At 46.8% G+C, this 45,895-nt stretch carries 31 protein-coding genes and 1 pseudogene (1 of these 32 only partly in view); 18 read left to right on the top strand and 14 right to left on the bottom strand.

Features of this window, described 5'->3' with window-relative positions; translation table 11 throughout:
* The first annotated feature begins 432 nt into the window (after window positions 1–432).
* Genes ACO0LB_RS11660 through ACO0LB_RS11650 form a run of 3 tightly spaced genes read left to right on the top strand, consistent with a single transcriptional unit; the run spans window position 433 to window position 7,331 of the window.
* Window positions 433–3,783, top strand: coding sequence for a DUF2126 domain-containing protein (locus tag ACO0LB_RS11660; RefSeq protein ID WP_423049264.1), 3,351 nt, complete (start codon window positions 433–435; stop codon window positions 3,781–3,783).
* A 27-nt stretch (window positions 3,784–3,810) separates the two neighbouring features.
* The gene (locus ACO0LB_RS11655; RefSeq protein WP_423049263.1) at window positions 3,811–6,402 is read left to right on the top strand and encodes a circularly permuted type 2 ATP-grasp protein; all 2,592 of its coding nucleotides are present in this window, start codon (window positions 3,811–3,813) and stop codon (window positions 6,400–6,402) included.
* The gene (locus tag ACO0LB_RS11650) at window positions 6,399–7,331 is read left to right on the top strand and encodes a transglutaminase family protein (protein ID WP_423049262.1); all 933 of its coding nucleotides are present in this window, start codon (window positions 6,399–6,401) and stop codon (window positions 7,329–7,331) included. Before ACO0LB_RS11655 ends, ACO0LB_RS11650 begins: the two co-directional genes overlap by 4 nt.
* A gap of 172 nt (window positions 7,332–7,503) precedes the next feature.
* Here ACO0LB_RS11650 and pobA read toward each other — a convergent pair whose 3' ends face one another.
* A complete protein-coding gene (gene pobA, locus ACO0LB_RS11645) occupies window positions 7,504–8,685 on the bottom strand; it encodes a 4-hydroxybenzoate 3-monooxygenase (RefSeq protein ID WP_423049261.1) in 1,182 nt (393 codons plus the stop codon).
* 196 nt (window positions 8,686–8,881) lie between these two features.
* Here pobA and ACO0LB_RS11640 point away from each other — a divergent pair, with 196 nt between their 5' ends.
* The 3 genes from ACO0LB_RS11640 to ACO0LB_RS11630 all read left to right on the top strand — a co-directional run bounded on the left by ACO0LB_RS11640 (window position 8,882) and on the right by ACO0LB_RS11630 (window position 11,830).
* Window positions 8,882–9,775 (top strand): helix-turn-helix domain-containing protein, encoded by an 894-nt coding sequence (locus tag ACO0LB_RS11640; RefSeq protein WP_423049260.1) that lies wholly within the window; start codon window positions 8,882–8,884, stop codon window positions 9,773–9,775.
* 239 nt (window positions 9,776–10,014) lie between these two features.
* On the top strand, window positions 10,015–10,821 hold the full coding sequence (locus ACO0LB_RS11635; protein ID WP_423049259.1) for a hypothetical protein: 807 nt from the start codon (window positions 10,015–10,017) through the stop codon (window positions 10,819–10,821).
* 13 nt (window positions 10,822–10,834) lie between these two features.
* Window positions 10,835–11,830: a DUF6976 family protein gene (locus tag ACO0LB_RS11630; RefSeq protein WP_423049258.1), complete on the top strand. Its 996-nt coding sequence runs from the start codon at window positions 10,835–10,837 to the stop codon at window positions 11,828–11,830.
* A 283-nt stretch (window positions 11,831–12,113) separates the two neighbouring features.
* On the opposite strand, the gene ACO0LB_RS11625 is transcribed toward ACO0LB_RS11630, so the two are convergent.
* The 6 genes from ACO0LB_RS11625 to pedF form a co-directional block, all read right to left on the bottom strand.
* Window positions 12,114–14,687: a TonB-dependent receptor gene (locus ACO0LB_RS11625; protein WP_423049257.1), complete on the bottom strand. Its 2,574-nt coding sequence runs from the start codon at window positions 14,685–14,687 to the stop codon at window positions 12,114–12,116.
* A 198-nt stretch (window positions 14,688–14,885) separates the two neighbouring features.
* The gene (locus ACO0LB_RS11620; RefSeq protein WP_423049256.1) at window positions 14,886–16,031 is read right to left on the bottom strand and encodes a porin; all 1,146 of its coding nucleotides are present in this window, start codon (window positions 16,029–16,031) and stop codon (window positions 14,886–14,888) included.
* Window positions 16,032–16,610: 579 nt separating this feature from the next.
* Window positions 16,611–17,648, bottom strand: a complete 1,038-nt coding sequence (locus ACO0LB_RS11615) for an FAD:protein FMN transferase (RefSeq protein WP_423049255.1) — start codon at window positions 17,646–17,648, stop codon at window positions 16,611–16,613.
* A 16-nt stretch (window positions 17,649–17,664) separates the two neighbouring features.
* A complete protein-coding gene (locus ACO0LB_RS11610; RefSeq protein WP_423049254.1) occupies window positions 17,665–19,830 on the bottom strand; it encodes a 4Fe-4S binding protein in 2,166 nt (721 codons plus the stop codon).
* 1 nt (window position 19,831) lies between these two features.
* Entirely contained in the window at window positions 19,832–20,689 is an 858-nt protein-coding gene (locus ACO0LB_RS11605; RefSeq protein WP_423049253.1) for a substrate-binding periplasmic protein, read from the bottom strand.
* A gap of 18 nt (window positions 20,690–20,707) precedes the next feature.
* On the bottom strand, window positions 20,708–21,265 hold the full coding sequence (gene pedF / locus ACO0LB_RS11600; protein WP_423049252.1) for a cytochrome c-550 PedF: 558 nt from the start codon (window positions 21,263–21,265) through the stop codon (window positions 20,708–20,710).
* A 335-nt stretch (window positions 21,266–21,600) separates the two neighbouring features.
* Between pedF and ACO0LB_RS11595 the strand changes: the two genes are divergently transcribed.
* The gene (locus ACO0LB_RS11595; protein WP_423049269.1) at window positions 21,601–23,487 is read left to right on the top strand and encodes a sigma-54-dependent Fis family transcriptional regulator; all 1,887 of its coding nucleotides are present in this window, start codon (window positions 21,601–21,603) and stop codon (window positions 23,485–23,487) included.
* A 96-nt stretch (window positions 23,488–23,583) separates the two neighbouring features.
* Here ACO0LB_RS11595 and ACO0LB_RS11590 read toward each other — a convergent pair whose 3' ends face one another.
* Entirely contained in the window at window positions 23,584–24,510 is a 927-nt protein-coding gene (locus tag ACO0LB_RS11590; RefSeq protein ID WP_423049251.1) for a LysR substrate-binding domain-containing protein, read from the bottom strand.
* A 64-nt stretch (window positions 24,511–24,574) separates the two neighbouring features.
* On the opposite strand from ACO0LB_RS11590, the gene ACO0LB_RS11585 reads away from it, so the two are divergent.
* Together ACO0LB_RS11585 and ACO0LB_RS11580 are read left to right on the top strand one after the other, a co-directional pair.
* Complete coding sequence (locus tag ACO0LB_RS11585; protein WP_423049250.1) at window positions 24,575–25,759, top strand: Gfo/Idh/MocA family protein; 1,185 nt, start codon at window positions 24,575–24,577, stop codon at window positions 25,757–25,759.
* Between the two features lie 176 nt (window positions 25,760–25,935).
* Window positions 25,936–27,006, top strand: a complete 1,071-nt coding sequence (locus ACO0LB_RS11580; RefSeq protein ID WP_423049249.1) for a Gfo/Idh/MocA family protein — start codon at window positions 25,936–25,938, stop codon at window positions 27,004–27,006.
* A 257-nt stretch (window positions 27,007–27,263) separates the two neighbouring features.
* Here the strand turns inward: ACO0LB_RS11580 and ACO0LB_RS11575 are convergent, their stop codons facing one another.
* From ACO0LB_RS11575 to adh, 3 genes are all read right to left on the bottom strand, one after another.
* On the bottom strand, window positions 27,264–29,009 hold the full coding sequence (locus ACO0LB_RS11575) for a PQQ-dependent methanol/ethanol family dehydrogenase (RefSeq protein WP_423049248.1): 1,746 nt from the start codon (window positions 29,007–29,009) through the stop codon (window positions 27,264–27,266).
* A 362-nt stretch (window positions 29,010–29,371) separates the two neighbouring features.
* On the bottom strand, window positions 29,372–29,785 hold the full coding sequence (locus tag ACO0LB_RS11570) for a DUF779 domain-containing protein (protein ID WP_423049247.1): 414 nt from the start codon (window positions 29,783–29,785) through the stop codon (window positions 29,372–29,374).
* Window positions 29,786–29,878: 93 nt separating this feature from the next.
* The gene (gene adh, locus ACO0LB_RS11565) at window positions 29,879–31,399 is read right to left on the bottom strand and encodes an aldehyde dehydrogenase (RefSeq protein WP_423049268.1); all 1,521 of its coding nucleotides are present in this window, start codon (window positions 31,397–31,399) and stop codon (window positions 29,879–29,881) included.
* A gap of 545 nt (window positions 31,400–31,944) precedes the next feature.
* On the opposite strand from adh, the gene acs reads away from it, so the two are divergent.
* The 4 genes from acs to ACO0LB_RS11545 all read left to right on the top strand — a co-directional run bounded on the left by acs (window position 31,945) and on the right by ACO0LB_RS11545 (window position 39,207).
* Entirely contained in the window at window positions 31,945–33,924 is a 1,980-nt protein-coding gene (gene acs / locus ACO0LB_RS11560; protein ID WP_423049246.1) for an acetate--CoA ligase, read from the top strand.
* Window positions 33,925–34,013: 89 nt separating this feature from the next.
* Window positions 34,014–34,985 carry a beta-propeller fold lactonase family protein gene (locus tag ACO0LB_RS11555; RefSeq protein WP_423049245.1) on the top strand — a complete coding sequence of 324 codons (972 nt, stop codon included), beginning with the start codon at window positions 34,014–34,016 and terminating at the stop codon, window positions 34,983–34,985.
* Between the two features lie 164 nt (window positions 34,986–35,149).
* Window positions 35,150–37,291, top strand: a complete 2,142-nt coding sequence (locus ACO0LB_RS11550; protein WP_423049244.1) for a TonB-dependent receptor family protein — start codon at window positions 35,150–35,152, stop codon at window positions 37,289–37,291.
* A 734-nt stretch (window positions 37,292–38,025) separates the two neighbouring features.
* On the top strand, window positions 38,026–39,207 hold the full coding sequence (locus ACO0LB_RS11545) for an acetyl-CoA C-acyltransferase family protein (protein ID WP_423049243.1): 1,182 nt from the start codon (window positions 38,026–38,028) through the stop codon (window positions 39,205–39,207).
* Between the two features lie 401 nt (window positions 39,208–39,608).
* Here the strand turns inward: ACO0LB_RS11545 and ACO0LB_RS11540 are convergent, their stop codons facing one another.
* Together ACO0LB_RS11540 and ACO0LB_RS11535 are read right to left on the bottom strand one after the other, a co-directional pair.
* Window positions 39,609–40,124 (bottom strand): hypothetical protein, encoded by a 516-nt coding sequence (locus ACO0LB_RS11540; RefSeq protein WP_423049242.1) that lies wholly within the window; start codon window positions 40,122–40,124, stop codon window positions 39,609–39,611.
* A gap of 25 nt (window positions 40,125–40,149) precedes the next feature.
* The gene (locus tag ACO0LB_RS11535; protein ID WP_423049241.1) at window positions 40,150–40,350 is read right to left on the bottom strand and encodes a hypothetical protein; all 201 of its coding nucleotides are present in this window, start codon (window positions 40,348–40,350) and stop codon (window positions 40,150–40,152) included.
* A gap of 544 nt (window positions 40,351–40,894) precedes the next feature.
* Here ACO0LB_RS11535 and ACO0LB_RS11530 point away from each other — a divergent pair.
* Together ACO0LB_RS11530 and ACO0LB_RS11525 are read left to right on the top strand one after the other, a co-directional pair.
* Window positions 40,895–41,617 (top strand): annotated as a pseudogene (locus tag ACO0LB_RS11530) (GNAT family N-acetyltransferase); the annotation flags it as partial.
* 711 nt (window positions 41,618–42,328) lie between these two features.
* A complete protein-coding gene (locus tag ACO0LB_RS11525; RefSeq protein WP_423049240.1) occupies window positions 42,329–42,985 on the top strand; it encodes a hypothetical protein in 657 nt (218 codons plus the stop codon).
* Between the two features lie 161 nt (window positions 42,986–43,146).
* Here the strand turns inward: ACO0LB_RS11525 and ACO0LB_RS11520 are convergent, their stop codons facing one another.
* Window positions 43,147–43,350 (bottom strand): hypothetical protein, encoded by a 204-nt coding sequence (locus ACO0LB_RS11520; protein WP_423049239.1) that lies wholly within the window; start codon window positions 43,348–43,350, stop codon window positions 43,147–43,149.
* Window positions 43,351–43,743: 393 nt separating this feature from the next.
* Between ACO0LB_RS11520 and ACO0LB_RS11515 the strand changes: the two genes are divergently transcribed.
* The 3 genes from ACO0LB_RS11515 to ACO0LB_RS11505 form a co-directional block, all read left to right on the top strand.
* Entirely contained in the window at window positions 43,744–44,481 is a 738-nt protein-coding gene (locus tag ACO0LB_RS11515; protein WP_423049238.1) for an alpha/beta hydrolase, read from the top strand.
* Window positions 44,482–44,638: 157 nt separating this feature from the next.
* Window positions 44,639–45,079, top strand: coding sequence for a ProQ/FINO family protein (locus ACO0LB_RS11510; RefSeq protein WP_423049237.1), 441 nt, complete (start codon window positions 44,639–44,641; stop codon window positions 45,077–45,079).
* Window positions 45,080–45,561: 482 nt separating this feature from the next.
* Window positions 45,562–45,895: the 5' portion of a response regulator transcription factor gene (locus ACO0LB_RS11505; RefSeq protein ID WP_423049236.1), read on the top strand. 341 nt of this gene lie beyond the right edge of the window; only the first 334 of its 675 coding nucleotides appear in the window; the start codon lies at window positions 45,562–45,564; its stop codon lies beyond the right edge, outside the window.

Raw genomic sequence — 45,895 nt, 5'->3', positions numbered from 1 at the left:
CGTTGTTGAATACTGATCGGCGCTTGATTTTTTAGGAGCTGTATTGCTGATGATGACTACCTATCCTGTCATGGAAATCACGACGCAGGCGGAGGTGTTGGATATGCCTATGATTCATGCTTTTTTGCATTGATCAGTTTTGCTGTTTATAAGTCATGAGATGTATCCAAAACTGAGGTAATGAGGGAGAAATGTTAAGGTGTTGAAATACTTCGTTTAAACGTCATTCATATCCTGAGGCGTATGTTGTGCACTGAGAGAAATAATAATCAAACAGTGTGCGAAATCGAAGTAGATCCTATTGGGATAGGCAGTATACGGATTGTCTGATATTTCAGGCATGAATCCTGCGTAACTAAGATGATATTTGTTTGCAGGCGTCGTTTGTCCGTTTCTGCATTGTCCCTCACCTACATGTAAAGGCATCCCCCCATGGCTATCCGTGTCGCGCTGCACCACAAAACCAGCTACCGCTATGATCGCTTGGTTAACTTGTCTCCGCACGAAGTGCGTTTGCGTCCGGCACCACACGCACGTACGCCGATTTTGTCTTATTCGCTCAGCGTAAATCCAGAAGAACATTTCATCAATTGGCAACAAGATCCTTATGGTAATTACATAGGGCGATTTGTCTTTCCTGAAAAATCAGATGTGCTTGAATTTACGGTCGATCTGGTTGCCGATATGACGGTGATTAATCCGTTTGATTTTTTTGTCGAAAAATATGCCGAACATTTTCCGTTCAGTTATCCGGCGCAGTTAACCGCGGAACTTGGTGCGTATTTAAAAAAAGAGGAATCAGGTCCGTTGTTGGTGCAATGGGTAAATGAGGCAAAAAAAGCGATATTGAAAAAAAACTTGCTGACGAATGATTTTCTGGTGGCTATCAATCAACGTTTGCAAGCTGATATTGCTTATTTACTGAGAATGGAACCGGGTGTTCAGACGCCTGAAGATACATTGAAAAAACGTTCAGGATCGTGTCGTGACAGCGGTTGGTTGCTGGTTCAGATTTTGCGGGAAATGGGATTAGCGGCACGTTTTGTATCGGGTTATCTGATTCAGTTGCAGCCAGATCAAAAATCACTGGATGGCCCGAGCGGGACGGCTGTTGACTTCACCGACTTACATGCGTGGACGGAGGTTTATATTCCGGGGGCAGGCTGGATTGGGCTTGACCCCACTTCCGGTATGTTGGCCAGTGAGGGGCATATTCCGCTTGCCTGTACTGCTTTGCCATCTTCCGCCGCGCCAGTAACGGGTTTTACCGATAAGGCAGAAGTGACTTTCCTGCATGAAATGACGATCACGCGTATTCATGAAGATCCTCGTGTGACCAAGCCATATAGCGAAGAAGACTGGCATAAAATTAATCAACTTGGACAGCAAGTTGATGCTGATCTGAAGTTTCAAGATGTTCGCCTGACGCAAGGGGGGGAACCAACTTTTGTTTCTATCGATGATATGGATGGTGATGAATGGAATACTCAGGCGCACGGCGATAAGAAGCGCGAACTGGCAGGACAACTGACGAATCGTCTTAAAAATCACTTTGCTCCTGGGGGGATGCTGCACTACGGGCAGGGTAAATGGTATCCGGGAGAACCATTGCCCCGCTGGGCATTGAACATTTACTGGCGTATCGATGGGCAGCCGATGTGGCTGGATGAGGCACTGTTTTCGGATGACAAGCAGAGCGAAAATTATTCTCCTGATGAAGCCGGGCGATTTGCGGTTGAACTCGTCAAGTCACTGGGATTGCCACCCGACAGTCACATCCCAGCCTATGAAGATGTGTTAGTGCAGGCAAGAATTGAGCAAGGTTTGCCTGTTAATCTTGATCCCTTAAAAGCGGATCTGGGTGCATCTGAGCAAAGAAAACGGTTGGCCCGTTTGCTCGAAAGTGGCTTAGGCACCGTTGTTGGTTATGTTTTACCTTTAAAACCAAAAGAGATTGATCCCAGTATTGCACTAGGTACTGCCTGGCGTACTTCCGCATGGCCACTCAAGCGTGAGCATCTGTATTTGATTGAGGGTGACTCACCCATGGGCTTACGCTTGCCCTTGAATGCATTGCCGTGGGTTCAGCCTGAAAAAGAGGAGCCTGAATTTGACATTGATCCATTCTCTTCCCGAGCTGAGCTTGCGACTTTTGGTAAAGACAATAAAGACGCCAGAACGATACCTGCTGCTCAGTCAGTCAAAAGCGCAAAGCCCACTGTTGCACCGACAGTAACATCTTCCGATACAGCAAGAGATGTGATTCACACCGCTCTATGCGTTCAGATACGTGAAGGACGCTTGTATGTATTTATGCCTCCGGTCAAAAGGATCGAAGACTATCTTGCTCTGGTACATTCGGTAGAAAACACAGCCGCCAAGTTAAAACTCAAACTAAGAATAGAAGGGTATCCACCACCGCGCGATCCTCGGATCAAATTGCTCAGTGTGACTCCTGATCCGGGCGTGATTGAAGTCAATATCCATCCTGCGGCGAGCTGGAATGAGTTGGTATATAACATTTCCACGCTCTATGAAGAGGCCAGACTGACGCGCCTTGGTACCGAAAAATTTATGGTGGATGGACGACATACCGGCACTGGTGGCGGTAATCATGCAACGTTGGGAGGGGCGACGGCTGAGGATAGCCCAATGTTACGCCGCCCAGACCTGTTAAAGAGCTTGATTACTTATTGGCAAAATCATCCTGCTTTGTCCTATTTATTTTCAGGAACATTTATTGGACCAACCAGCCAGGCTCCTCGCGTGGATGAGGCGAGGGACGATAATTTGTACGAACTTTCAATTGCTTTTCAGCAAATGGACAGAGTATTACCTTCCATGCAGCCGGGCGATAAGCCCTGGATGGTGGACAGACTGTTGCGCAATTTATTGGTTGATTTAACAGGGAATACGCATCGCTCAGAATTTTCTATCGATAAACTGTATTCACCTGATGGTCCAACCGGCCGTTTGGGGCTGGTCGAATTCCGTGCATTTGAAATGCCGCCACATGAACGCATGAGTTTATTGCAAATGTTGCTGCTACGAGCGCTGGTTGCACGCTTCTGGCGCCAGCCGTATCAGTCCAAATTGGTGCATTGGGGAACGGCTTTGCACGATCGTTGGATGTTGCCCCATTTTGTGGCGCAGGACATTCGTGATGTAGTCAAAGATTTGCGCTCAGCAGGGTATGCATTTGAAGAGCACTGGTTTGATCCTTTCATCGAATTCCGCTTTCCCCGTTTTGGCACTGTCGTGTACGAAGGGGTGGAGATGGAATTGCGTCAGGCAATAGAACCATGGCATGTGCTCGGTGAAGAGATGAGCGCTGGTGGTACTGCCCGTTATGTAGACTCCTCAGTGGAGCGCATGCAGCTATTGGTAAGGGGATTAACGAATGGTCGTCATGTTGTCTCGTGTAATGGACGCTTGTTGCCCTTGCATCCGACAGGTGTGCCGGGAGAATTTGTGGCCGGTATTCGTTTTCGCGCATGGAGCCCATGGTCAGCACTTCATCCAAGTATTAAAGTACAGGCTCCGTTGACATTTGATCTGGTAGATACCTGGAGTGGACGTGCTATCGGAGGATGCACCTATCACGTGTCTCATCCCGGTGGACGCAGTGAGTCAAGCGCTCCCGTAAATGCCAATGCCGCTGAAGCGCGTCGTTTTGCACGTTTTTGGTCTTATGGGCATACGCCAGGGCCGATGAACGTGTATAAAGAGGAACTGAATCCTAGCTTTCCGATGACACTCGATTTACGCTGGCAGGCTTATTAATATTGAATACGTGGCAATGAGGAATACATGCATATTGTGGGAAACGGTATTGGAGACGACAACGCTGATCTGAAATTACAGCGGCTTCTGAGCAGCTATACCGTTTCAGCGGACAGCTATGATGAAATGCTGGATAGCCGTGGCCAGCCGCGTCTACACTGGCGCACCTTGTTGGCGAGTCTGGCAGCCGAGACGCCTGACCTGATGTTGCAGCGATTAGAGGCTGTTCGTCGTCAGGTGCGTGAAAATGGTGTGACCTACAACGTGTACACCGATGATCAGGGAATGCAAAGACCCTGGGATTTAAATGTATTGCCATTGATACTGCCGCACGAAGAATGGGCCGGAATAGAAGCCGCAGTGATTCAGCGTGCAACCTTGATGAACCGTATTCTGGGAGATGTGTACGGCGAACAGAAAATGGTGGCGGAAGGAATATTACCGCCGGCATTAATTCATGGACATGCTGGTTTCCTGCGCCCTTGTCATGGTGTGCGGCATAAAAATTCAGTCGCATTACATTTTTATGCTGTTGATCTCGCGCGAGCTGCCAATGGTCGTTGGTGGGTAGTGGCAGACCGCACGCAAGCGCCCTCTGGCGCAGGTTATGCGCTGGAAAACCGCTCGGTGATTGCGCGGACTTTTCCAGATTTGTTGCGTGATCTTAAGATTCAGCATCTGACTGGTTTTTTCAGTACGATGCGCGACAGCCTTGCTCATTGGGGACGGCAATGCGCCGCCAACGGCGGTGTTCCATTACGCGATAGCGAGCCTCCACTGATTGTATTGCTGACACCGGGTCCTTACAACGAAACCTATTATGAACAAGCCTATATGGCGCGTTATCTGGGGTTGCCTTTAGTCGAGGGCAGCGACCTGACCGTCAGGAATGGCATCGTATGGCATAAAACTTTATCCGGAATGCAGCGCGTACACGTCATCATGCGGCGTGTGGATGACGATTATTGCGATCCTCTGGAGTTCCGTACCGATTCTGCGTTGGGCGTGGCAGGACTCACAGAGTCTGCTCGGCGCGGCAATGTATTGATTGCGAATAGTCTGGGCTCAAGCCTGCTGGAGTCGGGTGCTCTGCTGGGATTTTTACCTGTGCTGAGCGAACGATTACTCGGGCAGGCGCTGAAAATGCCTTCAGTGGCAACCTGGTGGTGTGGAGAACCAGCGGCCTTGAATACTGCGATTGAAAAAATCGATCAGTTGATTGTGAAACCGAGTTTTCCACAGTTGCGGCAATTCCCTGTATTTGGTCAGGACCTGAAAGGGGATGAACGACTGCGTCTGATCGAAAAAATGCGAGCACACCCGCAGAATTTTGTGGCGCAGGAAATGGTACGCCTGTCTCAGGCACCGCTCTGGAAACGCAATGCGGAGGGAGGTTTTATTCCGCGCGCCATTGGCTTGCGGGTCTATGCCTGTGCCACGCCGAATGGCTATGTGGTGATGCCCGGTGGACTGACGCGTGTTGCGAGTGGACCGGATGCCCGCATCATTACCATGCAGCGCGGCGGCGGTAGCAAAGATACTTGGGTGCAGGCAAAGACGCAGGTTGATTCGCACAGTTTGTTGAAGCGCACGATTACCCAACGTGATCTGATTCGTGACGACACCCATCTATCCAGTCGTGTTGCAGAAAATCTGTTCTGGTTTGGTCGCAACACGGAGCGATGTGACAATACTGCCCGTTTGCTGCGGGTAACCTTAAACTTTCTCTTTAATACCGGTCTGGCAAACAGGGGCGACGAATGGGGCGCCGTGATTGCGTTGTGTCTTTGGTTTCAGTTACTTGAGTCAAAGAAGCAAGTACAGTTGGGAGAAGCAGAAGAGGCCAGGGCAGATATCACGACCAGAAGCGATGCAGAGATCGAAAAAGAATTGTTGCGTGCCGTGATCTCGGCCGATGTACCTGGATTGGCAAGGCAACAGCAGGAGCTATATCGGGTGGCCAGTCAGTTGCGTGAGCGATTCTCAGTCGATCATTGGCGGGCATTGAACCGGATGGTGCAAGAAGTGACTGTCGCAGATACTTCGTTGTCGCAATCAGAAGCGATGACGGTGCTGGATGATGCCACTGTCAGCCTGATGACCATGACGGGTTTTGTTCTGGATGGTATGACGCGTGATCTGGGGTGGCGTTTCCTTTCTTTAGGTAGAAGGCTTGAGCGCTTACAGTTTCAATGCCTTGCGCTGAAACAGGCGCTGGCAATGGATGCTAACGGCAGCCTGGACTGGTTACTGGAATTGTCCGATAGCATTATTACCTACCGCGCCAGATATCGTGCTCAGGCAGAATGGTTGCCGGTGCTGGATTTGCTGTTGTCCGATGAAAGCAACCCGCGTTCAATTTTGTTTCAGGTCGATGGCATTATCAAAAGTTTGCAAAAGATTGCTGTTACCTATGGCGGGTGTGGTGAAAAAGAACTGACGCCCTTCAGGGAAGAGTTGCTTGCGTTGGTGCCGGAGACGGATTTGTACTGTGGTAATGCCTATTTGATCGACCTGTTGTCCCGTCTTCAACTCGCCAGTGAACAGGCATCTGAGCAAATCAGTGTCCGTTTTTTTAGTTACACCGGCGACCAACAAAAAAAGGATGAGACGACATGAACAACTCTCCGGCGGGCATGGTTCCCTGTTCACGCTATCGCGTTGTGCATGAGACTCGTTACGCTTATCAAAGCCCGGTTACCTTATCTCAGCAGTATTTGCATATGACGCCGCGCTCATTTCTATATCAAAAAGCGGAGACACATCAGATCTGGGTTGCCCCCAGAGAGCAGGAAATAGCGCATGGTATCGATTATTTTGGTAATGCGACGCAGTATATTTCCATTACTGAACCACATAAAATTTTACTCGTACACGCTGAGTCAACAGTCACGCTCATGCACCGTCAACAGCTGCGGAATATGCAAAACAGCATGGCGTGGGAGACAGTACGCGATATGGTTCAGCAACTCAGGACATCAGAAATGCTGGAGGCTTGTCGTTATTTATTTGATTCTCCTCATGTGAAATGTAGTCGTGCATTGGCGGCATATGCCCGTGAAAGCTATATCGCAGACCGGCCTCATCTGGAGGCCGCAATGGAACTGACCCAGCGTATTTTTGATGATTTTGAATTTGATGGCAGTGCAACAGACATATCCACTCCACTTGAAGACGTCCTGAAAGGACGGCGCGGTGTCTGTCAGGATTTTGCACAATTGATGATCGGTTGTTTGCGTAGCCAGGGCTTACCTGCACGCTATGTCAGTGGCTATATTCTGACCCATCCACCGGAGGGGCAACCACGTATGATTGGTGCAGATGCCTCACATGCATGGGTTTCCGTATTCAGTCCTGAGTTCGGGTGGGTTGATTTCGATCCTACCAACCGCTGCCTGGTTCAGTGTGAACATATCACTCTGGGTTGGGGGCGGGATTTCAGTGATGTCACACCAATGCGCGGAGTTGTGTTGGGCGGAGGACAACAAGAACTGGAGGTCAAGGTAACAGTAACACCGCTCTGGCATGACAGCGATCAGCAAGATTGATCAGAGAACGGTGTTCTTTAGCCGATGATACGACGCATAGTTTGTCGCATCAGTTTCATACCCTCTATATTGTGATGATGAGTGTTTTCGACCTGTCATGAGTGTGTACAGTGAGCAAGCACATGTGTTGATTGCTCACTGATACACTGATAGAAAAATATCCTGAACTTGTTTACTCCACCGCCTCATACGGCAGGCCAACATAATTTTCTGCAATCGTCGTCAGTCCTGCTTCTGAACTCGTGTAATAGGCCAATTCTGCCTGTTGAATCCGATGATTGAATTCGTCGTCATCGAAGTTGTGCAAAATCGATGTCATCCACCAGGAAAAACGTTCAGCCTTCCAGATACGACGTAAACAAATATCGGAATATTTTTCCAGTAAATCGCTACGACCTTCCTGATAATGTTTGCGCATGGCGTGATATAGCGTGTACACATCACTGGATGCCAGATTCAGTCCTTTGGCACCTGTCGGTGGCACAATATGGGCAGCATCGCCGACCAGAAACATACGGCCAAACTTCATCGGTTCTGTGACAAAGCTTCGTAGCGGTGCGATACTTTTTTCGATTGAAGGGCCTGTCACCAGTTGTTTTGCCACATTCTCCGGTAATCTGGATTTCAGTTCATCCCAGAAGCGTTCATCGCTCCAGTCATCAATGTTATCGGTCAACGCACATTGCACATAGTAGCGGCTCAGGGTACTTGAACGCATACTGCATAAAGCAAAACCGCGTGGATGATTGGCGTAAATCAGTTCATCTGCCACAGGTGGTGTACGTGATAACACACCCAGCCAGCCGAATGGATAAACACGTTCAAAAGTCTTGATCTGATCTTTAGGTGCAGATTGACGAGATACGCCGTGAAAACCGTCACAACCAGCAATGTAATCACAATGCAGTTGGATGACTTCTCCATTTTTGATAAAGCTGATCCGTGGGTGTTCTGTATCAATATCATATATTTGCACATTTTCAGCTTCGTAGATGCTGGTTGCTCCCGTTGCTGCGCGCGCATCCATCAGGTCTTTTGTCACTTCGGTTTGCCCATAGACCATCACTGTTTTACCACCAGTGAGTGCTTTTAAATCTACTCGCTGTTGCCGGCCATCAAAGCACATGCTGAAGCCTTCATGCACATGTCCTTCCATATCCATGCGGGCACTGGCTTTGGCCTCACGTAACAAGTCAACAAAGCCCTGTTCCAACACGCCTGCGCGTATGCGTCCCAATACGTATTCCGGGGATTTTGCTTCCAGAATTACGGTATCGATTCCCTGTAAGTGCAGTAACTGACCCAGTAACAAACCTGAAGGGCCGGCACCGATAATGGCGACTTGTGTTTTCATTGATGATCTCCTGATGATGTGTAAATAATATGAATCGCTGCCTGTACGTTGCAGACTGGATTGCAGATTGACGTTATGCAGAATAGATATTGATCTCAATCAAGGTTTTAGTGAATGGACTTTTTTCGATTAAAATTGTACTTTTCGAAGATAGTAAATCCGCGTAAAGCCAGCTCGCGACAGTCAATATGATCAAATGAAGAATACGAAAAACGTCCCTGTATTCAAGTTGTACGGTGAGCAAAGTCAATGGGAAACCTTTGATCTGGTGCATTGTGAATCGATCGCATCGCGCAGCCGCTTACACAATTGGGAGATTAAGCCGCATCAGCATCATGGCTTGTTCCAGATTCTCTTTTTGCAGTCCGGAACTGCGCAGATTCAACTCGATGAGCAGCATTACCGTTTGTCTGGAAAGCAGATTTTATTGATTCCTCCTATGTGCATACATGGCTTTAAATTTGCTGTTGATGCACTGGGATTTGTGATTACGATCGCCTATCCCCTGATCGCACGAATTGACCAGCAGATGGGGGAAGTATTGACGACTCTGCGACACGCGACTATCCATGCTTTAGATAATCAGGAATCGAGTCAGCATATCAGTCATACATTTCATATGATTGCCGAGGAATATCTGCATCAGAGTAAGCATCGTAATCTGATGATGGAATCTTTATTGACAACGATTCTGGTATGGGTGAGTCGCCAATCGGATCGGGCGCATCAGAAACATGGACAAGAAAACGAAAAAAATGGTCGCCATGTTGGTAACTTTGGGCGCCTGATTGAAGAGCATTATGTCAAGCAACATTCGGTTGCATTTTATGCGAAACAATTGGGTATGACGGCAGCACATCTTAATGTGATTGTCCGTCAATCTACTGGTCATTCTGCATTGACACTGGTGCATGAACGATTGTTGTTGGAGGCAAAACGGCATCTGGTGTACACCAATATGAGTGTCAGCATCTTATCGTATGCATTAGGATTTTCTGATCCTGCTTATTTCACGCGTTTTTTTAAGCGAAATACGGGTATCGCTCCAAAGGATTTCAGGCAACAGGCCAGCAAATTATTTGACATGTAGTCGCACTATATCTTCATTTTCATTCTGCGATTGAGACATTGTTGCATCCGTATTTGTACCGATAAGTTGTGTCAATCTTTCACGGAAGTGTCACAAATTTATACACTTCACAATCTGATTATCATGATCAGTTCTCTTGCCAACGGTGTCTTCATAGGAGAAAGCTGCAGATGTGACGACGGGCATGTTTATTGCGATTTCGTGACGTATGTTCGCAATCACAATGGAGAACGACAGGCATGCAAACATTTCAATTACCTGATATCACCGAGTATTTTGCCATTGCTGCTGGTGTGAATACTCCTTGGCGCGCGCGGCAGTATATGGCAGATGACTCAGGAAAAACCTTACATCTTTGGATAACCCGTCAGCCTCAAGTGCAGCAAGGGCAAAAACAGGGCTGGTTTGCCAGCCGACAAGCCAAGCCCAGTGCTCCTCAGCCTGTCAGTCTGTCTACGCAACGCTGGCGTCACCTTGATTGTATGGAGTATCAGTGCTTCATCTATACCGATGACACCTTGAATCTAGGTGATTATGAATTACCGTGGTTTGGTACGCCGGATATGCCATTCACTAACCGTCTGGCGCGTAAAGTGTTTCAGTTTTTGATGGAGGGCATGGATTTACAAGTGATTTGTGATGTATTGCATGTGTCATTTGGCGATCTCTGGAAGTTCAAGTATTCGCTTGATAATGGCTTACTTAATTTCGAATATACATCCCCCTCAGTCCGTACATTAAAACCCGCACCCGCAATGTCTGATAGCGGTGCTGCCGGAACTGCAGTAGGAACCAACCATACGTCAACCACGATTTCGGACGTACCAGATATGTCTGATCCTGTATGGCTGCAATTGATTAATGGTGAACTGGATATACAGATAAAAACACTGAGTTTTCAGTTTTTACTCACACGCTTACGACAGCAAGTCAGTCGCCAGCAAAGTGCAGATATCCGGCTCATGAAACAAAGAGAGTTGCATCGCTATGTAGAACGTAATCAGCGTGTTCTCAGCTTTGAGTTACGCCAGTTGAGAAATAACTAGAAAAGGAATTAGCATGAATATGTTACGTCAGGCACTGGTTGATCCGGAAGTTGCCGCAGAGATGATTTCCAGTGGTGCTTGTCTTGCGATTGCGGCAGATGAAAGTTTGTTTGCTCGTTTGCCCAGAGGGAACTGGATAGGCGGTACGATTCCGTATTTTATGTCTGAAAGTGGCGGTAGTACGACACGCCAGAAAGTATTCGTCAGCAGGCTGGACACCTATGGATTAAATCCGGAAATTTGTCAGTATGACGCGAAGACGTTATCGCGCGTATGTCTGGATGGGCCTGATAATGGATATAGTCTGATTATTCTTCCGGCATTTTCTGAGGTCCATGTGGAATATGCCAGAAATGCTCCTACATATGAAGATATGTATATCAAGCCTGTATGCGGTTGGATTTCAGGCAAACATCTGGAAGATGCGCCTGATCATATTCCCAAAGTCATCAATGGTCGCACGGGCGATTTGCTGGACAATCAGGCGATCGTGTTGCATGTATCTTTGCCAGACAATGTGAGCGTGAATGTCAGTATTCTGAATTTATTTTCTCCCGGTGATGGCGACGTGCTGCAATTTGACACTGGCAGCTTTGTTGTCGGGCGCTGTCTGATTAATGGTCAACCTGGAAATTTTGCAGAGTATCTGAAGTCGATTGATCATGATCTGAGTTTGCCTTTGGTGGCTGATTATCAGGGCGCGAGTATCAATGTCAGTTTTAAATCTATTAATGAGAATGACAAAAAAGTGGAACTGTATGCGCCTGTTTATCCGCATATGTCGTATCGTCTGGCACGTCCTTTCGACGGTAGTTATGAAAGTGTATTTTCGCGTCATAGCGCCGGTTTGCCGGAGGCTAGTTTTTCCTGTAATTGCATACTCAATTATCTGTATTCTGAACTGGAAGGAAAACATACAGGTGGCATTGTCGGCCCGATGAGTTTTGGAGAAATTGCATATCAACTCTTGAATCAGACAATGGTGCATATGACATTGGAACAGCACTGATGACGACGAATGACCAGGATCGCGAATGCAATATCCAGGGCAATACTAGCCGCACTGATCTGAGAAACTGTCGTTGGCATGAGGATGGAATTTTCGTCAGATCAATGACACTGTAAACAAAAGAAAAACACCATACGCTTGCTCAGTATGGTGTTTTCTTTATGACTCACATCATCATCAGTTTGTTGTAAACCATTGACGAAGTGGCGTTGAGCGCTGATTAGCCACTACTTGATGAGAGCGATTAAACGCTGATCAGAGCCATCATGGGGCTTGCATCTGATCAGCGCAGGTCAGTTTTTCCGAACGTATAACGTGCTGCAAGCCAGAATAAGCGGGGAGTTCCGGGGGCAAGAAAGCCGGACTGTTGCAATGGATAGCCGCTCAGTGCAGATCCACCCAGAGGCCGGGCAACAAATCTGCCGTTAGCATCAAAGCCATTGGCACCTAACTGCGCAGCTGTCGCATAATTGGTGTTGAATAGATTATTGACCTGAAACAGCATTTGCCATTGCGGTGTTGCCTGATAACTGGCACCAAGATTCACAATCGCATATCCCGCACTGCGTGCCTGACCTGCATAAATACTGCCGTCGGCTTGATGTTGGTTGTTTTCATTCCCGCGTGCATAGGCGTATGACATAGCTTGCAGATTCGCATTCAAACTGAGGGCTGGTGATACGGCATAGTCGACAGACAGTTTCAGCATCTGACGTGGAATTGAGGGGATATAGTTACCCGGCTGAATCGTGATATTGCCGTCGAGTCCACGTTGACCTGCAAGTGCAGAATCATTACTACTATTACCACTGCTATTAATGATAGCGGTACTCTGGTATGTCGCTTCCAGCAGCGTATATTGCGCACCAAGATTGAATTTGCCTAATTTTCCATTTAATCCAAGCTCCAATCCCTGGCGACGAGTTTTGCCGAAATTTTTGAAATAGCCAAATCCAGCCTGATTGTCTGCAACGAATAAAATATCATCCTGATTCTCAGCGCGGAATATGCCTGCATTCCATTGAAAATTTTCCTGAATTTTGCCACGCACACCGGCCTCAATCGTGCGTGTAATAATTTGTTTGAGTGGAGGGTCACCTGCCATCGCGTTAGGTAATTTGCATGGCTGATCTGGATTAGCGCATCCGAGTTCGATAGCACTGGGCGCGCGGCTGCTCTGGTTATAGCCAGCATAGATATTCATCGTCTGGCTTGGGTTATAACTTAATCCGAGCGCAGGATTAAAACGGCGGAAACGGTGTTCACCACTCAGCGAAGCACTGTCATTGTTTGCATGAATCTGATCGCGATTACTGATACTGCTCCGGTTATAACGTCCTGCGATAGTCAGATGCAGGTCTTTGGTCAGCGAGATGGTATCGCTCAGAAAAACACCCCAGTTTTTGGTGTTACCTTGCAAATCGACTCTGGTGTCAAAAGGTTTTCCATCCACATTTCCACCGTGAATACCATCACCATAGGCATTGACAGGGGTAATACTGTGATCAGAATTCAGATAACCTAATTGCGAAGATTGGGTAAAGCCGATACTGCTTTCATCATAGGCCGCACCGACGATCAACTGATGGCGTTGCCCAGCCAATTCACCCTGCCAGTTAAACTGACCGGAGAGGCCATAATTTCTCTGACTTGTTTGTGTGCGGTTGATGAGACCGTTACATTTTTCTGCTGGTTCATCCAGTTGCAAGGTTTGTGCGATACAGCGCCAGTAAGGAAAAGGTGTATTGGCTGCTGTTGCACCGCTGGCAGGGAAACCAGTGTAACCAGCGGCTGTCAATGCAGTTTTATCCGCATTGCTTAGCTGATACAGTGATTGATCGTAAGAGTCCTGATTCACATCTCCGTTGAATGTCGCGCTACGGATATCACGGTAGTAGGCATTGCCGGAAAACTGCAATTGATCATGCAGACTGTGATTCAGTGTCAGATTCAACATGCTGGAACGATTTTGCGTGATATCTGGCTTTGTGTAGACGCTGGAATAATTTTTCTCCAGTAATGTCTGTTCCTGCAATCCATTGCCATTGAGCTGATTATCTGCGTGGCTGATGCTGAGTTTGATCTCCGTATTTGCATTTTGCCAGCCAAGTTTACCGAAGACCTGTTTGACATTGGACGGAGAATCATCACGCCAGCCGCGATCCTTAAACAGATTGGCAGTCAGATACCAGTCTAGTCCATGATCGTTAGAACCTCCATGTTCGAGTTCAAACGCACGACGGGCATTACTGCCGACAGTAGTCTGTAACGAAGTTCCCGGATGACTATTGCCATCCTTGGTTTGTATTGTTAGCGCGCCTCCAAGAGTGTTCATTCCAAAAAGTGGATTAGACCCTGGCATTAATGCTATCGATGAAATTGCGCTGCGTGGTATCAAATCCCAACTCAGGACATCACCAAAGGGTTGATTCATCCGGACACCATCCATATAAACCGATAATCCTTGTGGCGTACCCAGTAATGGAGACGCCGCATATCCTCGGTAATTGACGTCCATCTGAAATGGATTACCTTGCATCGTGTTGACATGAACGCTACCAAGATTGCGATTCATGAAGTCACTCAATTCCAGCGCGCCGCTGCGCATGATGTCTGCACTGCGTGCCACTTGCACTGGTGCTGCAATCTCATTCAATGGCTGGCCAAGTCCGGGTAGTGGCGTAATGCCGACAATAGCGACTGACTGACTTAAAAATTCAGATGCAATCGTCGCTGGTATGATGGCTTCTCTGCTGGTTTGTGCATATACGTCAGCAGAAAATATGGCATGTATTGCCATTGCGACCGCACTGAGACGCAAGAGAGGATGATGAAAGGCGAATTGAACGATGTTCATGGAGTCTCCAGTTGAATTTTGATTTTTTATGATGAACATATCAGCAAAATTCATACCATCCGTAGTACATGTATTCGCAGTCAAAAAAAGGGAGAGCAAGACTGCTCTCCCTCTGACGCATATTCCAAACAGAGCTTTAAATATTATTTGAAATCTAGCTTGGATGACCGTTTGAACAAATTACAGCTTTAACAAATGTTAGAAGAAGAATATGCCACCGAAGGAGCCGCCATTCATCTGAGCGCTGCGACCATCGAAGCCTTTGGAACGAGTTTGTCCGATTTCAGCAGACAATGTAATGGATGGTGTGATCGCGAAATACACACCACCAGTCACGTTGCTATTCGATTCCAGGCCACCTGTTGACAGCGTATTATCACGATTTTTGCTCATGCCATAGTTCATGCCCAGTTTGACTTTTTCACTGAGTTTGAAGGTTGCCTGAGCGAAGTAATTGTTGGATTTTGTATCGCCTTCATCACCATCCGACAAAATGCCGATACCGTTACCCGACTGCACGTTCGCCAGCAAGCCTAAAGCACCAGCAGAGTAGGATGCACCAACCTCAATTCCACGCATGGTAAAACTTGGCTTTGTCGTTGTATTGCCTTCGAATTTTTGCCCTTTGGCGCCTGCCCAGAGTTTCAGTCCATCGACGCTATAACTGACACGGCCTTGTACCTGAGGTGATGATCCTGAATCATAGCCGCTACCCAGTGGGCCATTTGTGACTGGGCTGACCAGTGCGACATCAAATTTGACACCACTCATTGATGGTGATGCATATGCAACCTGACCATAGGTACCCAGATAGGAATACCCGGCACCGATGTGTCCCAGTGTCACACGGTTCGATTGAGTTGCGCGCACAGGAGCGCCGGAACCGATCAGCGTCATATCGCCCAAAATAGCATTTGCGCCAAACAGGCCATAATCACGACCCAGTTTGATCGTCCCCATTTGATCATTGCCGAAAGAGAAGAAACCTTGACGTACATCGACATTGCTATTGTTGCCAATCGCTGTATCGCTTGCAGTTGCAGTCATAATGCCAATTGTTCCTGCAACGTCATAATCGCCCTGACGTGATTTAACGCTGGTAATCAGGCCGCTTGGAAGCAAGCCGTTACCAATCGTTGTGCGATTGGATTTACCGCCGCAGCCCAATGCTTGTCCACCCAGGGCAAGGCCACCAACACTGTCACCAGTACAGGAAATTTGTGTGTAATACGCATTGATAATGCCACCAACTGACACTGTCCAGTCACCTGCTTTTAAATCGACTGCATACGCAGATTGAGCGCTACCTAAAACTGCTGCTGTGATGATGATAATTTTTTTCATTTGTGCTCCTCCAGTTTGGGTTTTATGAGCCAGACCATTGCTGACGCTGAGCACTTCGCAAAACATATGCCTGTTTTGTTATTTGTCTGAGAAAAATGAATTTTCTTCTCTGAATTAGCAGGAGAAATAGAATTTTTTTTCGAGAAAAGCACGATTGTTCTTTGCTGCAGAATGTTGAAAATGAGTGTGAGAAATCGGATCAGCCTGTGACAGAATTGCGCATTTTTTGATCAGTTAATTTTGCTCATCAATCAATGAATCAATAGAGCAATAGAGCAATAGAGCAATAGGCGCATGAAAATATTGCGCACATTGAATATATTGATCATCAGATGATTTTTAATGATGTTCGACATCTCTTTTGATGAGCGAATAATTTTTTCATCAAGTGCAGACAAAAAAATCATTCATACATTTCCGTAAGGAATGTATGAATGACAAAGTGCGTGCTCGGTAGTCAGATGCGTTAAATTTGAGTTTCAAATTTGATCTGAAGATAATTGATAGACCCGATATTCAAAAAATATGAAATTTAAAAAATATCAAATTAATGTTCAATAATTGCTGAAATTTTTTTACTTATATTGTTTGATGAACCTGTAACGGAAATGCGGGGGATTGCCATTGTTTGCCGTTTTTCCCAATCAATAAAACATCTACACCCTCTAAACGTGCTGCCAGACTGAGTGATTTTTCTACCCCCAAGACCATCATTGCGGTCGACAGCCCATCCGCCAGCAGACCAGTGTCTGCAATGACGCTGACACTTGCCAGCTCGGTTGGGGAGTCTCCGCTACCTGGATCAAAAATATGATGATGCGCAAAATCAGGCGTAAAGCTTGTTTCGTAGTCGCCTGATGTCGCGAGACTACGACCCAGAAGAGGAGCCACACCGGTCAATGCCTGGGTATTGCGTGGATCACGGATGCCGACACTCCAGGCCTGATGATTCAACTTGTTTCCTCTGGCAGAAAACTCACCGGTATCCAGGAGCGCATGTGTAATACCATGTTCCAGCAAAACCTGACGTGCCACATCAACCGCATATCCTTGCGCAATCCCGTTTAAGGTGACAGACATACCGGGACGATTAAATTTCACAGCGTTTCCATTCAGACTGATCTGACGCCAGTCGACCAGCCCCATCGCTCTGTGGCGCTCATCGTCGCTCGGTAGCGTCTGATGTGCGGCGGCTTCCTGATAGCTCAGCCACAAAGGTTGTACCGTGATATCAAAGGCACCATCGGAGAGTGCGGATAATTCAGCAGCACTGGTGAGTACCTTTAGCAGGTGAGGATGTGCCGCGTTAAGGTAAGCATGTCGGTTGAGTTGCGTAACCTGACTGTGCTCCGAATGCAAACTCATTAAACGGTCGATTTCTTGTGCCGCTGCAAGTGCAGCACTGATTGCAGTGCGCGCCAGTGGCTGATCTGAATGAATCACATCAATCGAAATAGTCGTGCCAAACGCCAATGCTGCGCCACTGGTTACCGCCGCTTGTTCGGTTAACTTTTTCTGTGTATCTGGTCGCGGTGACAGATGTGATAAATAGGGCAGTCCGGCGGCACAAACGCTTGTCAGGCCTAGTCCAGTTGCAATAAAGGTTCGCCGTTTCATAGAGATACCGTCTGCGTTAGTGAGATGCTGCAATCGGAATAGTACGTGTGCGTTTTTTTTCCATGATCAGTGGTGCGCATTTTTCATCGCTTTCGTAAATCACGACACAATCAAGACATTGAAAACATTCGTCATACTGAATTCCACCATCAGGTCGAATCGCTTTGTATTCACAATGGTGGCGACAGGTTTGACAAGGCGTACCACAGGCGGCTCTGCGCGGTAGCCAATCCAGAATACGAAATCGGCCAAGTACGGCGAGCCCGGCACCGAAAGGGCAGAGGTAACGACAAAAGAATTTATAAACAACCGCAGATGCCAGCAGCAGGCCAGCTGCATACAGGACAAAGGGCCAGGAACGGATGAAATTCAATGTGATCGCAGTTTTAAACGGTTCAATTTCGATCAACTGGTCGGTCAGCCCAGTGGATACAAAACTGGAAATGATGATGAACCCTAACAATACATATTTCAGTCGCTTCAGTTTGTTATCCAATGCTGCACGTATCCTGATTTGTGGGACATGAAAATACTGCGCCAGTTTGCCCGTGAATTCCTGCAGGGCGCCGAAAGGGCAAAGCCAGCCACAAAATGTACCTCGTCCCCAGATGATCAGCGAGATCAGTACAAATATCCATAAGCTGACACTCATTGGGTCATACAACAAAAATCCGAGATCGCGTCCAGCCATCAGTGCTTGTACTACGCTGGTTAGATTGACGATAGAGAGTTGTCCTTGGGCATACCAACCAATAAAACATAGGGTGAACAATAGGAAACTGCGTCTGAACCATATAAAAGCAGTTTCATGTTGACTCAATTTTTTCTGCATTGTCATCGCGACGGATAAAACGATCAATGCCACACTCAACAAGGTGAGTTCCCACCATCGTTGCTTCCAGATGCTATGCCAGGACTTATTATCGGATTCGGCGGCGATATAGAATTCACTTGGCAACTGCATAGAAAAGCTGACGTCACGAGTGATTTTTTCTGGATAAATGATGCCTTTATTGCGTGTTACATGCAGAAAAAATTCCAGCTTTTGTGATGGATCCAGACCGGATTGACTGATGATGCGGAAGATTTTTATCGTTGGTACTGCTGTAGGTATTGTCGGCGTTATTGAATTTGCCGACGTTGCCGGCTTTGTGCCGATGCCTGGTAATTTGATATCCAGATCCAGATCACGAATTTCTATCGGTAAGTCACCTTGCTTTAACATCAGGCGATCAGGTACTGCGCCCCGCGTAAAGTCGTCGCCGACAACGCCGTATCTTCCACGCGACAAAAACATCAATGCATGGTCGCCAGGTTCTAGTCTGTTCTGAAGACTTGCCCAGCCCTTTTCTCCCAGCAGGCTGCGACCTATTGCGGGAACAGAAACGTAGCTCAATTCCATGTCAATGAAATTTGCTTCCGGTGTGCGTAAAGCAATCGGGTCAAGTCCTGCACCTTCTGAGCCTTGAAATAGTTTTTCTATCTCTTTGTTATTCATTGTCACAGTCTGTATCAGCCCGCGCTGATACAGGTCTGAGACGGGAATGTTGTCTGCGGAGTCAGATTTGATGCGTGCGATCAGATCGGGATCGCGTCCCTCGGCAAATCCCAGTTTTTTGCGGGCGACTTTCAGTGCAGAGGATAAGGCACTCTGATTGATAATGCGGACAGATGCAGTTGCTTTTGATACGCCGTCCAAATAAACGTTCGCGCCTTCCTGACGAGAAGCACTCATGCCATGCGTCGTAATTTTGATATTTTGTTTCAGTGATAAATTGTTGTACTGATGAACAAATGCCCGCATGGGCGCTTCGCCTAAACCATCTAAAAATACTGGCTCATGATGCGACAACACTTGTACATCGAGAAATGTTCCTTTGGTATCGAGCGCTATCAACAGATTCATCGGTACGCCGGAAAATCCAGGTACCGGTGCGAAATCAATTGATTCAAATGCATAGGCGACCAGATCGGTCGAGGTCATATTTTTTTTAAAAATAGGCCAGACTGGCATCTCTTTTTCTTTTTCGCCGATGATATAAGGCGCAGGAAAGTGTTTGCTCATTGCATCATGAGTCATGATTCCTGCGTTGACTTGATTCGCAGTTGCGATTGCCACCAGTATCAACGAAAGACATTGCAGTATCCGCATCAGCAACAGCATTGGCAATCGTGATTTCATTCTATGGCTTGACGATCTGTACATGATGTTTGGCAAAGATACGTAGCATTTCACCAGATGCAAATAAGTCGTTCATTGCTGCTTGTAAGCGAGATGCCAGTTCTTGATTATCTTTTTTAACAGCCATGCCTATCGTCCAACCTTTTCTTGGCAGTCGCTGAAAAGCGACCTCGCTCATTTCAAAACGGGGATCATCATGCAAAACTGATTCAATTTCAGAACGGTTTGCCAGAACGCCATCGAGCTCACCTGCTTTCAGTTTTTCGAGTGCTTCAATTGGTGTCGTAAATATCTTCACATCATTGCGGTATCTGCCGTCCTCTTCGCCGAGTAATACCACCGCACCGATAGAGACTTTTTCGACGCCAATTTTTTTACCAGCCATAGAAGGTAATCCATTGAATTGGGGCACTGAAGCAATATTGCGTACCAGTCTGACGGTTTCCGTATGATACGGAGCAAAAATGGTGACCTGCGGGTTTTCTCGCATCAATTGCATATCTACGGGAACATGTATTAACAGATCGGCCGGGCCATAGCCAAGATAGTGGCCTTTCCAGACCATATTGCGTAAGTCATCATTGAGTCCTTCACCCGGAGGGAAGGGTAATAATGCAAGTTTCAGATCTAACTTTTTTGCGAGCGCAGCGGCAATATCAATATCAATTCCTTGTCCGGCATTGTCACCTTTGACGCGGATTGAAAACGGATGAAAATCATCGTACACCGCAACGCGCAAGACGCCCGATTTCATGATTTTCTCCATATCAGCATGCGCCGGAGTCACCATCATTAACGCCAACAGACAGGTGCAAAAAAAGCTGATTCGTTTCGCTGCAGATATGGAAAAAATAGACATGATTTTTACTTTCTTTAATTACAGTTTTTTCTTGGTGGATGTTTTTTCTGTCGAGGCTGATTTTGAGGCCGGTTGTGCAGCGGCAGGTTGTGCGTTGGCGACAGCTGGCATGATACGAACTGTTTCCAGATAAGCTTTGATTGACCAGATGGCCTCCTGATTCAGAATGCCTTCAAATGGTGGCATGTAGACTGCGCCGTTACGAGTTTTGCCACGGCGTGCTGACATGGAAAAATATCCATCGACTTCTTTGAAGCAAGCCTTCTTTTTGTTCTCATCTTTTTGCGTCAGGCAGTCACGATCAAGCATGCGCAGGTCAGGAGCAATTCCACCGGATACCGCTTGCAGACCATGACAACGGGCGCAGTTTTGTGCGAATGCGGAATCACCCACACGGATGGCTTCTTTATTGCTTCTGTAAGGATTTTCCTCGCGCCATTGTTCACCGAGTGTAGGTAATGTTTTGGTATCAACGGATTGTGGAGTAACGTCGCCATGAGCAAATGCCAGTGCACTGAATGTGCAGGAGAGAGCGATAGCCAGGCGGGAGATGAGGATGGTCTTTGCAGTTTTCATTTTTCATTACCTTATTTAAAAAATAGATAATTGAGCTAACGCAAACTACGTGCCATGTAATACCATACTTATAAATAGAAGTTTTATTCGAAAATACGTGTTTCAATTCTGAACAGTGTTGCATTTCGAGACAAACCAGAATGCTGATCAGAAGCATCGTTGATAAAAAAGAATATAAATCAGACTAAAAACGAGTCACCTAAGAACTCGTTATTTCATCAGGGAGACAATTCATGGGTAGCCAGTTTAATCAAGGAGTCCCGCTCAATGTCGGCAAGGTATCAGCGCACAAGACCATCGCTCAACTTGGCACATTTCCTGCGTCAGCAGATGGTATGACAATAGAACAAGCACATCAGCGATCAGAAAGTTACGGCATTCCCAGAAGTGCCGAGCCGGACTTTGGCTCACTGGGTAAAAGTGATCTTGCTTTGTTACTTGAGCAAAACCGGGTATTACATACTCATGCTGCTCCCGTGATGGAAACCCTGTATGAGCAAATCATCAATACACACAATATGGTGATATTGACGGATGTGAATGGACGGATTCTTCATACACTGGGTGACGCTGATTTTTTAGAAAAGGCTGACAGGGTTGCTTTGAATCCAGGTGTTGCGTGGTCTGAGCAGAGCAAAGGTACCAATGCTATTGGCACTGCTATTGCAGAAAAGGCGCCGACGATTATTCATGCAGATCAACATTATCTGGAAGCAAACCGGTTTCTTACTTGCTCTGCTGCCCCGATTTTCGATGTGATTGGCAATGTCATTGGTGTACTTGACGTTACTGGTGACCAGCATAATTTTCATCGTCACACCATGGCACTGGTACGCATGTCAGCACAGATGATAGAAAACCAGCTGTTTGCTTCATCGTTTCAGGATTCGATCAAAATCCATTTCCATAGCCGTCCGGAATTTTTGGGAACCTTGATGGAGGGGATCGCTTGTTTTACCCCCGGTGGTCAGTTTTTGTCAGCGAGTCGAAGTGGTTTATTCCAGTTGGGATTGCCCATGTCGGCATTACAGACGCATACGTTCAGTTCTTTATTTGGCTTGCCGATCTCGTCTTTATTTGATCACTACCGGACGTCGTCTCCCGGTTTACTAAGCTTGTGTTTGCATAGCGGCGTGCGAGTTTATGGCAAATGTAGCGATTTGCGTGTATCGAACAAAAATTTTCAGCACACGATGGACAACGTTCGTGAGAAGGATGCCAACGGCGCTACTCAGGCGCAGCAAGCGGCATCCGCACAGACGAAAACCCGGTTGTCGAGTCTGCGTTATCTGAATACAGGTGACGAGCAGGTGGCGATTGTGATTGATAAACTGAAAAAAGTAATCGGTCGCGATATTTCTATTTTGGTCACTGGTGAAACAGGGACAGGCAAGGAGTTGCTGGCTCAGGCGATACATAATGATTCACCACGCAAAGATGGTCCTTTTGTTGCCGTCAACTGCGCCTCTATTCCAGAAAATCTGATCGAATCTGAATTATTTGGTTACGAGGATGGCGCATTTACCGGTGCGCGCAAGAAGGGCAGTATCGGGAAGATTCTGCAAGCGAATGGTGGGTCGCTGTTTTTGGATGAAATCGGTGATATGCCCCTGAATTTACAGGCCAGATTATTGCGTGTACTTCAAGAACGTATGGTCACCCCTTTGGGTAGTACTAAATCGATACCCGTGAATGTGGCGCTGACTTGCGCAACTAACCGTAATTTGCGGGAGATGATCGCAAAAAATCAGTTCCGGGACGATCTTTATTATCGTATGAATGGGCTGGTGGTTAAATTACCTCCTTTGCGGGAACGTACTGATCTTGAGGTGGTGATCGAAAAGTTATTGCTGGCAGAGGGTAATGGTCATCGCTACGTCATTGCTCCAGAAATCATGCGTATGTTCCGTGCACACAACTGGCCAGGTAATTTCCGTCAGTTGACCAATTTATTGCGTACTGCCATGGTGATGGCTGGCGATGATCATGAAATCAGAATGGAACATCTGCCTGACGACTTCCTGGAAGATGTTGCCTTGATTCAGACGAGTAACAGTAAAGTCGTGACCGAAACTGCCGTCAGCAGTGGCAGCACGCTGGAAGACGTGGAGTTATCAGTGATACAGAAAGCGCTGGAAGCACATAGCGGTAACGTGTCTGCGACTGCGCGTGCACTGGGTGTATCACGCAATACTATCTATCGGAAAATTCAACCCGTTTGATTTTGATCGTTTGTTCATCAGCGTACTACTACGCTATATGTGTGCCGGATGCTGTCATTCATCAGCGACAGCATCTACCGTGATGCTTTGATCCGTTCAGCGTATAGAAGTATTAACCGCATGCGGACCTTGTCGCAGGTGACTGATCAGGAATTGCGTGCAGATTCTTAATTTGGTGGATGTATCAAGCCGCGCAGGTGTTACTGCCCAAATATCGGCTGGCTGGTGATAATCCGGTAGTACCCGTTCTAACTTGCCGCTATTGAGCAAAGCGGCAACGTCCCAACTGGCAAGTAAAATGATGCCACGTCCTTCCAACGCCCAATTCAACACGATATCAGCATGATTCGACCCCATGGGGCCTGTGACCTTGGTTGACTCCAGACCATTCGGCCCCGACATGCGCCAGACACCAAAGGTCTGATTCCGATCGCGATATAGCAGACAGTCATGGCTGGTTAAGTCTGCCAGACATTTCGGACGCCCTCGTTTTGACAGATACCCCGGAGCAGCGCAAAGCACTCGTGCATTGCTGGCAACCGGATGGGCGATCAGATGTGGCTCATTGACGTCGCCCATCCGGACATCAATATCAAATCCTTCACCCAGCATATCAACCCGGCGATCCATCAGTTCCAGCCATATTTCCAGCGACGGATACATCTCATTTAGCAATGCCAGTATTGGAGAAATATGGTTGCGTCCCAGTCGTAAGCTGCTGCTGATACGAAGTAATCCCGAGGGAGCAACGTCAGGACCACCAGCAATTTCGCCGAATTCATCTGCGGCAGCCAGCACTTTTTTTGCCCAGGTATAGGCCGCCTCACCAGCATCGCTGATCAGCACCCTGCGTGTTGTCCGGTGGAACAGGCTGACACCCAGCGCTTTTTCCAGATTCAGAATGCGTTTTGTGACATACGCAGGCGAAATGCCCAGATGCGACGCGGCGGCGACAAAGCTGGAGCGTTGCGCCACTTGGCAGAACACTCTTAAATCCACTAAATCCCATTTATTATTCACCATAAGTGAATTGTAAATGACGTTATCCGCTAATGGAAATTAATTTGGTTCATAGTATTCTGGTTGTATGAAAACACATCAAACACTTGCCAACCCTTCAGAACGCTTACCTCTTGGATTTATCGGAGGAGGTCTTGAATCGGGAATCGCTGCCACCCATCGTTACGCTGCCCAACTTGATGGTCATTATCAATTAGTCGCAGGTGTATTTTCTTCTAACCCTGAACGTAATTTTGCCGCCGGGCGCGCTTATGGTATTGCGGAGGATCGTATCTACAGCAATTATCAGCAGATGGCTGAGAGCGAATCACAGCGGGCTGACGGCATTGTCGTCGCAGTCATTATGGTGCCGAACATGTTGCATGTGCCTGTCAGCCGCGTCTTCATTGAACATGGCATCGATGTCATTTGCGACAAACCATTGGCGACCAATCTCCACGAAGCGTTGAGCTTGCAACAATATGTAGCCGAACATTCCTGTACCTTTGTATTGACTCATAACTACAGTGGTTTTCCTATGGCCAGGGAAGCTCGTGCACGTATTGCAGCAGGCGAGATTGGCCAGGTCCGATTGGTGCAGGTAGAGCATGCCGGTGCCTTTGGTGCTGATTTACTGGAACAACAAGGTCTGAAACGCATGGCCTGGCGAACCGATGCCAATACAGTTGGTGCCTCTGCGATATTAGCAGACGTTGGTGTACACGCCCATCATTTGCTGCGTTTCGTGACGGGACTGGAAGTTGAGCAAGTTTGTGCCGATCTGACGACGATGGTGCCAGGTCGGGTCTCTGATGATAATGCACACGTGCTGTTAAGACTGAACGAAGGTGTCCGCGGCATGTTATGGGCCAGTTTTGTGGCTGCCGGGCATCGCCAGGGGTTACAAATCCGTGTGTTTGGTTCAACCGGCTCTCTTTCCTGGCATCAGGAAGATCCGGATCTGCTGGTGATACGTCCACAACACGCTCCGCATTTCATTTTACGACGCGGAGAAGCATGGTTAGGTGAAGATGCTGCGGCTGCCACCAGAATGAAAGCAGGGCAGGTAGAAGGGCAGCTGGAAGCCTTTGCCAATATCTACAGCGATGCGGCAGAACTGATACGTGCCCGCCGCGCTGGTCGTGCTGCGGCGGATAGCGCACGATTGTGTCCTGGTATTGCTGATGGCGTTGCCGGTATGCGTTTCATTGCCGCTTGCACGCAATCACAACGGGAAAACGGCAGTTGGACGTCGCTAGCTGGTGCCGAATAGCACGAAAGAGCACTGACCGGAACTGATGAGCACTGACGACGTTCCGACTTCATTTCCGGGTACTGCCTCTTTTTATACCGCGTTTTTATCTGGCAGCTGTTTTTCTGACAGATGCCGGATTATTTGATACTCATCACATATATCCATCGCCAATCGTGGGCATCAGGAGATAAGCAGTGCAAGATTCTCATCTTAAAAACAGTAAAAAACGGATCAGTGTTGCCGGCGCAGGCGTGATTGGTCAGGCGCATATTGCCGTGATACAAGCCTGCGTAGAGGCAGAACTTGCCAGCATTGTCGATCCATCGCCAGCCGCACAGATACTGGCAAAACAGGCTGGTGTTCGCTGTTTTTCCTCTATCGATGACATGCTGGCATCGGGTCAGCCCGATGCGATTGTGTTGGCGACGCCGAACCCGTTGCATGTGCCGCAAGCATTGCAATGTATCAGTGCAGGTTTGCCTGTTTTGCTGGAAAAACCTGTAGCGACTTCAGTGGCTGAAGGCGAGTCCCTACTCAAGATCAGTCAGCAAACGGGTGCAAAAATACTGATAGGACATCATCGTGCGCATAGCCCGATTATGCACAAGGCCAGACAAGTGATCGCTTCTGGTCAGTTAGGAACGCTGGTCAGCGTCATGGGAAGCGCGACATTTATGAAACCGGATCAGTATTTTCGGGATGGACCATGGCGGGCACAGGTGGGTGGTGGCCCTTTGCTGCTGAATATGATTCATGAAGTGCATAATTTGCGCGTGCTCTGCGGCGATATCGTCGCGGTACAGGCATTTTCCAGCCACGCTACCCGTCAATTTGATGTGGAAGATACAGTGGCGATTAATCTGAGATTTGCTAACGGTGTTCTGGGAAATTTCATGTTGTCAGATACCGCTGCCTGTGCCCGCAGCTGGGAGCAGACGTCACAGGAAAACAAAGCTTATGCCAGCTATCACGATGAAGACTGCTATGTCGTTACGGGAACCAATGGTAGCTTATCGATACCAACAATGCGTTTGAAAACCTATCCGCGTCCTGAAGATCGTTCTTGGTGGAAGGAATTTGAAGTGGGAACAGTTGGACTGGTCAGAGCTGATCCATTGAAGTTACAGATGGAGCATTTTATCCGCGTAATAAAGGGCGACGCTGAGCCTTTGGTGACTGTCCGGGATGGCTTACTCAATCTGCGAATAACCGAGGCAATTATTGATGCGGCGCGTACAGGGCAGGTAGTGTATCTGGAGGGATAATCAATGGAGATTGCCCCGGTCATGACAGCGGTTGGGCACCTGTTGTGTTGATGAAGTGACTCGGTGAAAGTGAACAGGTGATTTTGTGTAACGAGGATTTGTGTAACGAGGAGCTTTATCGGCTCCTCGTTGTTTTTTTTGCGTTCGAATGACAAAAAAGCTGGCAGAGTAATCTGCCAGCCAAAGCCGGAAGAGGTGGAGAGACCAATTCCGGATCGCTTCGCAATCGTGACTATGAAATGGAGTTCAGCAAAATCTTATTTAGATGCAAGCTTGAATACCCATACAGAACCGCCTTGTTCCAGGTAGTTAACTTTAGAGGCAACGTCACCGCCCCACAAAGGAACTGCACCACCCCAACCGGAGACAACGGCAACATATTGTGTGTCACCTTCTTGCCAAGTGATTGGAGGAGCAACTACGCCGGAGCCAGTCTGGAATTTCCACAGTTCTTTACCTGTACGTGCATCAAGTGCTTTCAGGAAGCCTTCTGGTGTTCCGTAAAAGACCAGATCGCCAGCTGTAGACATGACACCACCCCAGAGTGGAGCGGCATTTTTGTTTTCCCAAACGATTTTGCCTGTTTTAGGATCCATCGCGCGCAAAGCACCGATGTAGTCATCATGCAATGTCTTGATGGTAAAGCCCGCACCCAGATAAGCACCGCCCTTTTTGTAAGTGACTGGCTCATTGTGGATTTCCATGCCCCATTCATTGGCAGGCACATAGAACAGATTGGTCTTAGGGCTATATGCCATTGGCATCTGGTTTTTACCACCGAGGAAAGACGGAACAGCAAAGACCGTCGAGCCTGTTTTTCCATCACCTTTTGTCGGATCGCCAGGACGATTGGCATCAACAAAATTAGGACGACCAGTTTTCAAATCAATACTGGTTGCCCAGGTAATTTTCTTCACGAATGGGAAGGCATTTTCCAGCTTACCTGTCGTTGCATCGATCACGTAGAAGAAACCGTTACGGTCGGCTTTTCCGCCCAGACGTTTTCCACCCATGTCAAAAGTGACAAACTCATTCACGCCGTCATAATCCCAGCCATCGTGCGGCGTTGTCTGATAATGCCATTTGATCTGGCCAGTCGCCACATCGATCGCCACAGTGGAAGAGGAGTAGAGGTTGTCACCAGGACGCAAATGGCTGTTCCATGGAGAAGGGTTGCCAGTACCGAAGTAGGCCAGACCAGTTTTTGCATCAAATGTACCGCCCAGCCAGGTTGCTGCACCACCCGTTTTCCACAAGTCACCAGGCCAGGTTTTATTGGTCGTGCCAGAAATACCGATTTCTGTTTTTTTGCCGTCTTTATCGAATTTATAGCCCATGTGGCCTTCGACTGTAGGACGCACCCATACCAATTGTCCTGTGCGTGGGTCGCGGGCTTCAACGCGGCCAACGACACCAAATTCACCACCGGATACACCTGTCAGCAAGAGACCTTTGGCGATCAGCGGCGCAGCAGTGTTAGAGTAGCCAGCTGCATAGTCGTCCACTTTTTCTTTCCAGACGACGTTACCTGTATCCTGATCCAAAGCGATTAATTGGGCATCCAGCGTGCTGAAGATGACCAGATTGTCATACAGGGCAGCACCACGGTTTACCACATCGCAGCAAGGCATGATGCCTTCAGGAAGACGATGTTCGTACTTCCATAATTTGGCACCGGTCTTCATATCCAGAGCGAAAATACGTGAGTAGGAACCTGTGACAAACATTTTTCCGTTATGGATTAATGGTTGTGATTCTTGTCCACGCTGTTTTTCACCACCAAAAGAAAATGACCATGCCGGTACTAACTTGGAAACGGTTTTGGTATTGATCTGTGTCAGCGCAGAATAACGTTGACCCTCAGTACCCATACCGTAAGATAAAACGTCATTGCCAGATTTTGCGTCATTCGCAATCATCGCATCCGTGACACCTGCGGCATGTGCCGTCATGGCTCCGGAAAGCGTGCTTAGAATCAGTGTCCCTAATATTTTCTTGTACATATGCTGCTCCTATTTTATTGGTGGCTCTATGAGTCATTTTTTTGAGGGTACTGTCTTGATCAGATCAACCCCTGCGCTTAACTACGCAATCTGCGTGCCATCTTTTTTCTGCGTTAATCATGCTGAAAAGGGCGAAAAAAGACGGTTTTTCAGAATAAATGTTGCGTCAAAAATGGGCAGTGTTTCAAAACATGACAGATGCCGATGAAACACCTGATACCTTGTTTTCTCTGTTTCTACAGGAGATACATTCCAATCCTGAAAAGCAAAGAAGCCGCGTGATAGCGGCTTCTGTATGACGATGCGTGTATTGATGAGCGTGTTGTTAGGAGCTTATGAGTAAGATTGAAATAGCTTAGTTGTTATCTGCGGCCCGGCAGAAAAAATTTTTCCAATAATAAATTTTCTTCTTCATCACACATGTCAGAGCAAGTCAGGAAACGTCTTTTGATAGCGTCGTCAAAAGAACTGATTTCCTCATCCACGTTGACATCGGTATCGACATTCATTTCAATATGAGCGATATCAATTTTCAGGTTCGTATCTTTCCAGTATGACAGCTGCTCAGACGTCATGAAGAAAGGAGTGTCACCTATTTCTCCGACATAAATACTGTCTGGACCGAGATGCAGTTCATGCTGCTGATAGCACATAGGCAAACTACCTTCTTCAACTGTGCCAGACATCAATAGAATCAATGGTCCGTATTGATTCTTGAGGCTCATGAGCAGAGATATGGCGTCTTCTGTAGCAACGATGTTGTTGATGGTGTTCATTATCATCTCAGTATCCAGAAAAAAACCGCAGAGCCGGTAAGGAGCCGGGTCTGCGGTCAGTCAGTGCATTACTTTGTCAGCAACAAAGTTGAATCAGAAGAATCCGAGAGCATTCGGGCTATAGCTGACCAGCAGATTTTTAGTTTGTTGGTAGTGATCCAGCATCATCTTATGATTTTCACGGCCGATACCAGACTGCTTGTAGCCACCAAATGCTGCGTGAGCAGGATACAGGTGATAGCAGTTAGTCCAGACACGACCAGCCTGTATGCCACGACCTACGCGGAAAGCGCGGGAGCCATCACGAGTCCACAAGCCAGCGCCAAGGCCGTACAACGTATCATTGGCAATTTCCAGTGCTTCGGCTTCATCTTTGAAGGTGGTGACAGACACGACTGGGCCAAAGATTTCTTCCTGGAAGATGCGCATCTTGTTATTGCCTTCAAAAATAGTCGGCTGAACATAGTAGCCGCCTTCGAAGTCGCCACCCAGTTGCTGACGAGCGCCACCAATACGTAATGTAGCGCCTTCTTGCTTGCCGATATCCATGTAGGACAGGATTTTTTCGAGCTGTTCCTGAGATGCTTGCGCACCGATCATGGTTGAGCTGTCGAGTGGATTGCCTTGTTTGATGGCGGCAACACGCTTGACTGCACGCTCCATGAAACGCTCGTAAATCGATTCTTGAATCAATACGCGGGAAGGGCAGGTACAGACTTCACCTTGGTTCAACGCGAACATCGCAAAGCCTTCGAGACACTTATCAAAGAATGCATCGTCCTGATCCATCACATCTGCAAAGAAAATGTTTGGTGATTTTCCACCCAGTTCCAGCGTGACTGGAATCAGATTTTGCGCTGCGTATTGCATGATCAGACGACCAGTGCCGGTTTCGCCTGTGAAGGCGATTTTGGCGATACGCTTGCTGGACGCTAGTGGCTTGCCTGCTTCCAGACCAAAGCCATTGATAACATTCAATACACCTGCTGGCAACAGATCTTTGATGATATCAATCAACACCATGATCGATGCTGGTGTTTGTTCAGCTGGTTTCAGCACGATACAGTTGCCGGCAGCCAATGCTGGCGCCATCTTCCATACCGCCATCAGAATCGGGAAATTCCACGGAATAATCTGACCAACAACGCCGAGTGGCTCATGGAAATGATAAGCGTAAGTTTCGGAGTCGATCTGAGCAACAGAACCTTCCTGCGCACGGATGCAACCGGCAAAGTAACGGAAATGATCAATCGCCAGCGGAATATCTGCGGCCATGGTTTCGCGGATAGGCTTACCGTTATCGATTGTTTCTGCAGTAGCGATAGTGACCAGGTTGGCTTCGATACGATCAGCGATCTTATTCAGGATATTCGCGCGTTCTGCCTGTGATGTCTTACCCCAGCTTGCCTTAGCTGCATGAGCTGCATCCAGTGCCAGTTCTACGTCTTCTGCAGTAGAGCGGGCCACTTCGCAAAATACTTTGCCATTGATAGGGCTGACGTTTTCAAAATACGCACCCTTTACCGGAGCAACAAACTGGCCGCCAATAAAGTTGTCGTAGCGTTGCGCAAAAGGATTTTTCACGCCGAGGAAGTCTGTTGAGGTAGTGATGATAGTTCTCCTGTTTAAGTTGGCTCAGGCATGTTTGCCATCGCTATGGTTTTTTAATTACGTTGATCTGTTCATCTGTTGCATCAGTATTCTGAGCACAACAGCTATTGAGCAATCTGTGTGCCATGTCGCTTAAGGTGCGGTGGAAGCGACTTTGCCAGCACCAGCTTGTCTATGAAAACCTGACATTGAAGCTGCCAAAAGTAGCTGTTCCAGGAACTTTTGCTGACACTGTATTTTTTTCGAACAGGTGGCGTAAAAAGTGTTCCAAATTGTGTCACTTATATTTTTTGGAAATGAAAATGATCAAAAAATATATTTTCTGTCATACCAGATGCCGCATCCTTCAGCATGAAGTTTGTGGCTGTTGATCGGATGACGACGGAACGAGCAAGTGGGGAAGGTGTGTCGAGGCTGAAGGCAAAATTCAGAAGCAGCACCAGATGAATGCCGGATCAATTTCGATTGAGTTTCAGATGAATGGCATGGCTTTTGCGTATTAGCCAACAAGGTAAATTCATTCTTTCTCTTCATAAAAGTATAAAAACATGACAACAGACACCATTCGTACTGAACATCTTACGTTCATGCCTTCTGATGATTTCATCAACAATGCCACTGTTTCCGGGATGCCTGCTTATTCCGCATTGTGTGCCGAGGCTGCGCAGGATTACCAGGGATTCTGGAACCGCCTGGCAAAAGAAAATCTGCTCTGGAAACAGGAATTCACAACAACATTGAACGAATCCGAAGCGCCATTTTATAAATGGTTTGAAGATGGATTGCTCAATGTCAGCTACAACTGTCTTGACCGTAACCTGAATAATGGCAATGCAGATAAAGCGGCGATTATTTTTGAGGCGGATGGCGGAGAAGTGACCAATGTCAGTTATCGCGAATTGCATCAGAAAGTCTGTCGCTTCGCTAATGGATTGAAATCACTTGGTGTGCAAAAAGGTGATCGTGTTGTCATTTATATGCCGATGTCCGTAGAAGGCATCGTCGCCATGCAGGCTTGTGCCCGTATCGGTGCGATTCATTCCGTTGTCTTTGGTGGATTCAGCGCCAAGTCGGTACAGGAGCGCATTGTGGATGCCGGTGCAGTGGTGGTGGTGACTGCCGATCAGCAAGTGCGTGGGGGTAAATCTTTACCACTGAAGTCGATTGTGGATGAGGCATTAGCTATGGGCGCTTGCGACGCTGTGCGCCATGTAGTCGTGTATCAACGCACTGGTACTGATGTTGCGATGGTCAGTGGTCGGGATATCCTGATGCAGGATTTGGTCCGTGATCAGGATGCCATTTGTGAACCGGAATGGGTAAGTGCTGAGCATCCATTATTTATTCTCTACACATCAGGTTCTACTGGTACGCCAAAAGGCGTGCAACATTCTTCCGGTGGCTATTTGCTGTGGGCCATGCTGACGATGAAGTGGAGCTTTGATATCAAACCAACGGATATTTTCTGGTGTACTGCGGATATCGGTTGGGTGACTGGTCATAGTTATATCGCTTATGGTCCGCTGGCAGTAGGCGCGACCGAGATTGTTTTTGAAGGTGTTCCTACATATCCGGACGCAGGACGCTTCTGGAGCATGATACAAAAGCACAAGGCAACAATTTTTTACACAGCACCGACTGCGATTCGCTCGCTGATCAAGGCTGCTGATCTCGATCCTGTATTCCATCCAAGCCACTACGACTTGTCCAGTTTACGTTTGCTGGGCTCAGTCGGTGAGCCTATTAATCCGGAAGCGTGGATGTGGTTCTATAAAAATATTGGCCGTGAGCGTTGCCCGATTGTGGATACGTTCTGGCAGACAGAAACAGGCGGTCACATGATCACGCCATTGCCAGGAGCAACGCCGATGGTGCCGGGTTCCTGCACGTTACCGTTGCCGGGCATTATGGCAGCGATTGTCGATGAAACCGGTCATGAATTACCGAATGGACAAGGTGGTTTGCTGGCAGTAACCCGGCCATGGCCATCAATGATCAGAACGATCTGGAACGATCCTGAGCGTTATAAGAAAAGTTATTTTCCGGAAGAACTCGGCGGTAAGGTTTATCTGGCTGGCGATGGCGCGGTTCGTCATGCAGAGACAGGCTATTTTACGATCACAGGGCGTATTGACGATGTCCTGAATGTGTCTGGTCATCGGATGGGAACGATGGAGATTGAATCCGCGCTGGTTGCACACCCGTTGGTGGCAGAAGCTGCCGTGGTAGGTAAACCAGATGACACGACTGGTGAATCCATTTGTGCTTTTGTTGTGTTGAAACAGGCGCGACCTGTCGGTGATGATGCGAAAAAACTCGCGCAGGAATTACGCAACTGGGTTGGCAAAGAAATTGGTCCGATTGCCAAACCTAAGGAAATCCGGTTTGGCGATAATTTACCAAAAACCCGTTCCGGAAAGATTATGCGACGTTTGTTGCGTTTGCTGGCGAAGGGAGAAAGCATTACGCAAGATATTTCTACACTGGAAAATCCAGCGATTCTGGAGCAATTGAGTCAGGCGCAATAAATTTCATCCAGCCTGGCGCTGTGCCTTTTTTATTGATTGATGCAGATATTCAGTGCTTTTTCTGGAGTCTGCTTTTAACGGGAGTTGTCATGTTTAGTCATCAGATCATTGTTGATCGTTTACTCAAACGCAGATATGTTGCGGCTATTTTGGCAGCATTGCCGATTCTTTCTGTGGCTGCACCGTTTGCTTATGTTCCGAATGAAGGTACGGGTACGGTCACAGTGATTGATACCGCTGATGACAGCGTCGTAGCGGAAATACCCGCAGGCAAGAAACCACGTGGCTTAGCTGCAGGTAGCGATCAGCACTGGCTCTACGTCAGCGATCAGCCAAATAACAGCCTGCAATTGATTGACATGCGTACTCGTACCAAAGCACACAGTATTCCATTAGGTGAATCTCCGGAAGGGGTGTCCATTTCAACGGATGGGCGTTGGGTTGTGGCTGCTGTGGAAGAAAAAAATGAGGTCGCGATCACTGATACCCGTATAAATAAGCTGGCATTTACTATTCCAGTCAAAGGGAAAAATCCTGAACATGCGGTTTTCAGCCCTGATGGTCGTTTGATTTTTGTTAGCGCAGAAGAAGGGGATGCTATCGATATCATCGATTTTTCCAGCCGCAAACAAGTTGCTCAGGTGCCAGTCGGTGCACGACCACGTGGTATCGGTTTTTTGCCGGACAGCAGCCGTGCGTATGTTGCTACCGAAAACAGTAGTGAAGTCTATGTGATTGATACACGTGATTTTTCCATCATGACAAAAATCAAGGCAGGTGTGCGTGCCAATGGCGTTGCTGTACACCCGGATGGCAGCAAAGTGTACATATCCAATGGAGGCGCTGCGAGTGTTTCTGTGATTGATACAACAAATAACCAGATTGTTGCGACCGTTGCCGTTGGTCAGCGGCCATGGAATATGGCACTGACACCAGACGGTAAAAAATTGTATGTTGCTAATGGCCGTTCCAATAGCGTATCCGTCATCGATACGCAACTAAACACCAGGCTGCGTGACGTTGCTGTCGGCAAATTGCCCTGGGGTGTTGTCATCAAGTAGTGACTACATAGCGTCTGGCACTCAAAAGAAGATCAAAAGCAGATCAAGAGTGGCGTGCTAACAAATGATATTAAGTAACTGACTTGAAGTGGCGCTGTGAAGTAAGCGATATGAACAAAGTCAGATGAAGTAATACATAAAACATAGAAAATAAGAGACAAACAATGAAAAATCTTTCCCAAGCTATGCCACCGATGTTGCCATGTGCGTTTGCTGTCGCAGTTGCGCTGAGCATGTCACTCGCCCAGGCACAAACACAAACTGATGCACAATCACCGTCGATTTCATCGACGGTATTACCTCAGGTAGTTGTCAGTGCCAATCGTTCGGCACAGAGTCGATTTGATGCGGCAGCGGCGATTGATGTGGTGCAGATTGATAGCTTCAGTGCCACTACGCCATTAGTGAATTTATCCGAATTACTGTCAGCTGTTCCGGGTGTCCAAGTCAGAAATCGTGAGAATTATGCACAGGATTTGCAGGTTTCCGTACGTGGATTTGGCACACGTTCTACGTTTGGTGTTCGTGGTGTCAGGATATTGGTTGATGGAATTCCGGCAACGATGCCTGATGGTCAAGGGCAGGCGGCCACTGCCAGTCTGACGGCTGCATCGCGTATCGAGGTTTTGCGTGGACCAATGGCGCAGATGTATGGTAACGCTGCTGGTGGCGTCGTTCAGGTGTTTACCCGGAATCCGCCACGTGCGGGCGAAGCAACGACAGGCATGGTCAGTGTCGGGGCGGGATCAGATGGACAGCGTCAGACAGGCGCCGCATTTGCTGCGGGTAACGATACGATAGGTGGAATGATCGACGTGTCAAAATTCACGACCGATGGCTCACGTGATCATAGTGCCGCTGAACGGACGCAACTGGCTGCCAAGCTGGTTATGCGCCCTTCTGCGGATACAACAGTGACGGCAGTCCTGAATCAATTTGATCAACCCAAGGCACAAGACCCTCTGGGGCTGACCAGGGCTGATTTTGAAAAGAATCCTCGGCAGGTGATTGCCGCTGCGTTATCGTTTGATACCCGTAAAACAATCACCCAAAAACAGGCGGGTCTGGTTGTTGATCATCAATTATCGGATAGCGATAGCTTGAATGCCAGACTCTACGGCGGACAGCGTCAATTAACGCAATATCTGGGCCTCAGTGGCGTTGCGTTGAATACGGCTGGTGGCGTGGTCGATCTGGACCGTGACTACAGCGGCGCAGGCGCGAACTGGACGCATAAAATGCGGGTCAATCATTTGCCTCTGAACTGGGTTGTCGGTGTAGAAACGGATAAGCTACATGAGCTGCGCCGTGGGTTTGTGAACAACGCTGGTACACCGGGCGATGTCCGGCGGAATGAGGATGACCGAGCCAGAAATCTTGATTTTTTTGCTCAGATGGACTGGACATTTGCACCGCAATGGAGAGCTACGGCAGGTATTCGTAACAGTCGTGTGAAGTTGGAGGTGGATGATCATTACATCACGGCGGCTAGTCCAAATGACAGCGGCAGTGTGGAGTATCACAATACCAGTCCGGTTGTTGGCCTGATCTGGCAGGTGACCGATGACATGAATCTGTACGCTAACATGGGTAAAGGCTTTGAAACACCGACTCTGGCAGAAGTTGCTTATCGTTCGAACGGAACCGGGCCTAATCTCGGTTTATTGCCATCAACCAGTACGCAAGCGGAAGTGGGTGCGAAGATACGCAGTGGCGACCACACGCTGGATATGGCTGTCTTCAGTGCCCGTAGTAGCAATGAAATTGTGCCTTCGTTGGTATTAAATGGCCGCTCGATTTATCAGAACGTAGACAGCGTAGAGCGACGCGGTGCAGAAGTGTCATGGCAGACTAATTGGAGTCAGCCTGCACTTTTTGCGAAAAAGCTGACGACCCATGTTACTTATACCTGGCTGGATGCCAGTTTTCAGAAGTCCTATGTCAATGCACAAAATGTGATGATTGCTGCGGGTAATCGCTTACCTGGTGCTCCTTCACATAGCTTATTTGCTGACGCTCAGTATCAGTTTAATGATGCATTGAGTGCGGCACTGGAATGGAAAACGGAGAGCAAAGTGTATGTGAATGATGTGAACAGTGATGTCGCTTCAGGCTACGGTATTTTGAATATCCGCAGCAGCTATGGCTTCCGCCTTGGTAAAACGAAATTATTTTTATTTGGCCGACTCGATAATGTACTGGATAAAAAATACGCCGGCTCGGTCATCGTTAATGATGGCAATAGTCGTTATTACGAAGCTGCGCCAGGCCGCCGCTGGTTCGTTGGTTTGAGAGCAGCGATGTAACTGTCACGCATCGACGATATCAATAGAAAAGCCCGGCCTGACTCATCGACAGGCCGGGCTTTTTCATGATGTGAATTTGTTTTTTTATACACCACTAAAGCCTGCTACCTGGGATAAAACGATGTATTAAATAATATGTAAAGTTAATTTTATATATTTTTAATTTTTGATAAATGATTGTGAAAAGTAACTATTCCTCTATCTCTATCCTGTAATTATTACTTTGATGTTGCAGGCCTTACGTATTCTTAACTATGACAGATATTATTATGGTGAGTACGCATAAAACTAAGGAGCATTCTGGTCGTCAGCGCAACTACGAGTTGTTGGTAAGTACCTAACTCCTTCCGACACGATATGATTCGTCAGTATATTGTCATGGGTGTTTTCTCATCGGATTCCAAGTTGAAATTAACTGAATTCCTGAGTGCTACCGCGTTGGCGTGATTTCGGTGTTCTGAAATAATCAGGCTGACATTGGAAAATGCACATCAATCCTGATATATATATGAATGTTAAAGACAATAGGTACTTGAACAATTCTGGATAATTATCCTTATCCCCAAAGATGGCGCGTTTAATCCAAACGACGATCAGTTGGTATGCTGTTAAAAAAGCAGCATTCTGCAATGCGAATCATGAAATAAGGTCTGATGACGTGTTTTTTATGTGCTCATCAGATTGATTAAATAAGCCGTATTAAATAAGCATATTAATGATTGAATGGAGTTCACATGAGTAAAGAAGTCGTTGTATTAGGTGCCGCCCGCTCTGCTATTGGTACTTTTGGAGGCTCACTTTCCACTATGGAGCCAGCAGAATTGGCAGGTATCGTGATGAAGGAAGCAATTGCCCGTTCTGGCATTGATCCTCAGCAGATCGGCAATGCTGTTGTGGGAACTTGCATTCCAACGGATTCACGTTACGCGTATGTTTCCCGCGTTGCTTCTATCCAGGCAGGATTGCCAATGGATTCTGTTGCGATGCAAGTCAGTCGCCTATGTTCATCGGGTTTGCAGGGGATCGTGACTGCGGCGCAGAACATTCTGCTCGGCGATTTTGAGTATGGTATTGGCGGTGGCGTGGAAGTCATGTCACGCGGCAGTTACATGATGCCAGCGCTGCGTAGTGGCTCCAGAATGGGCGATACCAAAGCCATTGATATGATGGTGGCGGTATTGACTGATCCTTTTGGTGTCGGCCATATGGGGATTACAGCAGAAAATCTTGCTACCAAATGGAATATTTCTCGCGAAGAACAAGATGCCTTTGCACTGGAATCTCAACGCCGTGCCAGCATTGCAGTAGCCGAAGGCCGTTTCAAATCACAAATTGTGCCGATTGTTCAGCAAACACGAAAGGGTGAAGTGGTGTTTGATACGGATGAGCATGTTAAGTCAAACAGCACGCTGGAAGCGTTGGCAAAAATGAAGCCTGCTTTCAAAAAAGAGGGGACGGTGACGGCCGGAAACGCATCTGGTATTAATGATGGCGCAGCATTTTTTGTATTGGCGGATGCGGTTGCGGCAGCAAAAGCGAATCAGACACCAATTGCCCGCTTGGTCTCTTACGCGATTGCTGGGGTTCCTAACGAGATCATGGGGGAAGGACCCATACCTGCGTCTAAGCTTGCACTGAAAAAAGCAGGTTTGACACTCGATCAGATGGATGTGATCGAGGCGAATGAAGCATTTGCAGCGCAAGCGATTGCTGTCAATAAGGGACTTGGCCTCGATCCGGCAAAAACCAATCCGAATGGTGGTGCTATTGCTCTCGGTCATCCGGTTGGTTGCTCTGGTGCTTTTATTGCTACTAAGGCGATCTATGAATTGCAGCGCACCAATGGAAAATATGCGCTGGTGACTATGTGTATAGGTGGTGGTCAGGGAATCGCAGTTATTTTTGAGCGTATCTGATCAGCAAGATAAATAACTTTCGGCATCTTGCTCATTCCAATCAGTGTTAAGTGAATCGTTAGTGCACTCACCAAATGATGCTGCGTTGAGCCACGAACGATATGCAAGTAGGTTTATCTTTGAGTCAGTACGGATGAAGATATATCTGTTATGAATAGTCGATATGGTAATTTGAAATTGGAGAGATTTGCTGCGCTGCGGTAAAGTGTATTTGTCTCCTCCGGACCCGCAAAAGGTTTGGATTTAAGCCCACAAATTTGTGGGCTTTTTTTTACTTAATTTTTTGAAATACGCCGAGGGCTTGTAAAGTCGTCGATATGACAAGAAGACATTCACAACGATAAACAAGTTTTTACCTCAGACTGAATTAGACCTGTATTCATCAGGCTCGTAGGCAATAGTTACTTTTTTGACGAAGATTTCTCCCACTTTTCTTTGAGACGTTTTTTCAATTCTTTATCTGCATTGATGATTCTCATACCGTGCTTAAATTTTTCTAATGCCCATAAGCCTTGTGGATGCTGCGTGCTGAAACCTATATAAGAATGTTGATTCGACGTGCTATGAAACGCGACACGTACTTGTTGTCGTATATCGCTATCTTCGATGGGGAAATTTTCTGTATCAAGTTCATTATTCATCACTAGTGCAGTGTTGACTCTGCCAGCTACGAGTTTTTTAAGATTGCCTTGCTCGCTACGTGCATGATCGAATGTTGCACCGCGTGACTGGGTTTGCATGACCGACCGGGGATATTCATAATCATGCACGATATCAATCACGATTCCTTTGCCGAGGTCAACTTCGCTTCTGGCGGTAAGCGGGTGTTGAATTCGTTCATAGTACGTTGGTGTGACAGAAAATAATGGCGAATCACCAAAGATGATTTTTCCCGAAAATTTCTGATCCCAACTCATGTTCATACATGCAACAGCAAAACCATCAAGCGTCATTTTTTTTGCACCTTACGTAAGGTACGACATTGAATTTGATGTCAACACCGACAGCGGAAAATGCCGCCACCACCTGATCGTTTGCATAACCAGTGCCATCAGCTTTAGAAAATGGATCAGCAGCATCTTCCACCATAATTTCGATGGACTCCGGAGGGGAGGGGATCGTTTTGGCAAATACTGGTGTCATCAGCAAACTACATAGGCTGATACAACTACTGTGCAAAAAATATCGAAAAGCAATTTTCATACGACAATTTCAATTGTAAAGTGATCTGATATTGTTGATATTTAATATTAAAATTTCATTCCAAGTTGGTAATTTATTGCCCTACTCGATTATTTCAGTTTGTTGTTTTCAAGGCCGGGCGATTGACACTTCTTTGACTGGATTTTGTGAGTGAAGGTGCTATGTTGTTTAATAATAAAGCTGACAACAAAGTAAACACGCAACGGCAGCTTGACATCAATTATGGTGTCTCTATTGGCAGCGTGACCTATTTTTAACCACGTCGCATTAGCTGTTGAGATGCTTGATATTTATCATTGAACCATACGCTGCTACAGAAGCATGGTTTGTTCAGCTGGTATATCCATTGGCACACAGTGGTAAGAAGCATACAGTTCGCATAGCGAGATGCTTCTTGGCGTTATAAATCGATCATAGTGTGATATTTTTGATCATGCCATGAAGCTTTTCATGGATTTTTCTATGAAAGAAAGACTGATATTTCATGACAAGAACAAACCAGTATGGGCAAGCAATCGGTGAGGAGGTTCTCGACTGGAAAGAGAGACCGAAACCTTCCAAAATTACTTTGCAAGGACATTACTGTCATCTGGAACCATTAGATCCGGCAGCGCATGGGGAGAATCTGTTCCTCGCCTATCGCGCAGCTGAGGACGGACATTTATGGACTTATCTTCCGCACGAGCCGTTTGCTACGCTCGCTGAATATCAAGCGTATCTTGCAAAAGCTTCAATGAGCCTAGATCCTTTACATTTTGCTGTCATTGACCATAAAACGCAGCGCGCCGTTGGAACTCTGGCATTGATGCGCATTGACTCGATCAACGGAGTTATTGAAGTCGGACACATTACCTATTCACCTTTACTGCAACGAACCATTGCTGCAACGGAGGCTCAATTTTTACTGATGCAATACGCATTTGATACTTTAGCGTATCGTCGATATGAATGGAAATGCGACAGTCTGAATATGCCATCACGCCAGGCCGCAAATCGTTTTGGTTTTAGTTTTGAAGGAATTTTCCGGCAGGCCATCGTTTATAAGGGGCGTTCACGGGATACTGCCTGGTTTTCCATCATTGATAGTGAATGGCCAGTGATCAGAAAAGCATTTGAACTTTGGCTCTCCGCGGAGAATTTTGATCTGCAGGGGCGGCAGCATAGTTCGCTATCAGAGTTAAGAGAGCGGCGCATCGCTAGCAAAGACGACTGAATCATCACGACCATCAGATAATAATGTTGATGTTATTGATTGTAGGGCGAATTGAAGCAGGGAATAAGGCAAAGCGCTGATTGATCGCTGGTACTGAACATGATTCATCATCCCTGTTGTGTATTGGCTGCCGATGTATCACTTTTCTCACGGTCATTTTTGTATGCCATCAGATGGTCATATACTGAGGTTAGAATAATTAGATGTCAGAAAATTACCCAACATATTTATCGTATGGCGTTTTAAGCTAAAAATCACAGTCAACTATTTATCAATGGCATGAAAGAAGTTACAAAAAGAGTGGCGCAGAGATATAGTTGAAAATTATTTATGTTGTTTTTGTTGCATTAAGTGAATCGTTGTTTATTTTTTCACCGCAATCTATCGATGATGAGGACTGACAAGGTGGCAAAAAATTTAAGTATCAGAGGTGATTTTCACACGGCCTCCATGAAAGAGTTAATGACACACAACCCAATGCCGACGGAAACCTATAGCAAGATACAAGTCCAACGACGAAAAGCCCGGCAATTAGTGGATTCAATTCAAGATCAACGCTATTACCAACATCAGAATGATTTTTTGTTGGCATCCAGCAAGTGAAAAAATGAAATTTCATCTTATTCAGTTATCGCTTGCTTTCAAGCAATGGCAAGAAACCTCCCCAATATTCAGAACTGAATCAGATCAGTCGATGTAATTACTATGGATGCCCTGCAAAATAAAATCAATTTGATGGAGGAATATGAGCTTTTGGTTGAAAACTGGGATAGGGGAGACTTATCTGTCCCGAGTTTTGAGCAATGGGCTTATATGGCAGAAAAATCCGAATATCTCAGACATGTGCAACACAGAGTTAACAAAGACGCCCTTAAACTAAAGGCCATAGAAGCGTTTGTGATACAACTGGGTAAGTGTAATTTGTCACTGGTAAAGAAGTCCGGCAGAGTATCAGAGGCAGGTGGGTATGAGTCGCTAAAACTGGCGTTGGAACTATTGAATCATCTGGAGATCGATAGCCGTTACACAAAGCGACTCGAAGATTTATTTGACTATTACATACAAGACCCTGCCAAAGTCATTGACTGGCAACAGTTTGGCATATTGCCTGAAGCGCAGAATTCCATGCGTGCAGTGCTTGAACAAGTAATGCAGGAAATGGAAAAGGGGTATGCAACATCGCTGATCTCGAAAGAGCGTGCGATTGGTATTGCTGAGGGAGCTACTGCATTGATGGTGCAGTCAGGGGCGTGTCAGCCAGAATACGCAGTTTCTCTTGTTGAGAATATCAGATCTAAACTAAGTACTTCGTCAACGCCAGTATGGGAAGTTCTTAACAGGCGGATCAAAAGAAAAAAATAGCTCAGTCTAATTGTTGCATAGTTGATGATGCAATTTTGATCGTCTGATTTCGTACTATTGCAATGTTCCTGCTTTTTTGTGACACACACGCAAAAAAGCCCAGCGTGGTATGCAGGGCTTTTTTGCGTTTCCTCACTGCAAAGTGAGGATTAGTTTCATACTTATTTGGATGCTGCTGGTGCGGCTGCAGATGCGCTAGCATCAGCTTTTTTCGCTTTCTTCGCTTTTTTAACTTTTTTTGCTTTCGGTGCTGATGCTTCAGCAGATGCAGCAGCTGGTGCAGATGCGGCTGGTGCCGGTGCATCCGCAGCAAATGCGGAAACAGCAAACAGACTAACGATGAGAGCAGAGATCAGTTTTTTCATTTTAATTTCCTTTATTTGTGGTTGGGTGCACTGATTGATACCGTATGCATTGCTAATAACGGTCTATCAAAACTTTGGTTGACGGCATTACTAAAATATTTTGATATTTTTTACAGTATGTTTTGGGCTAAACGCCGATTTCATCAAGCTGAGTCAATATTGTCTGAGTGCCAGTTTTGATCGAGTACCTATCGAAGGTCAGGTAGCTATGTTGATTCGTATGTATATGAAGACGTTGACTGGCAAACGACATCGCGTGAAGGTAGGGAGTGTGTTGCACAGACTTGAAAATAGTCAGTTTGAAGAGCTTAAAATAGAGCTATTGCTTACTTTACATTCGGCGCAAACACTCAGATGGCATCTCTATATAAACGAATATTTTTAGTGGCGTGTATGATTTACTCGTCTACCTTGTACGCAAATGGTGTGTTATTTAAAATACCTACTCGTCCAGAGGTAAAAACAACGCTCTTCTGGGAGCCAGTCGAACAGGCAAAGGCAACAGTAGTATTGTTTCCGGGTAGTGGCGGAGGTTTTGGCAAAATTGAAAACGGTAAGCCAGGAAGTAACAATTTTCTTGTACGCTCTGAATCCTATTTCACCTCTCATCAGTTCAATGTAGCGATTTTTGGCCGTCCAAGTGATTCTGACGATCTCGGATATGCCGATCGCATCAGTGACTCACACATGGTGGATGTGCAGGAAGTGCTGAAGTATGTCAAGACACTGAGTTCTGCCCCATTATGGATAATTGGAACGAGTCGGGGTTCTGTGTCTGCAACCGCTACTGCCATTAAATATCAAGATATAGGAATCGCGGGACTGGTACTCACATCCAGTATTGTGAATATCAAAAAAACGGGAGCGGTTAATGCTCAGGAGTTGTCAGCTATTCGAGTTCCGACATTAGTTTTACATCATCAGAAAGATGCTTGTGTCCAGTGTCCGCCAAGTGCTGTGCCTTCTGTTATCCGTGGACTGGTCAATGCACCTGCGAAAAAGCTTGTTTTTGTTGATGGCGGTGGGAATCCCTCTGGCGATGTCTGTGCTGGAAATCATTGGCATGGTTTTATCGGCATGGAAAAAGAGGCAGTACAAATTATTTCGGACTGGATCATTGGTAATCAGTAAAAATGGTTTACTGATCACGATTCACGGTTGATATTTTTATTGCATGATCGATACAGGAATTTGATGTGGTGCAAGCATCGCTCACCTTCATTCCGTCAGGCAACGCGCTGGCTATGTTATGCTATCGGATTACGCCACAATCTTCGTTCGATTTTTCATGAATATTAAAAGTACGCCAATACCAGTCTCTGTTCCTCAGGAGTTGCTTAAAACGCTGAAGGAAGCATTTCCGGTTTTTCTCAACAATGAACCTTTGACCATCGGAATTGACAAGCAAATCCTGGCGAAATTACCGGATACCAACCGCAAAGCGTTGAGGATGGCGTTGGCTTACCACACAAAATCGACGAAATACCTGCAAAAAATCGCTAAAGCCAGTACACGTTTTGATTTGGATGGTAATCCTACAGATACGATTACTGACGAACATAAGGCACATGCAGAAGATTTGCTGAAAGAACGTGCAAAGAAAAATGCGGAGAGGATCAAATTACAAGCAGAATTTGAGCGTCAAAAGAAAGCCGAAGCCGCCGAAGCAGAATCATTAAAAAAGCGTGCTGAAAAAATGAATCAGCTTGCACAGAAATTCGCTAAATAATTGTTGAAACGTTTGTTTATCAAACAACGTCTTTTTCCTGTTTTAAGTAATACTAGTGATCGGGAATGCGGTAACTGTCGCAGAAATATTGAATGTTAGATCATTCTGGATGAACTTATCTGAAGAGTGAAAAATAAAAAAAGCCCGCGTGATGCGGGTTTTTTTATGCATCAGAGAGTATTTGCCATTTTTATTCATGGATACATTGATATCATGCCAATGTTGATTCTTCAGGGCTTGTGTACAACCGCTCGAGAGACGTTATTGCTGCTTGTTGTAAAGCCTATTGCCAGTTCTGGCAACTGGTGTAGCCAGAGTTTCAGGTTACATATACCAACTGGTCAACGAGCATCACTCGCAAATGATGTTCCCAAAAGCACAAGAAGCTTGTTTCATCTTATCGGGACAATTTTGCGTAAGTCCTGTTGTTAATAAATACTATTCGGATGTCGTGCACTATCACAAAGGTTTCGGGCAAATGTATGCATGTTCTGTTAGTTGAAGATGACAAAATATTATCTGAGGGAGTGGCTCAGATGTTGCGTGAGCAAGGGATGCTCGTTGATGTTGCCTACAACGGGGAAGATGCATGTTTTATCGCAGAACTTCAAAAAATTTCCGTCATGATTCTCGATATCGGTTTGCCAGATATTGACGGTTTTGAGGTGCTGCGCCGCCTGCGGACGGGTAAGAAAAATGCTTTGCCGGTGCTGTTATTGACTGCCCGTGATGCAATATCGGACAGAGTGAAAGGGCTGGAGTTGGGCGCAGATGATTATCTGGTGAAGCCCTTTTCAACTTTGGAGCTGGTTGCCC

Origin of the sequence: Undibacterium sp. SXout7W (genome assembly GCF_049339385.1) — a bacterium.
Lineage (GTDB): Bacteria > Pseudomonadota > Gammaproteobacteria > Burkholderiales > Burkholderiaceae_D > Undibacterium.
The sequence above is the reverse complement of the archived record's forward strand: the minus strand, read 5'-3'. Positions and strand labels throughout refer to the sequence as shown.

What these genes read in the sequence shown, in the direction of transcription:
- ACO0LB_RS11660 (WP_423049264.1), top strand. Translation starts at nt 433, where the DNA reads ATGGCTATCCGTGTCGCGCTGCACCACAAAACCAGCTACCGCTATGAT.
- ACO0LB_RS11655 (WP_423049263.1), top strand. Translation starts at nt 3,811, where the DNA reads ATGCATATTGTGGGAAACGGTATTGGAGACGACAACGCTGATCTGAAA.
- ACO0LB_RS11650 (WP_423049262.1), top strand. Translation starts at nt 6,399, where the DNA reads ATGAACAACTCTCCGGCGGGCATGGTTCCCTGTTCACGCTATCGCGTT.
- pobA (WP_423049261.1), bottom strand. Translation starts at nt 8,685, where the DNA reads ATGAAAACACAAGTCGCCATTATCGGTGCCGGCCCTTCAGGTTTGTTA.
- ACO0LB_RS11640 (WP_423049260.1), top strand. Translation starts at nt 8,882, where the DNA reads ATGAAGAATACGAAAAACGTCCCTGTATTCAAGTTGTACGGTGAGCAA.
- ACO0LB_RS11635 (WP_423049259.1), top strand. Translation starts at nt 10,015, where the DNA reads ATGCAAACATTTCAATTACCTGATATCACCGAGTATTTTGCCATTGCT.
- ACO0LB_RS11630 (WP_423049258.1), top strand. Translation starts at nt 10,835, where the DNA reads ATGAATATGTTACGTCAGGCACTGGTTGATCCGGAAGTTGCCGCAGAG.
- ACO0LB_RS11625 (WP_423049257.1), bottom strand. Translation starts at nt 14,687, where the DNA reads ATGAACATCGTTCAATTCGCCTTTCATCATCCTCTCTTGCGTCTCAGT.
- ACO0LB_RS11620 (WP_423049256.1), bottom strand. Translation starts at nt 16,031, where the DNA reads ATGAAAAAAATTATCATCATCACAGCAGCAGTTTTAGGTAGCGCTCAA.
- ACO0LB_RS11615 (WP_423049255.1), bottom strand. Translation starts at nt 17,648, where the DNA reads ATGAAACGGCGAACCTTTATTGCAACTGGACTAGGCCTGACAAGCGTT.
- ACO0LB_RS11610 (WP_423049254.1), bottom strand. Translation starts at nt 19,830, where the DNA reads ATGAAATCACGATTGCCAATGCTGTTGCTGATGCGGATACTGCAATGT.
- ACO0LB_RS11605 (WP_423049253.1), bottom strand. Translation starts at nt 20,689, where the DNA reads ATGTCTATTTTTTCCATATCTGCAGCGAAACGAATCAGCTTTTTTTGC.
- pedF (WP_423049252.1), bottom strand. Translation starts at nt 21,265, where the DNA reads ATGAAAACTGCAAAGACCATCCTCATCTCCCGCCTGGCTATCGCTCTC.
- ACO0LB_RS11595 (WP_423049269.1), top strand. Translation starts at nt 21,601, where the DNA reads ATGACAATAGAACAAGCACATCAGCGATCAGAAAGTTACGGCATTCCC.
- ACO0LB_RS11590 (WP_423049251.1), bottom strand. Translation starts at nt 24,510, where the DNA reads ATGGTGAATAATAAATGGGATTTAGTGGATTTAAGAGTGTTCTGCCAA.
- ACO0LB_RS11585 (WP_423049250.1), top strand. Translation starts at nt 24,575, where the DNA reads ATGAAAACACATCAAACACTTGCCAACCCTTCAGAACGCTTACCTCTT.
- ACO0LB_RS11575 (WP_423049248.1), bottom strand. Translation starts at nt 29,009, where the DNA reads ATGTACAAGAAAATATTAGGGACACTGATTCTAAGCACGCTTTCCGGA.
- ACO0LB_RS11570 (WP_423049247.1), bottom strand. Translation starts at nt 29,785, where the DNA reads ATGAACACCATCAACAACATCGTTGCTACAGAAGACGCCATATCTCTG.
- acs (WP_423049246.1), top strand. Translation starts at nt 31,945, where the DNA reads ATGACAACAGACACCATTCGTACTGAACATCTTACGTTCATGCCTTCT.
- ACO0LB_RS11555 (WP_423049245.1), top strand. Translation starts at nt 34,014, where the DNA reads ATGTTTAGTCATCAGATCATTGTTGATCGTTTACTCAAACGCAGATAT.
- ACO0LB_RS11550 (WP_423049244.1), top strand. Translation starts at nt 35,150, where the DNA reads ATGAAAAATCTTTCCCAAGCTATGCCACCGATGTTGCCATGTGCGTTT.
- ACO0LB_RS11545 (WP_423049243.1), top strand. Translation starts at nt 38,026, where the DNA reads ATGAGTAAAGAAGTCGTTGTATTAGGTGCCGCCCGCTCTGCTATTGGT.
- ACO0LB_RS11540 (WP_423049242.1), bottom strand. Translation starts at nt 40,124, where the DNA reads ATGAGTTGGGATCAGAAATTTTCGGGAAAAATCATCTTTGGTGATTCG.
- ACO0LB_RS11535 (WP_423049241.1), bottom strand. Translation starts at nt 40,350, where the DNA reads ATGACACCAGTATTTGCCAAAACGATCCCCTCCCCTCCGGAGTCCATC.
- ACO0LB_RS11525 (WP_423049240.1), top strand. Translation starts at nt 42,329, where the DNA reads ATGGATGCCCTGCAAAATAAAATCAATTTGATGGAGGAATATGAGCTT.
- ACO0LB_RS11520 (WP_423049239.1), bottom strand. Translation starts at nt 43,350, where the DNA reads ATGAAAAAACTGATCTCTGCTCTCATCGTTAGTCTGTTTGCTGTTTCC.
- ACO0LB_RS11515 (WP_423049238.1), top strand. Translation starts at nt 43,744, where the DNA reads ATGATTTACTCGTCTACCTTGTACGCAAATGGTGTGTTATTTAAAATA.
- ACO0LB_RS11510 (WP_423049237.1), top strand. Translation starts at nt 44,639, where the DNA reads ATGAATATTAAAAGTACGCCAATACCAGTCTCTGTTCCTCAGGAGTTG.